Genomic DNA, 57,671 nt, shown 5'->3' with positions numbered 1-57,671 from the left:
TTTCTTTTAGGTTCTCCAGATGCTCCAGAAACTGGTGCACTTGTTTTGACAATTAATGAAGACGATTTATTCACCTTTGGTGAAACTAGTTTTGAAGAGGTTACCACTTTTGTAGGCGACAGGACATTTCCTAAGACACCTACTGTGGAGCAGGTAAATTCTCAAGTTGCAACTCCTAACTCCACGGATCCATTAGTAGACTGGACTCGTACAGGTGCAGAAATGGGGTTTGATACATCTTCACTTGCATCAAACCTTGTGGATTTAGGAGGAGAGGCCATAGGAGTATTCAGCAATGAAAATATGGAAACTGACCCTGATTCCTTTGAAACCAGATTTGTCAATGGAACACAAGGTTACCTTGGTTCTGATCTTGATGGGACATTAGAAGTTCGTTTTGATGAATTAATGATACCGGCGGGAACGACTAATCTAGTTTTGGAAATCTCTTATTTCATGGGGCAGACCTATGAAGATGAAGAAGGGTTTTTTGTGTATTGGGAAACTGCAGATGGTTTAGGTGATGCTCTAGTATTCGAGCAAGGTCCAGCGGCACAGGTAAGCCAGTGGATAACCGTTCAAGTTCCCATTCCTGCAGCAAGAGCTGTAAATGGGAGGGTGTTAATGCAGCTTTGGGGAACCGCAGATGCAGAAACCATTTTTGTAGACTATGTAGCCATTAAGGGAATTAAATAATTTGTTTGGATTTATTTTCAAGAAGGCGCTCGATAGAGCGTCTTTTTTTATTTTAGCAGGATGATACAACTTATAGCTACAGACATTGATGGAACATTGCTCGATGACAATCGATTTATCTCTAGCAATACTGCCCGGGTTTTTAATAACCTCAACATTCCTAAAATATTGATATCTGCACGCATGCCGCAAGCGATGTATTATCTGCAAGACGCATTAAATATTCAGAATTCACCGCTTATTTGCTACAACGGTGCACTTGTTTTACACAATAATGAGGTGCTACACACAGAAAGCATCGACCTGGCATTGATCCATCAAATGGTTAAAATAGGCGTTGAAAACAGTTTGCACGTGAGTCTTTATAGGAATCAAGAATGGTTTGTAGAGCAGCATGATGAATGGACGGCCCGCGAGATTCATAATACTCGCACACAGCCTACCGTGCAATCCTTGTCGACCTCTTTGGCTTATTTTGAGAAAACTATAGAACAAGGCGGTGCGCATAAAATCATGTTTATGGGCAATAAGGATAAAATGGATTCCGCTTTCGCGAAAGCGGAAGAGTTATCAGCCTCAGTGCTCCATTTATACCGGTCAAAAGATTCCTATACAGAAATATCACCTAAAGGGATCTCAAAAAAATCAGCATTAGAAATTCTTTTGAAAAAGCGATACCCAGAAATTAATATGTCGAGCGTCGCAGCTTTTGGCGATAATTATAACGATATCGAAATGCTTGCTGGAGTAGGGTACGGTGTTGCGGTTGAGAATGGTAAGGAACAGGTGCGCAGTGCCGCTCGTTACACAGCAGGACATCATAAGAAAGACGGTGTTGCGACCTGGCTGGAAGAAAACATGACGCATAAAAAAAGCGACTCTGTTGAGCCGCTTTCTTAGGTAAAAATTTGAGATTTTAGTTTTGGATCTCTATAACATCAGCTGCACTTAAATCCGCCAGTTCCATAACAGCTTGGTAATCTGTAACATCAACTGTAGAGCTACTAACAAGTTCTACGGGTAATATAACAATTCTAAACTGCTGATTGTCTAAATCTGCTGTAGTTAGATTGTTAAAATCTGTAGAATCAGGACCCGTTAAAAAGATGGTGGCATCTCCGTTTGTGAAGTCATAATTATATTGAAATTCACCAAAATCTGTGTACAAAGTTTGTGGTAATAATCTATAAACATCAACCTGGCCGCCATTGTTTCCAGGAACTTGTTCAAATCTTATGTAAACTAATGTCATATCTCCAGGAAAAACGTCGATACTTTCTGGATAACGCACTAGTTGTGAATAATCGGGTGCACTAAAGTTAATGGTTGTATTGAACGATTGAGCGCGGTCGTTTGCACCATTAGCACCATCTGCACCAGGTATTCCTGGTGGTCCTTGATCGCCTTCACAAGCGGTAAATCCTGCGGCTATCACGAGAAGTAGTAGTATCTTTTTCATAATGATTAATTTAGTTAGTTTAGTTTTCAATAATTATGCCTAAAAATGCGATACATGTTTAACAATCTAATGGTCATTAGCTTTTTTTTAGTAGCGATAGTTTCCGTTTCTGCACAGGAAAGAGTGGGAGACAGTCTTATGGAAATAGGAGATTATAGTAACGCAATTGTTGCTTACAAAGCATCAGAGCTGACTCCTAATCTACAGTTCAAGTTGGCCAAAGCCTATACAGTCACCGGTAATACCACAAAAGCGATGACTGCCTACCAGATAGGTTTGAAAGAAGATTCTACTGCTGTGAAACCTCGATTTGATCTTGCGCGACTGCATTTGAGCACTAACGATCCTATAAATTCCTTCTCTCTTTTCAATCAATTGGTAGAAGAGTTTCCAGAAAATGCGACCTATCAATTTTATAAAGGTCAAATTTTGGAACTTTTAAAATCTGACGAGAAAGCGATGGAGATTTACGGTAATGTTCTAAAACTAAATCCTGATTATCGCAGCGCCCGGATGGAACTGGTGGCATTGTTAATTAAAAAGCGAAAGACCTTTCCAGCTATAAAATATTCCCAAGAAGTACTAAATGAAAACCCAGATGATATTAAGTTCAATAGTTTGATCGCCCAGGCTTTTTACAGTGCAAAAATTTATTCTAAAGCGATTGAACATCTTGAACACTTATTTGAGATCAATAATGATACGGAGTTTAACCGCAAGACACTGGGACTGGCCTATTTTGAAGACGCTCAATGGCAAAAAGCGATTGAAAATTTTGACATCTTTTTAAAACAGTATCAAGAAAGGGACGCAGATATATACTTTATGAAATCTAGAGCACATTTGAGGCTCAAGGAATATGATAAAGCTCTAGATGCCATTGAATATTGTATTTTATTCAGGCGGCCTGCAATTGATCAAGAATATTTGCAACTGGCATCCATTAAGGCAGCGCAGGAAGATTATAAGGGCACCTTTGATGCCATGAAGCTTGCTTATGAAGAAAATGCTGAAGATGCGGTCATCGCTTATCAGTTTGCTGTGGCTGCGGATAGATACTTTAAGGATAAGAAAGCCATCATAGGTTATTATGAGCGTTATTTGAATAAATTTGGAGAATCAAGCAGTTATGGAGAGCTGGTCACTTTCAGAATCAGTGATTTGAAAAAAGAATTATTTATGAGCGAGAGTAATTAATGAGAATCTTCCAGAACATATCTATTGTGCGATTATTTCTAGCTATCATAAGTTTACTACTTCTCAATTCCTGTAAAACAGAGACGCAGAAGAATGATGAGGCGACGACACAAGCAATGGATCGATTCAAAAATCTAGATACAAAAAGCGTTGATGTTTTTCCACAATTTGTAGACTGCGATGAACTGGAAACAACATCAGATTGTTTTTATGCGAGAATGCATGAGCTGATTCAAACAAGGCTGTCAACTGATACCTTAAATATGGAGATTAAGCAAAAAGACAGCCTCGTGGCAGTATTTACTGTGACTGATAAAGGTCAAATACGCTACGATAGCATTGCTTATTGTGCAAATCACCTAGACCGCACGTTTATGGATTCTACCTTAAATAGTAAACTAGTGGATTTGCCTAAAATTGATAGTGCTTTAAAACAAGGTGTTCCCGTGGCATCTTCTTACTTAGTCCCAGTAGTTGTACAACCTATAAATGCTCATTCCGATCAATAATACGGTCATGCCAGTCTAGTTTTTGCAAGCCTTTTAAACCTATAGCAACAACAATAAACGGGTAAACAAAAAAGTTAGGAAAGAAATAACCGCTCCATTTTTTCATTTCTAAAAATTGATTTCCAATCACCAGTACCACAAAATCGGTAAAAAATTTAAGTAGATAGATACTAATCAATAATTTAAAAGAAACTAGCTCTAACCACCAGAAGAGTGGGCTAAGTATAAATATCAAGCTCATCGCTCCCACTTGAAAAGCAACAAGTTTATTAAGCAAGCTTTTTGTTTCTTTTCCTTTTCGCGCCCAGCGCGCTCGTTGCTGTATCAATTCTTTCCATCCGGTTTTTGAGGCTGATTGTACCATGGCATCAGCATTTTTCAAATATTGGCATTGCAAAACATCTTCAGCGGCAAGTTTTTCTAGAAGGAAAATATCATCGCCGCTAGAAAGATGATCGTTCCCTAAATACCCGTTGACCTCGATAAAAGCATCTTTTCTAAACGATAGATTAGCTCCATTGCACATAAAGGGCTGACGTAAAGCAAAAGCTCCAGCAGTAATTGTTTGCAGCGCCATCATTTCTAATTGTTGTAGTGCTGCAATGAAGCCGTGTCCGTAGAGATTAACGGGTGCAGCGACAAGAAGAGCGTCTGCATAGTTTTTATAATGATTATTGAAAGCACTTATCCATTTTGTAGGGAGTATGCAATCTGCATCTGTTAGAAGAATATGGTCGTATTTGGAGATGTCGACAGCTTGCGTGATTCCGTCTTTTTTAGCACTGTTACTGTTTGGAATTCTATCTAAAAGCTTGATGTCAATCGAGGGATTATATGCAGAAAATTGTTCGATGATTGCTGGGCTTCCGTCAGTAGAAGCATCATTCACAAAAATTAATTCTATGAAATCCCAATCATAGAACTGCGCTTTTAAGGAAGCTAGCAGGCTAGGTAAATTATTGATTTCATTACGGTAAACGACAATAATTGAAAACGCTTGTTGATTCAAAGGCGATGTTTTACGAGTAATCATTAATGGTCTGTATCGCAATGCTGGCATGGCTAGGCACAATAAGGTTATGACATACCCAAAACTGAATAGGATCACAAAATAGCTCATACAGTTGCTACATTAGGAAACCGTTGAAAGGCTAGCAGGATACACCCTAATAAAACTGGCAGTACGGTATTATTTAACCAGATGATGGCCACGATAGCCGTCATACTTTCTAGGGAAATGTCAAGGTAGCCTACAAAAAAAGAAGCAATGCTCCATTTGAGAAATACGTCAAACAGCTGTATCGTGGGTACGATTGATGCCGCTAAATACATTGCAGTAATGGAACCCAGAATCAGTAAAATGGATACGTTTGAAATCGTCAGTAAAACCAGAATCCAGCAACTTGAAAAAATCACGTATCTAAAAAAGGAAATTCCTGTAATTGTAGCAATATTAGCACCGCGATAATCAAACCATTGGAAGATCGAGCGAGATAACAATATGACCAACCCGGCGCCTCCTGCAATAATGACCGTCGCAATGAATTGTATTTCAATAAGTAAGGCAATTCCTGCAGTACCTAGAATAACCGTGACGGCCATTTGACTTAAATTCCCCACAAGCACGGCTTTCAATACTTTTTTACGAATATTATAGGGGAAATAAAAAGCTTTCGCAGCAAATTCGCCGGCTTTAAGAGGTGTGATAAAACTTGCGGCTTGTGCGGTAAAGTTTTGAATCACGCTTTCGCGAAAGCGTAAACTTCTCAAATCCTGAACTAAAAGTTTCCACTTGTAACTTTCGACAAACCAACTTAAAATAGATAGTAACGGCAGCAAAAAATAAAGAGAGGTGGGCAAGTCTGATAAAAATATATTTACCGCGTTCCAGTTGAATTTCTCCAGTCTCAACTGCCAGCCCAAATAGCTCAAACAGGATAAGATCACAAGTATTTTGCAGGCCTGCAGCAGGAAATGCTTAGATTTGTTTGACATGCAATTCACGGCATGAAATTACAACAATTGGCAACAGAACGTATCATTTTAGGGATCGATCCAGGAACCTTGATCATGGGATTTGGCATCATAAAAGTCGTGGGTAAAACCATGTCGTTCGTACAAATGAACGAGCTTGACATGCGCAAAATAACAGATCCATACGTTAAACTACGGATGATTTTTGAACGCACGATTGAGTTGATCGATACCCATCATCCTGACGAGATCGCTCTAGAAGCTCCTTTTTTTGGAAAGAATGTGCAATCCATGCTTAAATTAGGTCGCGCTCAAGGTGTTGCCATGGCAGCAGGGCTTTCTCGCGATATACCGGTTACTGAATATGCTCCGCGCCGCATAAAACAATCCATTACAGGAAAAGGAACGGCCAGTAAGGAACAAGTTGCGTTAATGCTCAAAAGCACGCTGCTACTCAAAGAACTTCCTAAAAACCTAGACATGACGGACGGACTTGCCGCTGCAGTTTGTCATTTTTATTCTAGTGGCAGGGTAGAAGTGGGGAAAAGCTATTCAGGCTGGGCTTCTTTTGTAAAGCAGAACGAAAAGCGTATCAAGAAATGAGTTGTTTCTATCTTTCTACCTATTTTCAGTAAGATGTCAAAATGCTCAAAGTCGTATTAAATTCAAGTGAAATATCGATGTTTTTCAATTGACCACAAACTCGAGTCAGCATCGCAATACGATTCTTAATTTTGTGTTCATCGCTTATCATGAAATAGCAATTAACAATTTGAGGAATATTATTTTCATATTATAGTTCTTAGTATATATCTTCCAACTCTCAAAAACTAAAACTTCTAAGGTTTGTTTCTAAAGTATTAATCCATGAATAATTGTTTGATCATTTTTACCCGTAATCCAGAATTGGGTAAGGGAAAACGTCGGCTGGCTGCTACGCTAGGCGATGAAAAAGCATTGGAAATTTATAAGTTTCTATTAGAACATACCAGAGCTATCACAAAAAATATTTATGGAGTAAAGCAGGTGTGGTATTCAGAGCGTGTCCATCAAAATGATGATTGGGATAATTTAGCTTATGAAAAGTACGAGCAAAAAGGTTCAGACCTGGGAGCGCGCATGAACTATGCATTTAAAGAGGCCATGAAAAAGCATGAAAATGTAATAATTATAGGTTCTGATATGTACGATTTGACAGCACTAGAAATTGATGAGGCCTTCAAGAAATTGAATGGTCAAGATGCTATTATAGGCCCTGCAGAAGATGGCGGATATTACTTGCTGGGTTTCAACAAGAAGATTCCGAAAGGTATCTTTGAAAATAAAGAATGGGGAACTTCTACCGTTTTAGAAGAAACTCTAAAAAACCTGAAGGATATAAATTACGTAAAATTGGAGGAGCGCAACGATGTTGACACAGAAGCCGATATCAAAGACCATCCAGATTTTCAAATACTATTAAATTAAGATATGCAAAGCAGAAAACTTCTAGACAATTCCATTAATTACTTGATCCAGCACGGTTTTGAAAAGCCAGAGATCGGTATCGTTTTAGGTACTGGATTAGGCAAACTGGTCGATCAGATTGAAAATGCTCACGTAGCACATTATAATAACATACCATCTTTTCCACTCGCGACCGTAGAGTTTCACACTGGAAAATTAATCTATGGCGATCTTGCAGGTAAGAAAGTAGTAGTGATGCAAGGAAGATTTCATTTATATGAGGGATATGATTTTATGGATATCACCTATCCCATTAGAGTGATGCATGGTCTAGGAATCAAAAAGTTGTTGGTTTCAAATGCAGCCGGAGCGGTTAATCTTGATATGAAAAAAGGTGATTTAATGTTGCTTGATGATCATATTAATTTGCAGGGTGGGAGTCCGCTGGCGTTTAAGAATGTGAGCGAATTCGGTGATCGATTTGCAGACATGAGCACGCCTTATGATAAAGAAATGAATCAGAAATTACGCGATCTCGCCAAGGAAAATGACATTGAATTGCATGAAGGAGTATATGCAAGTGTTGTAGGACCACAACTAGAAACCCGTGCAGAATACCGCATGTTGAAAATTATGGGTGCAGATGCTGTGGGGATGAGCACGGTTCCCGAAATTATCGTGGCAAACCACTTGAAACTTCCAGTAAGTGCGATTTCTGTGTTGACAGATGAGTGTGATCCAGATAATTTAAAACCGGTTAGTGTTCCTGATATTATAGAAACTGCCGGGAAAGCAGAGCCTAAAATGGTAGCTCTATTTAAAGGTCTGATTGAGAGCCTCTAATGTTATTCTACTGTTAATCTTAAAACCATAACTATTGCGTTCCCGTAGATTACATGTACAATGAAAGCGGTAACGATTCCGCTTTCGCGAAAGCGAACTCCCATGAAAAAAATTGCATATTTATTAGCCGTTCTGTTTATTGCCGCATCTTGTGTAGGATCTGGTGGATTACATTATGATCAACTTACTAAAGGTGAAAAAATTGAGACCAGTAGGTCACAACTCGATCATTCTAATTTTGACGCGCTCTTGAATAAATATGTAAATGAAGCCGGATTTGTAGATTATGAAGGACTAGCTGAAGAGCAAGCAGCATTGAAATCCTACCTGGTTTACTTAAGTGTAAATCAACCAAAAGCTGACTGGGAAACTGGGGAACAATTTGCCTATTACATCAATCTTTACAACGCGTCAACGCTTGATATAATCATTGATAATGATATGCCGGGAAGCATTCAGGACATCAAAGGGCCTTTTGGACAGGTGTGGATTAAGAATTTTATAGTCGTTGATGGTAAGGACTATTCCCTAGCCGATATTGAGAAGGGAGTACTTCAAAAGATGGGCGATCCTAGAATACATTTTGCAATTAATTGTGCTAGTTTTTCTTGTCCTAAATTAATGAAAACTGCCTACACCGGTGAGAACGTCGACGATTTGATGAAACAAGCTGCGGACGAATTCATAAACTCTGACAAGAATGATTTAAGCGATCCTAACAACCCAAAATTAAGCAGCATTTTTAGTTTCTATCCTAAGGATTTTGAAGCTCACTCTGGAACTGTGATAAAGTATATCAATCAGTATGCTGATAAAAAAATCAATGAAGGTGCAACCATCGAATACAAAGATTACGACTGGTCACTTAACAAACAATAAAATTGTTCAAAACCAAAATTTCATGCTCATCGTATATTTGAACTTATGATGAGCATTATTATTCCTGCTCTCAATGAGGAACAGGGAATTTTTAATTTATTAGAACATTTAGTTGTTCAGGCAGGTGATCCAGAAGAACTGGAAATCATTGTTGTTGATGGTGGAAGCATCGATGAAACCTTACTTGAAATAAAGAGGTTTACCCTCGCCTATACTTACATAGATGTAAAGACGGTGGACTCAGACAAGGGCCGCGGCCTTCAATTGCACAATGGTGCAAAGTCTGCTATTCACGATATATTTTATTTTTTACATGCAGATTCATACCCTCCTAAAGGTTATGATAAGCAGGTCTACAAGGCTGTGGCAGCCGGAAAACCGGCAGGATGTTTTCGCATGCGTTTTCGCAGCTGGCACTGGTGGTTACTTATTATAGGATGGTTTTCTAGGTTTAGTTGGAAAGTAAGTCGTGGTGGTGATCAGAGCCAGTATATTACCAGAAACCTTTATGAGCAAATTGGGGGATATGACACTACCGTTCCTATTTATGAGGATTATTTACTCATTAATAAATTATACGAATTACAAAAGTATCACGTGATACAGAAATGGCTCACTACAAGTGCAAGAAGGTATCAGGAAGTGGGGGTTTTAAGATTGCAATGGTTTTACCTTACCATTTATTGGAAGAAACGTCAAGGTGCCAGTATTGATGAGATTTATGAGTACTATTTAAAATGGTGTGATGTCTCAGAAAAGTCCGTAGAAAGTGTGTCTGAATGAAGAATAAGCAATAATGATTGAGTTAGGAACTCACACTTTATAAAACTTAGTTTTCAGTTTAAATCTTTGTAAAAATTATACTCCTCGCAATTGATTGATGAGAATGCTTAAGATTTTTAATACATTACGTATCACTTGTAATTCCTTAATTTCAATTAGCATTCAGAAAGTTGAACTTATCAATTACCTAATTTGTATTTAAAATTATACATCACCAAAAAAACTATCGGGATCAAACGGTAAATCATCATCTGGATCATGGTCGTTATAATTTACACCAGGTGGATTGAATAATCCCCAACGATCGATGCAATAGTTTTCTTTATCAAAACCCGCAACCCACTCTGCAAATAAAACGCGAAATTCTTCTAACTCACGGCGCAATAAGTCTAGATATTCTATGTCTTTGAACCCATTCATTTGTAAACCACGGGCATCAGTTATTATTTCTCTAGCAGCCTTTCTGATGACAGCAGCATTTTCCATGCGCAGGTCGTAAAGATCGGCTCCTTCGGCACCGGCAATTTTAGAAGGAATCATCATGGCATTAGCGAGCATAAATTCTTTGTTTTGCTCAAACATGCGCTCGATTACATCAGACTCTATGTCTTCCATGTCTTCCGATTCTTCTAGTTCGTCAGCATAGGAACCTGTAAGCATGCGATTGACGAGAAAGTAGATTTCTTCCGCTTTATTATATACAGGTAATTGGGTGATGCGGTCTGGACGATTTTTTTCTTCTTCGAACATGGATAGGATTATAAGTGTAATTTACTGTTTTCCGTTCCATTCTGCATAGAACTGATCGAGGTATTGTTCCATGAACTCATGGCGCTTTTGCGCAAGTTGTTTTCCTGATCCTGTGTTCATCAGTTCTTTGAGGAGTAAAAGCTTTTCATAAAAGTGATTTATCGTGGGTGCATCGCTTTTCTTATAAGTCTCCTTATCCATTTTCAAATCTGGGGTAATTGCAGGATCATAAATCAGTCTATTTTTAAACCCACCATAATTGAATGTTCTAGCTATTCCAATCGCGCCTAAGGCATCCAGACGATCTGCATCCTGAACGATATCTAATTCTAGACTTTTGAATTTTTGATCCACATTGCCGCCATTGAAAGATATATTCTCAATAATTTTAATAACATGATCGATTACTCTTTCATCCACATTTTCTTTTTCTAAAAATTCCCGAGCCACACGCGGACCTAAGGTCTCATCTCCATCGTGGAATTTTGAGTCGGCTATGTCGTGGAGTAGGGCGCCTAATTCTATGATTAGTCTATCTGCACTCGTTTCCTGAGTGGCTATGAGTTTCGCATTCTTCCATACCCTTTCGATGTGAAACCAGTCGTGACCGCCTTCTGCATCTTTTAGTTGTTGTTGAACAAACTGTATGGTGGATGTTATAATGTGTTCTTTCATGATAGTGCAGAAGATTTTACTGTAACAAATAAGTTAACTGTATTAATAAAAAAACTATTAATGCAGCCATATGACTCAAAGGTTAAGTTCCGCAGTTGTGATAGGCAGACGTTAGTTTCAAGCTTGAATATGAGGTTTTAGAAAACAGTTTAAAAATTCTAGTTTAAATCTTAACCAATTTCGACTCGACGTAATAATCCTCATCTATGCTTATGTTAGATTCGGACGTGGGTAATTCCAGGAGTTGGAACTCGTTTGTAGGGCTGATCCACTGTTTTTTATCATCAACTATCATTTCTAAAGGCATTTCAAAACCTTCAACCACATTATTCCACCGGTAGTAAAGACCTGATTCATTTATGCTGTATTCTAGCACGGGCACACGTGTATCGCGTGTATATTGGTTAAAAAAGGGCTCTAGATCCATTCCGGTTTCTTGAGATAGATAATTTTCAATCTGTTCAGTGGTAACAGTTTGATGGTAAAATGTTTTATTCATTCCGCGCAATATCATTCTCCACTTTTCATCATCATTTACAAGCTGCCGCAAAGTGTGTAGCATATTAGCTCCTTTATAATACATGTCGCCAGACCCCTCGCTGTTAACGCCGTACGTGCCTATGATGGGTTTATCGTTAGTGATGCTGCGTCTCGTTCCTATTACATATTCAGCGCTTGCCTCTTTACCATAGAAATAATCTAAAAACAGATTTTCTGAATAAGCCGTGAAGCTTTCATGAATCCACATATCCGCTATGTCTTTGTTGGTAATATTATTAGCAAACCATTCATGTCCAGATTCATGGATAATGATAAAATCAAACTTTAAACCCCAACCGGTTCCCGAAAGATCGCGGCCCAAATAGCCATTTGCAAATTTATTTCCGTACGTCACAGAACTCTGATGTTCCATTCCTAAGTAGGGAGCCTCCACCAGTTTATATCCATCTTCATAAAAAGGGTAAGGACCGAACCAGTGTTCAAAAGCTTCCATCATTCTGGGAGCATCTTTAAATTGTTCTTTGGCTTTTTCTAGGTTTCCAGCGAGTACATAATAATCCATATCCAGATCCCCATTCTCGCCTTTATATACTTCAGAGAAATGAACATAATTCCCTATGTTAATGTTGACTCCATAATTATTGATGGGATTATCTACAAACCAGTGGTAGGTTGTGGTGCCATCTTCCATGAGCTCTGTTTTTCTTAACCTTCCATTAGAAACGTCCATCAAGCCCTTAGGAGCATTTATGGCAATAGACATGCTGTCCACTTCTTGATACATGTGATCCTTATTAGGCCACCAGACGCTCGCGCCTAGACCTTGATTAGAAGTCGCGACAAAATCATTCCCTTTAGCATCTTTCTTCCAAGAAAAACCTCCATCCCAGGGTGCATTTTTTGCCTCTCGTGGCTTGCCCTCATAAAAAACTTCTAGAGTATTAATTGCTCCTACTTTTTGTTCTTCGAGTAACGTCACAAAATGCGCGTTTCCATCATTTCGTACCTCTAGTTCCTTTTCGTTTTGTACTACCTTCAAAAATTTAAGAGGCTTTTGCAAATCAATTTGCATGATTTGGTAAGGTTCCAGCACTTTATAATGAATCACGTTAGAACCAGAAATAAACTTTTTCTCTGGCTGTACTTTTACACTAAGATCGTAATAGGTTATATCCCACCAGGAACGCTCTGGCGTTATAGAACCACGCAAAGTGTCTTGATGTGTAAACTGTTGCTTGTCTGATAGAACTTGTGCGTTTATTGCACCCATTGTACAGACTAAAATTGCTATGTATGTAATTAACTTCTTCATAATTATTGTTAGATGGAATGAAATAACGACAGCATCAATTTAATAGACTTCAATTGCTTAAATATGTAGGTAACCCTATACTAGTATTATATTTAAACCTATTTACTGGAGCTACATTTTTTGCTACAATATTTCACGTTTTCCCAATTCTTTTCCCATTTCTTACGCCACGTGAATTCACGCTCACAAACTGGACAAACCTTAGTCGGTAGGTTATTTGGATTGCGCGATTGTTGTCTCATTTTTTAAATATTCTAAATAAATACGGTTGGCAATTTCTCTAATTATTTACTGCTTTAAAGCCATCTTTAAATAGCTACAGACCGTTTATAATATTCTTCTTTTAACTCTAGCCGATTCATGCCTAATCAGCAATATATTTAAAATGTAAATACTTGCCCGGTGTACAAATCTGATATTTTCACTTAATATTTTCCATATGCTTCAGTAACTGTTTTTTCTGCTGGTTTTCCTTGTGGTGTGAATCGTTTTGCATAACCGCGACGGCTGGATTCCGCATGATGTTTCCATAGGAACCCACCAGCAAACCAGTCTTCTTTCCAGATGCTTTCGTATTGCGCCTGTAATAATATTTGCTGTGCTTTGTTGTTTACGCTTCGAGTTTCGTCTGCGGTTGCCCACGGTTCCTTTCCTGCATAATCTGCACTTACATAACCGTATTCTGCAAAAAGAATCTTCTTATCATGCTTTCGCGAAAGCGAACTTAACTCGGCTTTCCACTTTTTCCAACCATTTTTCGTTGTCATCAAATCTGGAGCTTTTTGATCGCTTACGGGAAAATAGGCATCGATGCCTATGTAATCCATTTGATCCCAAAATGGAACGACTTTATAACTGTCCCAGTTACCTGCATAGGTAAGTTTGCCTTTATAAATCTCACGAATTTTCAGAATGAGCGCATTCCAATACTTTGGCCTCGCAATAACGAAAGATTCCAGTTCTGTTCCTATGCAAAATAGATCAGCATTTGTTTCTTGGGCGACTTGCGCATAGTCGAGGATAAACTTTTCGTAGGTAGTTTCCAGAGTGTCCCATCTTGCAGCGTCTGGCAAGATCATGGTTCCTGTATAAATTCCTCTACCTATCCACAGTTGCGGCTTGAGCATCACTTTCAATCCGTTTTCATGGAAAATATCGATGGTGTGTTTTGTGCCATCAATGCGCTCGCCCCACCACTGACGGTCACTATTGTGTATAATTGATGGGTTTTCCAGATTGCGCATGAAGGCATAGGGATGCACTGCGACATAATTAGCATTATAATTTTTGATGGGGTTTACAACTTCTGGTGTGATGGAATCCCGTGTTGCGACAAATGAAATGCCTTTTATCATTTCGGGAATGGCCGGTTTTTCTACTTGTGCATTACAAGAAATGAGGAGAATCGCTGTAAAAAAAAGACCGCTGAAAAGTTTCATAAACCTACTATTCATCGATACTAGCGGAATTGCTTCTAATCCATGCGCTTATCTGGTCCGTATTAAGTTTTCCTTCTGCTACTTGAATTGTGAAGTTGTATTTGGCATTTTCTTGTGCACTAATCTGTAGTTTTTCGCTTAGCAATAAGGAACGCATTAATGCCCAGCCAGTGCGTTTGTTACCGTCAATAAATGGATGGTTTATCAAAATGCTTTCTAAGATTGCAGCAGCTTTTTCATAAATATTTGTATACAAATCTATACCATCAAATGTTGCAAATGGTCTGCTGATCGCAGACTCAAGAGCACCTTGATCACGTAGACCATCTGCTCCACCTGTAGCTTTTACAATACGAGAATGCCCATCGATAACTTCATTGATGTCAATCATTCTGCAAGTCTTCTCAACAAGCTATCGTCCTCGTGTAAAACCGTGTCAATATGTTTTGATATAGGAATGTAAGATTGATTTTTACTTTCAGTATTCAAAATTGCTAATGCCTGTCTTAAGATAGCGGCATCTTCAACCACATTTATCTTTTTCTGTAGCTGCTCTCTTAATTCTTGCGTGCTCATGATATTTCTTTTTATAAATTTACTCAATTCTGTCTATTTCCCGTTCAGGCTCCAGTCATAATTCATGTAACCTATTTTAAATCCTGCCGGAATGGTGTTCTCACCGTAACGATTAATGTAAGCACTCAAGTTCTCTTTTTTAGTGAAGTCTGCATTATACCAGTCAAATATTTTTGAAACCATCGCTTTTTTCTCATGCATATCCAGTTGCACTATCGCTGGGTTATTGATGGCAGCTTTGGTTAATTTTTTAAGCATGAAGTCAACATTTTCAGCAGTGAATGGTTTTGCGGTCAATGGTGGACAGCTTATTGCTCCACAAACCAGTGCAAAATGTAGACGTTCATCAGGGAATCTTTTGAAAAGGATTTCTTTTTCCAGTTGGTTCAGAGAAACTTTTTGAGTTCCTAAATCAAACGCCTTCACATCAAAAAAATCCTTTTGATCCATCACTGATTTTACCGGGTATACATCCACAACACCTTTGATGACAAAGAGATTGTAGGCGTTGATTAATAACGCTTTACATTCATCATTGCTCAGTTTCTCGATGTCTATTTTTTTAAGCGATTCAAGGGCGACCTGTAAATCTTTTGGATTTTTTTTGATGGCCGCATAATCCACTTGACCGTTTGTAACGTAGGTGTTTAAAACCGCTTTGGTGGATGTTGAGAATGATGATAATTGCGCTTTCGCGAAAGCGGAAAAACCTACCAACAGCACGATAAGAATTGTATTTTTAATTGTCATAATAATGTTTTGCACATGAATGTGTAATTAATATTTGCAACAATCACGCCATGTAACGGGTTTGAATCGGCTATAAAGGAGGAATAATATTATAAGAAACGGGAATTTTGAATCATCCTATTTCTGTCATATTTGTTTTATTTCGATGTTGTAGTTTTAAGAGTTGTAAAAGAACCTTCAATTAGACACAAATCATATGGAACATATTGTCATCATTGGAAATGGGATTGCGGGAATTACTGCGGCCAGATATATACGGAAGCTGTCTGATAAGCGCATTACCGTAATTTCTGCAGAGACAGATTATTTTTTCTCTCGTACGGCGTTGATGTATGTTTATATGGGTCACATGAAGTTTGAACACACGCAACCCTATGAAAATTGGTTCTGGGAAAAGAATAGAATCGAACTTAAGAGGGATTATGTAAAACACGTACATCCAGAAACTAAAATGCTATCACTAGACTCTGGCGAACAATTCTCCTATGATAAACTGGTGATTGCAACTGGAAGTATCTCAAACAAATTCGGCTGGCCGGGAGAAGATCTGCAAGGTGTTCAGGGATTAATAACACGAGATGACCTTGAACTGCTGGAGGTGAATGCGCCCAATAACGATATTTGCAAGCGAGCAGTTTTAATAGGTGGTGGACTGATAGGCGTTGAACTTGCAGAAATGCTGCATACCCGTAAAATCCCTGTGACATTTCTAGTGCGCGAGGAAGCATTCTGGAGCGGCGTTTTACCAAAGGCAGATGCCCGAATGATTTCTGATCATATTATTTCCCACGGTATTGATTTACAGCATGAAGAAGAACTCGATGAAATCATCGGCGATGAAAATGGTCGAGTGACCGCAATTAAAACCAAAAAAGGAGAAACCATAGAATGCAATCTTGTAGGTCTATGTGCTGGAGTAAAACCTCAAATAGGTTTTCTCGCCAGCAGCGGTATAGAAACAGATAAAGGGATTCTTGTGGATGAACACCTTCAAACTAATATTAAAGGAATTTATGCTATAGGCGATTGTGCCCAACAGCGAAAGGCGGTGGGGGAACGCAAACCTGTAGAGGCGGTATGGTATACTGGAAGAATGATGGGAGAGACGCTGGCACAAACTTTATGCGGCAACCCCATGGAATGGAGCCCAGGAAACTGGTTCAACAGCGCTAAGTTTATGGATATCGAATATCAAACCTACGGCTGGGTATGGGCAGAACCTAAAGACGGAAATGAACATTACCACTGGCAAGATGAGAAAAACGAGCGTGCTATAACGGTAGAGTTTGAGATAGCCTCTAGAAAATTTATCGGGATCAATACCTTCGGGATCCGAATGAAACATGAGGTCTTTGATAACTGGCTCAATGAAGAGCGATCTGTAGACCACGTTATGGAACATCTATCTAAATCCTGTTTTGACCCAGAGTTTTATAAAAAGCCCTTCAAAAAGATTAATACCCATTTTCAAAATCAAAAAGTACCTTCTTAGAAAGGTTTCACCACTTTAATAAAACACACTTATGTCAGATTATCAACGTAATATGTCCCTAACCGGTGAACCGCCTAAGTCACTTAACGCAGGTCAGAAGATTTTTACAGCTTTGGGATTATTCGGTTTAGCAATCTTAATCATTGCAAATTTCAACGTCAATTTCCCTGATAAAACACTGTGGTTATCAATTGCGTTGGGAAGTATTATAGGTGGGATAGTGGGATTTTCATGGGCAACTTATTCTGGAAAAAGTGCTGGGATCAAGAATGATGGCGTCATGTTTAAATCCATCACCAGTCGTGGATTGTGGGCGTGGATGGCGATTTTGGCTTTTAGCGGTTTCTATGTGCTTTTATATTTCTATCCGCAATATTTGGGACTGGTGGCAGATGGCGATAATACGGGTGTGATCGCGCTGTTTGATCCGTTTTCTAAATTTTTAAGTGGCAATCCGGCAAGTCAGTGGTTTGTTTATGGAACGCTTTATACTATTGCAATTCTATCCTTTGGGATTAAATTTATGTGGAAATACCGCCACAACAGTTACGAATTGATACGTACGGGAAGCGTGATGTTTTTTCAGGCTTCTTTTGCTTTTATTATTCCAGAGATCATGTCTAGCTTGAACCAGCCTTATTATGATTTTAAAAATATATGGCCTTTGAATTATGATTTGTTTGCAGGTTATAAGATTGATGAGTTTTTAGGAGCGGGTAATTTTGGGGTGGCGATGCTTATTTTCGGTGTGGCTTCTATATTTGTAATTACACCAATTCTTACCTATAAATATGGGAAACGCTGGTATTGTAGCTGGGTTTGTGGCTGTGGAGGTTTGGCCGAAACTGCCGGAGATTCCTTCCGTCAGCTTTCAAATAAAAAACAATATGCCTGGAATATTGAGCGCTGGGTGATTCATAGCGTTCTGGTATTTGCAGTAGTAATGACCACTGCCGTTGTTTATTCTTATTTGAAAGGCAATGAATCTGCTATGAGTATAGGTTCCTGGAACGACTTTAGTGATAAGGTGGTTTTTATAGGGGAACAAGATCAAAAACCACTTCATGACGTAGTTCTTGCTGCTCAAGAAGCTGGTGCCGCACAAGTGGTTTATCTCGATAGATCTGATTCTGATCAGATGGTCACGTTAGAATCAAAAGAAGGAATTACTATTCCGTTCAACGTGGTTAAGGAAAAAGATAATGTACAAGGAATCAAGCAGGTCAATGAGCAGAAGCAAGCAACTTTACTTCCAGTAGATCGTAGTATGGCTGACATTAAGATCGAAAAAGGAACTGAGAGTGTGATTTATGATAATGTCTGGCTGAGCAAGGAATCTTTTGTATGGGGAGTCGTGGGGTTACTGACGCTTATTTTCGGTCTTGTTATGATCTTTAAAAGAAAGGAACTTGCCAAAGACGCTAAAATAGGAGCCGTAGCATACTTTGTAATTGTGGTTGGAATTCTCGTTTTTACTTATTTAGACGGGTCTGGAAAACTGTTTTTCTTTGAATCCTGGAAATTAAATAAGTATTATGGGTTCTTGATAGGAGCGGTATTTTCAGGGGTCATAGGCACAGGATTTTACCCCATTTTTGGAAACCGGGTATGGTGTCGATTTGGTTGTCCCATGGCGGCAATTTTAGGATTCCAGCAGCGCATGTTTTCAAGATTCCGCATTACAACTAACGGCGGCCAGTGTATTTCCTGTGGGAATTGTTCTACTTATTGCGAGATGGGAATCGACGTTCGTGCCTATGCACAAAAGGGCGAGAACATCGTTCGTTCCAGCTGTGTAGGCTGCGGTATTTGTAGTGCTGTGTGTCCGCGAGGCGTGTTGAAATTAGAAAATGGATCGATGGAAGGTCGTATCAATAGTGATTCTGTTTTATTAGGTCAGGATCCAGATTTGATGGCTTTGTTGAGTGGTAACAAGAACTCTTAAACGGCAGCTGATCAATTGACTTTGTAAATGCTTAATACAAATAAGGATTAAAACCTGATGCGGAGTAGGCTAGACATTGACGTAACTTAAGCTAGTATTTACTATTATAATTTTGAGAAGTTCGCTTTCGCGAAAGCGAGTTCAATTAGAGCATTCTAAATAAACAACGATTTTATTTCTAATATCCTTAACGGCAACAGATTGATTTTGTTTCTAACTTAGAAATAAAAATCATGAAAAAGACAGTCATCATAACAGGAGCAGCTAGCGGATTAGGAAAGGCGATCGCAATGAGATTCGGCAAAGAGGGGTTTAATGTGGTCGTATCAGACATCGCCAAAGATGCTGGTGATGAGGTGGTAAAAGCGATTAAAGATGCTGGTGGATCAGCTCATTTTATCAATTCTGATGTTTCCAAGAAAGATGAGTGTGAAAGCCTTGTGAAGCAAACAGTAGATAAATATGGAGGGTTGCACGCAGCAGTAAATAACGCAGGAATAGGGGGAGATATGTCATTATCTGCAGATTATTCTCAAGATACCTATGAAAAAGTAATTGCCATAAACCAAAACGGAGTATTCTATGGCTGTCAAGCGCAAATACCGGCAATGCTGGACGCGGGAGGCGGCGCCATCGTTAATATGTCTAGTATTTTAGGGTCTGTAGGGTCGCCGCAATCTGTGGCTTATGTTATGGCAAAACACGCGGTGGTAGGATTGACTCAAACCGCTGGGATTGAATATGCTGAAAAAGGAGTACGGGTCAATGCCGTGGGACCGGGATATATTGAGACACCATTGTTAGATCAAATGGACGACGATCAGAAAAAGGGATTGATATCACAACATCCCATGGGAAGACTAGGAACACCAGACGAAGTGGCAAACCTGGTGTACTGGTTGTGCAGCGATCAAGCAAGTTTTGTAACGGGATCTTATTATACGGTTGATGGTGGGTATACCGCTAGATAATTGCCGACTTTTGTTTTGTTCCCAACCATTAATGCTGTTTGCCAATTGTGACAATTTCATTCTGGCGCCGAGTATTTATCAAATTATAGTAATTTCTAAAGCTGCTATCTATTTATTGGACAGCAGCTTTTTCTTTTGCTAGAATACCCTTAATGATCATGGTCGCATGAATACGGCTATTTTCAATAAACCACTTGTGAGTTTCCTTTCCACCGCAAATGACTCCTGCGAGATATACATTATCAACATTGGTTTCCATGGTTTCTGGATGGTATGCCGGGATTTTCTGATCGCCTTTCAAATCAATTCCCATCATGTTAAGAAAAGCAAAGTTGGGTTTGTAACCTGTTAATGCAACGACAAAGTCATTCTCCAATTCAATGGTTTTATCGCTGTGTTCGATAGTTATAGAATCCTCGCTGATTTCCTTGATTTCAGCATCAAAATACGCTTTAATGGAACCTTCTTTGATTCTATTCTCAATATCTGGCTTTACCCAGTATTTGACTCGGTCACCTATAGCTTCACCACGAACGATCATGGTAACATCGCCGCCCTTCCTATATATTTCTAGTGCTGCATCAACCGCGCTATTGCTGGCACCTACGATGGCTACTTTTTGAAACGCATATAAATGCGGGTCGTTATAATAATGGGTTACTTTTTTCAAGTCCTCGCCAGGCAGTTGGAGTTTGTTGGGAATGTCATAGAAACCAGTGGCTATGATTATGCGTTCTGCATAAAGATGGAATTCCTTATTTGTTATTACCTCAAACATCCCATCCATTTTACGCACGCGCTCCACTTTTTCAAAAAGGGAGATGTTCAGTTTGTTTGATGTCGCAATACGACGGTAATATTCCAGCGCTTCTTGTTTGCTGGGTTTGGCTTCCTTTGAGATAAACGGAATCTCATCAATTTCCAGTTTCTCACTGGTGGAAAAGAAATGCATATTTACGGGATAGTGATAAAGCGAGTTCACAATAGGTCCTTTTTCTACTATAATGTACTCTAAACCGGCTTTTTTAGCCTCCAGCGCACAGGCTATTCCTATTGGACCAGCACCTATAATTAAAACGTCAAAAATTTTTGGACTCATGCGGGTAAAGATAACCGCTGGATGAAAATTAAATCCAAATGGAAACCTAAACTAAAATCAAAATCACACGGGAAAGATTCTCACACTTAGTAATGGTAGATAATTTATGTTCCTTATTGGAACTCGTGTGACATAAATGAACCTTGATTGCTCTAGAAACTCTTTATTCACGTGATAGTAACACCACCATATTTTAGAGGCAAATCACTATGCAAATGGATTGAAGTGAGGACAGGTCTAGTTGTAAAATGTTCAACAACCTAAATTAAAAAGCCTTACTTCTTACGTCAGCAAGATGGGAGCGTAGCGAGCATCGAGCTTGTCATTTGTCAATTCTTCTTCATCTCTTCCTGCCGCATCGACATGCCATCGATGATTTGAAAAAGCTCAGTAGGTGCGATAGGAGTTAAACGTTCTTCTTTTACGGTTCCATCAAGCCCAATCAACACCATTTTGAAGCTGTCGTCTTTTTTCATGAATTCGGTATAGAGATCAGATGCAGAATTCCATTTTTCTGATTCGGCGCCATCAAACTTGTTCGAATGTACCTCGTTAGGAACTATTTGATACATAACTAACTTACGTTCTGCACACTTAATACTGTGATTTTTCAGTTGATCAATTTGATGGGAAAAATCCGCCGATTCTGCATTGTTACTAATAACAAGAATGATGCGATTTTTCCATTGATGAGTTTTTAATTCTTGTGAGTGCATAGTGGATACGATTAGAAATGTGATTAGTAAAATGTACATTCTCATATTCCTAAGTTAACTGAATCGCTCTGTGAACCTATATAGGTTAACGTAGATTTAAAAACAAAAACAAAAACAAAAACAAAGAAGAAAGTGGAAAGATCGCCTTGCTGAAACTGATTAAAAAATTGAAACTGAAACAAATCACTTAGAAGCAAACTATCAATGCCCATCAGCATTTCCATTTCGACTTCGCTCAATGCAGCGCCTCCGAGTGAATCAAGTAATTACGTCTTTGAAAAACTTATTTTATTAAAGTTGACCGTCTAGGATATTTTAGCGATGTACAGTCTTCCTTTTGAGGAAAGAGAAGAGTTGGGAGTTTTTAAAAAATGAAACTAATACGAACTGAAAACTGCTACTGCGACTGAATACTCTTTTAAGAATTGGCTAGCGCTCGCAATTCCTTAATCGTCTTTTCTTGATCGGCAGATTTGAAGACGTAAGACCCGGCAACCAAAACATCAGCTCCAGCATCGATCAGCTGCTTGGCATTTTTGTCAGTCACACCGCCGTCAACTTCTATGAGGCATGAAGCTCCTTTGCTTTCAATCAAAGCTTTTAGTTCTTTGACTTTGTCATAGGTATTCTCAATAAAACTCTGACCGCCAAAACCGGGATTCACACTCATAATCAATACCAAATCAATATCCTTGATCGTGTCTTTCAAATGATCCACACTGGTATGTGGGTTAAGCGCCACACCAGCTTTCATACCGTTTGCTTTTATATTTTGGATCGTTCGGTGCAAGTGTGTGCAGGCTTCAAAATGTACGGTCAAGATATCACAGCCTAGATCTGCAAAGGTTTTAACGTAACGATCGGGATCAACAATCATTAAATGGGTATCGATCGTTTTAGTAGCATGCTTAGTAATAGCATCTAAAACCGGCATTCCATAAGAGATGTTAGGAACAAAAACACCGTCCATAATATCAATATGAAACCAGTCTGCATCACTGCGGTTGAGCATTTCACAGTCACGTTGAAGGTTTCCAAAGTCTGCGGCTAGAACGGATGGAGCAATGAGTTTTGACATAGGTTATAGTGTTTTTGCAAATATAAAATTTCTTCAATCCGTTGTTGGTATTCAAATCGGTGAATTAACCTTAAATTCGGTCGATGACTTCAAGACCTGCAACCCGATCCTATACTAAAATACTGGACACAGCGTCCATGGCTCTACTTCTTCTAATTTTGGGATTCTTTTTCTACAAGGGAAATATGGATTTTGAGGATCAAAAATGGACCTATCTCATTTTAGGTTGTACTTTAATTATTATTGATAGCATCAGAATTTACAATCTGCGGAATGCAGAAAGAACAGGTTTATTTTACTGGCGATGTTTCACTTTATTGTTGGTTACAGGATTTACCGGCTATTGGATTTTCCTTCATTTCATCTAATTGTGAGCTTGATAAAGACGCTTTCGCGAAAGCGATCATCTTAATAGATAACATAAAAAGTACGTGAACGCGTACTTTAAACTATATTTACGGTATGGAAATTATAAATTACACAGACTTTAGAGCTAACCTCAAACACTGGTTTGATAAGGTAATTGACGATGTTACAGATGTTGTGATTAAGCGTAAAGGAGGCAACGACTTGGTTTTGATCTCTCTTGACGAGTACAATTCGCTTAAAGAGACGACTTATTTACTATCTGGTAAAAACCGAGATGTTCTGATTAATTCGATAAAAGAACTAGAAAGTGGAAAAGGAACAGAACACAAGCTTCTAGATTCATGAAATTGATCTGGTCTAGTCAGACCTGGGATGACTACCTCTATTTTCAAAAAACTGATATGAAGATTCTAAAAAGAATCAACGAACTTATCAAGGCAACTAAAAGAACACCTTTTGATGGCATAGGAAAACCAGAAGTTCTAAAAGGAGATCTACATGGTTACTGGTCTAGACGGATAACTACAGAACATCGATTGGTCTATAAATATGAAGATGGCTCGTTGTCGATCGCAGCTTGTCGGTATCATTATAGTAAGTGATTTATTGGTGGTGGTAAGAGTTTAATCTGGTGATTGCTTTCACTAATTTAATTTTCAATAGTGCTAATAAGATTTATAATTAATAAATAAAGCCGATTTCATCGGTTTAACCACACTTAAAGTCATAATTATATAAACATCAGTTAACTAAAATGCTAAGAATTTAATTATTTTGTATTTACATTAGGTTAGTTCGTTTTTTTTTTGATTTACAACGTTTTGCAAAACAAACGTGGTAGCCGAAAAACGTAGTTTAAAAGAGTAGGTAGCAAAATATTTTAATAATGAAAAAATTAATATTTTCAACAATTTTAATATCAAGCTTTGCCTTGCAAGGGTTCACTACGACAGCCATCGCGTCACGTGATTATAAAGATGTTGTTACAAGAGAATGTGGAGAAGGATTTGGTTTTAATTTAGGATTTGTACAACACATTCCACAACGTAAAATTACGCGTTATTACTACGATCCATTAACTGGGGAACAAACAGGGTCCGAATCATTTATAGAACCATGTGATACTGGTGGTTAATGGGTTTTCTTTTGGGAATAATTATGAATAGTAATATCATTAATAGAGCCCGTAACAGTTTCGGGCTCTTAATTGTATTTTGTTATCTTACAACAGCTAATGGTCAAAAATCCATCTTTATCGAGAATTTTGATAAGAAAAATGATGTAGGGTACTTATTACTAGATGATTTAATTATCCAAGAGATACAGGCTAACTCATTTGTAATAAATTCTATGTATAATCAAAGAACTTTAAAATTATACGTAAATGGATTTAAAAGTGTAGTCTTTAAACCTGTGGATACAGATACAATTAAATTAGAGCGTTCACCAAATATGCTGGAGCCAGTATACTTGCGAGATGACTCCCCAGAAAAAATATTACAAAAAATATTGATATCTGTAATTGACGGTGGAAGCTTTAATGCTATGGGTTCAAGAGTTGAAAAAACACAAATTAGAATGAATAGTGTTGCCATTTATAATGTAGGACATACAATAGATTTAACGGCTGAACTGCCCTATACTATAAGAACTGATATTAAAAATATCGATATATCTGCAATTCAAATTGATACGATAAATGAACATCCGCTGAGAGTTAGGAATTATCTGAAAGTAAATAACGAAGTCGTAAATATCAAAGATTACATTGATTTTAATAATCGTCAACCTATAATTCGTAAAGCTGTTCCTATTGAAAAGCTTAGAGAGAACATAAACAAAATGAAAATCGAACGACAGAATGGAGTAATTAACGACACCATCCATTTCAGCAATGATAGAAAAAAAATATTTGGTCATATAGTTTACGACCCTATTGATTTTGCTATAAAACATATTGTTTATTCTGATGAGAATTCAAGTCAAAAAAGGCTAAAAAATCAAGATAATTCTCGCACTTCGCTAAAATTCATTGAAGATTCTGCCATTTATAAAATGAACTTTCAGCAGGCGTCAGGATTAAATATTCTTAAAAATTATAGTGTTTTTAAGGATTTTCATATACAAGATAATAATGTCAGAACAAATTTTGATTATTCATTTGAAAGTAATTCGGAAGCTATAGTAGAAAACCCTACTAATTGATTGTTTAAAATTATTAGTGAGTAACTTAATAATTTAAGGAAATCGTGTAGTAACTAAAGTTGATAGATCTGGACGTTATAGAATCTCATTGCAATGAATAAAGCAGCATCGATTATTTAGAAGGTTCATATGTTAGAATTATTTATAGATTATTAAAGTGCTCAATAAAAAACCGCCGCTAAAATTTCTAGCGGCGGTTTTGTATTTAAACGTTTTGAGAACTCAGTCTAACTCAAAAAAATCCCTGTAACAATTATGTTACAGGGATTTCTATTGTTGAGCTTTCGCGAAAGCGAAAACATTTCAATCTTTCTATTACTCGTCAGAGCTGCTGTCAGACTTTTTATCATCACGGCTTTCACGACGTGGACGGTCGTCAGATCTACGATCATCACGTCTTCCACCGCCACTGCGACGATCATCACGACCACCACTACGACGGTCATCGCGCTCACGTGGTGGGCGTTCTGTCCAGCCTTCTGGCTTAGGCAATGTTTCCTTACGAGAAACTTTTTGCTTCTTGGTACGTGGATCAACTCCCATATATTTCACATCCAGTGTGTCTCCCACACTTAATATAGTGGATGGATCTTCAATACGCTTGTAATCAAACTCACTCACGTGAAGTAAAGTTTCTTTACCAGGCTTGAATTCCACTACTGCACCGAAGTCGAGCATCTTCACAACTTTTACATGGTAAATCTCGCCCACTGTTGGTTCAAAGATGAGGTTTCTGATACGTTCCAGAGCAGCCTCGATCTTGCCACGGTCTGTTCCAGCGATCTCGATGATACCCATATCATTTTCTTCCTTGATATTGATGGTAGTCTCGGTTTCTTTCTGCATTTCTTGAATGACTTTTCCACCAGGCCCGATAATAGCGCCTATGTACTTACCTTCAATCTCCATAGATTCCATCTTAGGAGCATGTGGCTTAACGTCAGTTGCAGGTGCAGCTATAGTGTCAGTTATCTTTCCTAGAATGTGCATGCGGCCGTCTCTAGCCTGCATCAATGCATTGGTAAGGATCTCATAAGAAAGACCTTTTACCTTGATGTCCATTTGACAAGCCGTGATACCATCAGCAGTACCGGTTACTTTAAAGTCCATGTCGCCCAAGTGATCTTCATCACCTAGAATGTCAGACAATACGGCATAGTTGTTACCGTCAGTAATCAATCCCATTGCGATACCAGAAACTGGTTTCTTCATAGGTAGACCAGCGTCCATCATTGCCATTGTCCCTGCACATACTGTTGCCATAGAAGAAGAACCGTTAGATTCTAATACTTCTGATACAATACGAACCGTGTATGGAAGGTCTGCTGGAAGCATTCTCTTCAATGCACGTTGTGCAAGGTTCCCGTGACCTACCTCACGACGAGACGTTCCACGTAGTGGACGAGCTTCTCCCGTACAGAATGGTGGGAAATTATAGTGTAAGTAGAAACGCTCTTCTCCTTCTTGTGATGCCATGTCTATTACATTAGCATCTCTGGAAGTTCCCAAGGTTACCGTTGCCAGTGCCTGAGTTTCACCACGAGTGAAAATTGCACTACCGTGAGTGGAAGGAAGGTAATCTACCTCACACCATATATCGCGTATGTCTGTCGTCTTGCGACCATCCAAACGGATTCCCTCTTTCAACAGTACATCACGTACCGCTTTCTTGTGGGTTTTATTAAAGTATTTAGAGATAAGATCTCCATTGTCTGCTTGATCTTCCTCAGAGAATGTTGCTTTCACTTCGTCTTTGATCTCATTAAAGGCTGCGCTACGCTCGTGCTTTGCACTTCCTTTTTTAGCAACATCATAAACTTTTTGGTAAGCAAGTTCAGCTACTTTGGATTCGATGTCTGCATCTTCACGCTCGCCATCATATTCCCGTACTTCTTTTTTACCTACAGCTTCCGCTAGGGCAACTTGAGCAGCACATTGATCTTTGATGGCTTCATGAGCCGCTTTGATCGCAGAGATCATATCCTCTTCAGATACTTCACTCATTTCACCTTCTACCATCATGACAGAGTCGGCACTTGCGCCTATCATCATTTCAAGATCTGCTTCTGCAAGTTGGGCATAACTAGGATTGATGACGAACTCACCATCCACACGTGCAACACGTACCTCAGAAATTGGACATTCAAAAGGAATGTCTGAAAGTTGGATACACGCACTAGCTGCTAATCCAGCCATGGCATCTGGCATCACTTCTGGGTCATGAGACATCAACTGAATCATTACCTGAACCTCTGCATGGTAATCTTTAGGGAAAAGTGGGCGTAGTACACGGTCAACAAGACGCATGGTAAGAACCTCACCATCGTTAGGACGTGCCTCACGTTTGAAAAATCCTCCTGGATATTTGCCGGCAGCGGCAAATTTTTCCCGGTAATCTACCGTTAGTGGAAGGAAATCCAGACCGGTTGATTTGTAGCCGGACACTACAGTTCCTAGAAGCATTGCTTTACCACATGTAATCACGACAGATCCATGTGCTTGTTTAGCAAGCGCTCCAGTTTCAATAGTGATATCAGGCCCGTTGGCCATCTTGATCACTTGTTTAAAAACTTGTGGTTTCATTTGTTAGTATTTAACGTTAGTCTCAAGTTGTGTGTGGTGAGAAGGCGTTTGCGAAAGGATCATTTTCATTCTGTTCTCGACTGCGCTTGAACTGACATTTAAATGGTTCTTTCTTACTTTATGAAAAACCAGCTTTTGTTGTTGCGATGTTTATTTTTATAACGCTTTCGCGAAAGCGTAAACAGGATAAAGCTCCTGCAACTTTGTTATATTTAGAACGCCTGCGATGCACGCCAAACTTTTACGCAAGCGATGCGCAAAAAACAAAAAGGGGACACAAGGTCCCCAATTTCTTATTTTCTAATTCCTAGTTCCTTAATCAACTCACGATAAGCAACAATGTCTTTCTTCATTTTGTAATCAAGAAGTGAACGACGCTTTCCTACCAGTTTCACAAGACTACGTTCTGTGTTGTAATCGTGACGATTTCTTTTAAGGTGCTCTGTTAAGTGGTTGATGCGGTAAGTAAACAACGCGATTTGCGAGTCTGTGTTACCTGTGTCTGTTGGAGTTTTCCCGTATTTTGAGAAAATCTCTGCTTTTTTTTCTGGTGCTAAATACATGCCAAAATTATTTTTATAATGAATCTTATGTATGTCAGATTTTCTGACGGTGCTCAAGGATTCATGCCCTAAGCGGTTGCAAAGATACGGTTTAAATATAAAAGTAAATTAGAAAAACAAGGTCTAAAAGATGCCTCACCACGCCCGTTGACAAACGATAACTCGCATTACCTGCGGCAATTCTCGTGACCTAAGATCTAAGACGAAAAAAATGAAGATTGAATCATGTTCCCTTCGAGAAACCTAATGATGATCGACTCTATGGAGTTCATTCCATTCATCACCTATTAATAATTTAACAACTTTAATCATTTGTCATCAATAAATAAGATTGAGGCAAAGCGTAAGCTGAGCAAGTCCTTTGTCAAGAACATAGCTGAAAATCACAATAGAATAATGCATTACAGATTAGCTAAACCTATTTAATTTTGAGGATTGTCAGTACCAACAAAAGTGAACTCTACCGAGCAGGGTATTTCTAGACCTATATGTCCTTGCCCTTCACCTGTATCTCCGCCGTTTACAAAATATTCTGAGCCTATTGTTATACAGTTACTTAATGTAAAAGTGTAGGACTCATCAAACCTCAAATATTTGTAGTAAACGACGGATGCGTAGTGAGCTACTTTGTCGTTATCTATCGCATTAGCCCCAGTTCCTTCTGTCACATTGTTTGTGGAATAGGAGTGGGTGTATATCCACCCTTTTTTATAATCATAAGTTCCAGTAGTAGGATCAATATCAACTCCAGCTCCCGATAGTTTAAAGAAAAAAGCACCTTCTGCGGTTGCTAGTGATATTTCGTCGATGTTTGAAAAATCCGCCACTTTGCCTCCACTAAAGTTTGTTTTTACTTCAATTTTGTAAAATCCCGAGTATTTTGGGATAAACCCCACTCCAGAGAGTCCGTCTATAGGGTCAGCGTTATTAGGGTTTGGGTCGAATAAGTTTTCACGTATAGTTGTGCGCTGGTCTCCTCCTGTTTGTGTAAACTTTTCATATTCTTCCATATAGAATTGGGGTTGCCATTGAAACCCATCCCACGCATAAATTCCGGGATACACATCATTACTTCCACTTTTGGTCTTACTGGTGTTATAGACTATCGTACCTTGAACCAGTGGTCCAGTGTTTGGATTCTTCACGGGACTTTCTATCTTTGTTTTTGTTAAAGCAACACGAGGATAAACGAGACCTTGCGTACTCGATTCAAGATCTAACATCCCTTCTGGAGTCGATGTTCCTATACCCACCTGAGCGTTAATAAAACTTATAGGAGAGCAAAACAGAACAACTACAACAGCAAAGACTTTACAATGGGAATATTTCATGAATTTATTGCTTTAAAATACTGGCTTACCATAATTTAATTTCCAACGTAATTAATTTCAACAGTACATTTCAAGGAACGTTCTAAAATAATGTAGCCTAAACCTGCTGGGTTAATATCTGGTTCTAAATAATCTCCATTATTGATTATACCAGGCAAATCATCTTGATTAAACGTTAATGAAAAATTATAATCAGTATTTGCGGTCAAGATTTCCTCTCTAGTAATATTAGTTTGCCGGTATTGGTCTACATATGTTTTTGTAGTGCCACCATTTAAATCACTATCACTATTATGTCCAGAATAAGACTTGAGGTTGAAAGTTGAAGGTAAACCATTGAAGTTATAGATGAATTTTCCTGATGCCGCCACAAAATTTACGAACTGTGTTGTTTGATTTGGAGTATTAGTTTCTCCACCTCCATAATGTACCGTTACTTTGACCTTATATTTTCCACTGTATTTTGGTTTAAAAGAACTAGCGTTAAAATTTATAATTTCATTTCCATAGTTAGAAGCCGGATTTAAACGGACTACTTGCTCAAACAACTTATAATCATTTTTATTAAATTGAGCAATCCAGGCACTTCCATCCCAAATATAAATCCCAGGGTAAACACTGTTTAAGCCACTGTTTGAGGTAGTGGTATTATATACCGTAGTGCCAGCGATAAGGTTTGGCGCATTGGGGTTCGATATAGTTTGACTATTTGTGTTTTGTAATTCAACCACGGGATAGACAAATCCAGATGACGTTGAGCTGATATCTAAAGCGCCATTGGGAGCGTCAGTTCCAATGCCAACTTGGCCATAGACTGTAAATGATAATGTAAGTAATAATACTGATAATGAAATACCATATTTATTTGTCATAATGAGATCATTCAGGGGTCTATATAGGTGATTTCAACGGTACAAGGAAGCTCTGAAGCAACGTAACCCCTGCCTTCATTTAAATCACCGCTATCTACAAACTCTGGAGCTGGGTCTTGATTAAAAGCTAAGGAAAATGATATGGGGGCACCTACTTCTAAAGATAAATTGATTATTGAGGAATATTTTTCCCAAATATCAAAATATTGCTGGTTCCCATAGGCAGCAGAAAAGGACTGTGTTCGAATAAAATAATTTGTGATTATGCCATTAGTGTTAATCCGTAATCTAAATAATCCCGATTGTGCAGCAACGTTAAGATTTCCAGAATTAGTGTCGATAGGGGTTATGGCGTATCCACCACCATAGTTCACACTTAATTCCATTTTATAATTTCCGGTAAACTTTGGAGTAAACGACTTATTCACCAGATTAGGAATATTTTTATATGCATCGCTTGACTTAGCCCTAAAGCCTTTACCGCTTTCATAAAAAGCCGTTTGTTTTTTTGTGAACTGAGAAACCCACTTACTGCCGTTCCATACGTAAATTCCAGGTGATACTGCGTTAGGTGCATTGCGCGTTGAAGATGTGTTGTAAACTACAGTTCCAGTGGGGATATTTCCAGTTTGCGGATTTTTGACCGGTGCCATTAAGTTTGTGGCAGTTAAAGCTATTCTAGGTAACACGACTCCATTTGTAGTACTGTTTACATCAAGGATACCATTTGGGGTTATGGTGTTGATACCTACTTGAGCGTAGATTGCTGATACCCATAATAGAATTATGGGTAGAAATGAGATGCGAAGACAAATGAATAATTGTCTCATAATAAGGGCTTTATACTTTTAAGTATTAAAGTAGTAATATTAAGAAATATTATAACTTCAGCTCTATTCTTCAAGGATTAACAGCGAAAAATAACTATAAACGGTAGTTTATCGGTTTTTATATAAAATCGCACAGCAATAAAATATTACAGAATAATGAGGGATATAGTCTAAAAGATGTCTCACCATGCTCGCTGACATACGACAACTCGCATTGCCTGCGGCAATTCTCGTGATCTATGATCTAAGACGATAAAATGAGGCATCTACTTGTATTCCCTTCGCAATTTCTTGAGACGGTTGACGAACAAGTTTCATCAGATTGCTTTATAGAGAATTGGCTTCCTGTTTTGAGGCCATTATTTCCATAAATGGGTGCGAAGGAGTACCCGAGGAATTCATAAGCACGACAGTACGCTCACTTAAAACGTGATTTTCGCACTCTATAAAATCCAAAAATGCTTCATCCTTCTTAAGTCACTAAGATTAGAGCCAAGCAAAAACTGTGGTAATCGTTCGTTAAATTCAAAAACGTGACTGGAAACTGGACCAAAGCCAACACAAATGCTTCAAATTACTTGAGTAAGCAAAGTTCGATCGCAGTCACAACCTAACAACTCGTTGATGAACTGGAAACTGTGACTAGAAATTGTAACTGAGGACCAACCTAAGCCACTTCCATTTTACGATTCAAAATCAAGTCTAGGTATTGATTCACCTTGTGTTTTAATTCGGTTCGTGGGACGATAAAGTCTAAAAAGCCTTTTTCTAGTAGGAACTCTGCTGTTTGAAAACCTTCTGGAAGTTCTTTTCCTGTGGTGTCGCGTACAACTCGTGGTCCTGCAAAAGCGATGAGCGCTCCTGGTTCTCCTATATTGATGTCCCCTAACATCGCAAAGGATGCTGTAGTTCCACCAGTGGTAGGGTCGGTGCAAAGGGAGATATACGGTATGCCCGCGTCAGAAAGTTGTGCGAGTTTTGAACTGGTTTTTGCCAGTTGCATAAGTGATAACGCTGCTTCCATCATACGAGCACCGCCAGACTTAGAGATAATCATAAATGGAATATTGTTCTTTAAGGAGTGGTCTGCGGCACGAGCGATTTTTTCTCCTACCACACTTCCCATGGAACCACCTATAAATGCAAAATCCATACAAGCGACAACAAGATCGTTACCATTAGACTTTCCAACTGCGGTGCGAACTGCATCTTTCAAACCGGTCTTTTTCTGAGCATCTTCTAATCGATCCACATATTTCTTAGAATCAGAAAATTTCAGTGGATCTTTTGAGGTAATGTTAGGATTTAGCTCTTCAAATTCATTATTATCAAAAAGAATTTCAAAATACTCTTTACTTCCTACGCGCACGTGATAGCCATCTTCCGGGCTGACGTAAGAGTTATTTTTAAGCTGTTCTGCATCAATGATTTTTCCCGTTGGGGATTTATACCACAGACCTTTAGGAGTATCTTTTTTAGCCTCTGTGGGCGTCGTAATTCCTTTTTTATCTCTTTTAAACCAAGCCATATTTCCAGTTATCAGTTAAGAGTTATGAGTTAAGAGTTTTGGATGCTCTTAATTTTACTCCATTTAAATTATAATTACAAATCTGTTTTATCAAACGCTATTTTCAAATTATAGTGTCCCTACATTGTTCAAATCCTCAAAGGCCTGCTTCAAACGAGCCTTGAATGATTCTTCTCCCTCGCGCAACCATTTGCGAGGATCATAGTATTTTTTATTAGGTGAATCTGCACCGGTAGAATTTCCTATTTGGGATTTTAGGAAGTCATCATTGCTGTCCATGTATTTCTTGATACCATCTGCAAATGCCCATTGAAGATCTGTATCAATGTTCATTTTTATGACTCCGTAACCTATCGCTTCTCGTATTTCTTCTAGAGAAGAACCAGAACCACCGTGGAATACAAAATCGATATGATTATGTTCAACACCGTATTTCTTAGTCACATATTCCTGAGAGTTCTTTAAAATCTTAGGAGTTAATTTTACATTTCCGGGCTTGTAAACTCCGTGAACATTACCAAAAGCTGCTGCAATAGTAAAGCGATCACTTACTTTTTTTAATTCTTCATAAGCATAAGCGACTTCTTCCGGTTGCGTGTATAATTTTGACTCATCAACGTCGCTATTGTCCACACCATCTTCCTCACCACCAGTAATTCCCAGTTCGATTTCTAGGGTCATGTCCATTTTAGACATGCGCTCCAGGTATCGTTTACAAATTTCAATGTTCTCCTCTAGAGGTTCTTCACTCAAATCTATCATGTGCGAGGAATAGAGACTTGTTCCGCTTTCGCGAAAGCGTGCTTCACTAGCATCTAATAAACCATCAATCCAAGGCAACAATGGTTTTGCGCAATGATCTGTATGTAGGATTACCGTCGCACCATATGCTTTTGCGAGTGTGTGAATATGCTGGGCTCCAGCAATACCACCTAAAATTGCGGCACGTTGGTTTTCATTACTCAATCCTTTGCCTGCATTGAAAACACAACCACCGTTTGAGAACTGGATAATGACGGGAGAATTAAGTTCTGCCGCTGTTTCCATCACGGCATTCACCGTGTTAGAACCTACAACGTTTACCGCTGGAAGTGCATAGCCATTAGCTTTGGCATGATTGAATATCTCTTGAACTTGGTTTCCAGTAGCAACGCCTGGTTTGATGTTATGACTCATAAGGATAGATCTTTCACTCACAAAAGTAAGCAAATTATGAGAGGTGTTATCGTTATCTAGAATGGATAATTTATGCCTACGTTGAGCACGGACTTAGATAAATTGTACTCTGAGAACCATCGTTTCCCATCTTCTAGTGCTGGATTATAGGTTTTAAAACCTACATCAAAACGGATTACAAAAAAACCAAAATCATAACGAACTCCCGCACCGGTACCTATGGCGGTGTTTTCTAAATCTGCAAACTCATCAAATATTGCTCGATCATCCGTTTCACTATCAAGTACATTCCAGATGTTACCTATGTCAGTGAAAACGGCTCCTTTAAATGCTCCCAATATAGGGAACCTATATTCTGCATTAAATGCAAGTTTCATGTTTGCCACATTAAAATCATTCAAACCACCCGTGCTTCCTGGCCCCAATTCATAAGCTTGCCAGGCTCGATTATCATTAGGTCCTCCCGCAAAAAAGGATCTGATGAAAGGGATGTTGTCAGAATTTCCATAGGGAATCGCGATGCCACCCAAAGCTTTTAATGCCAAAACGTGTCCATTTTCATATTGCCAGTGTTTGATATACTCCACTTCAGGTTTTAAATACTGTGAAAATTCGACCCCAAAAACCCTGCGATTACCGTTGGCATTCTTATCGGTTCCTATAAGACTGGAAATACCGCCAATAAGATTGCCAGCACTTTCTAACCGAATGCTGAATCTAGAATAATCCTCGTCATAGATTCCTTGTTTGTTATTGCGAACCCAATTATAACTGCTCGCGATAATTAAATTATTTTGAACCAGTCTATCGCGTCGTTCTCTTATGTTCCTGATGTTTTCCAGCTGTCCAGGATCAACGGTCAACCTTCCATCTATAGCATCGTTAATAAACGTGTTAGTACCTGCGGGAACTGTCAAATTGTTGTTTTGATCGACATATGTAGGGTCTGTCAAATTGTTGTCCCTTGCGATATCATTCAAACTGGTATAACTGCTGCGATATACATTGAAAAAATCCTGCGGATCTAGATTGCGCACATACTGCGCATTGATCAGATCAAATCGTGTGTTTTTAATGGGAGTTTGCTGCCAGCGATAACTTAGCGCTCCAGTGACGCTTTGTCGGTCCAGTCCTATATTCGTTTGGGTTACAAAGCCCAAAGAAAGGTTTGTTGCCGGTGACATATATTTAGGAATTATCGCATCGGTCTTCAATGGGAAAAATAGTCTCGGAAAAATCAAACTGGCATCTGCTCCCAGTTCCTGTAAATCAAAAAATCTAGAATCGCCTGTTGCATTGTTAGAACTGGCTCCTATATTTCCCCTAAAAGTTAAGCTGAAAAGCTCGCTACCATGAAATATATTGCGCACCAGAAAAGAAGTGTTCAACCCTATTCCGAAAGTCTGTATGTTACTATGCGCAGCCTCAGTACCGAAAACGAGGTTGTATTTCTTTTTTGAAGTCAATAGAATGTTTGCAATCAGATCTGTTCCCGTAGAATCTGCAGGATCTTCTGTGTAGGTTATGCTGGGATACAGGAAACTATTAAGTTCTGTGATGCGTTTATAGGTTCTATCTCTATCGATGTCCCGGTATAAAAACCCTGGTTCAAAGAAGACGGCATCGGTCAATACTCTGGAATTATAACGACGTTTGCCTTTTCTAACAATATTATAGTTTTTATAATAAGTAGTGTCTGCCACGATACTGTCCAGTTCCGGTTTATAGTCTGGAATTATATTGACGGCACTTATTTTATGTAGTTTGTAGGGTTCTCTTATTGAGGAATCAGCCACCTTGATCTCACGATCTTTGATGATAAGGGTAAGATTTGTTTTATGATCAGTATTGACAGTATCGGCTTCAAACCTGATGAAGTCTTTTTCCATGTGGATCGCGCCATTATTACGGAATAGTTTATACAGACGATCTCGTTCTGTATTAATATCTGGCGTGAAATATTGTTCTCCTTTCAGTAAAATACTTTCATATTTATAAGCTGTGTACAAGGAATCAATGACAGGTGTAGAAATCTTCTGGTTGATGCTATCAATTATATAAGGCTGATGGCGCTGCACATAATACATCACTCGAGCTCTTTTCTTTCGTTTAGCATCTACGATTTCCTCTTCTACTTCTGTGTTGAACCAGCCTTGATTCCAGTACCACTGACGCAAACGCTCTGATGACTTTTTGCTGGACTCCTTATTTACCAGCACGGGAGCCTCACCAGTTCTTTGAAGCCATTGATTGAAATCTACTAAACCTTCTCCCAGCTCCATAGTCTGTTTTTCAGACATTATAGCATTTCGTCTTTTTAGGGCTTTTGGATTATTCTGCATCCACTTGAGATAGATAGAATCCCGATGCGGTCTTGCCAGGTTATAAATATGTAGCCTTAAAGGAAGGGTCAGGAGTTTTTGATTGGGTTTTTGAATCGGCAGATTGAAAACGCGAGCATCCTGCGGATCTAAGCTATCCACAATAATTTCGTTTTCAATAAGTAGTTTTTGGCCGTCAGGTACACGACGGATTGTGCTACATGAAGCAGAAATTATAACCAGCGTTATAAATAAACCTATTTTTGCGTGAAGTTTTCTTTCCATTTGTAGCGGCTCAAAAATACGATTATATGATTACCAAAAGCAAAATTAAACAAATCAAAAGCCTTGCTAGAAAGAAGAATAGGGAGCAGCTCAAACTCTTTGTTGTTGAAGGCTATAAGTCTATAAGAGAACTCAAAACAGCCGGTCTTATTATTCAAGAAATCTATGTTACAGAAGATTCTCGGGAGCTTGATGACTTTCAAGTGACCCGCATTTCCAACAAGGACATGCAAGGCATATCAAACCTAACAACGGCGCCCGGTTACCTTGCTGTGGTAGAAGCAGTGCAAACAGGCGCCTTACCAGAAAAAGGTCTAGTACTTGCCCTAGATGCGATTCAAGATCCTGGAAATTTAGGGACTATTATACGTCTTGCAGACTGGTTCAGTATTGAACACATATTGTGCAACCAGGGAACGGTGGATCTTTACAACCCTAAATGCGTACAAGCAACTATGGGATCTATAGCAAGAGTACAAGTACATTATGTAGATTTAAAAGGGTTTTTTGAAAGAACTAAACTTCCTGTTTTGGTTACTGCAATGAATGCTCCAAGCATGTACGATACAAAGCTTCCCAAAAACGGAATCTTGCTCATGGGTAGCGAGTCACATGGTGTCTCTGAAGAGTTGATCAAATCTGGAAACCAGATTTCAATACCTAATTATGGAGGCGATCAAGAACTTACTGAAAGTTTGAATGTAGCCACAGCAACCGCAATTATCCTAGCGGAATGGCGTAGATCTATTGGAACGTAAAATTCAAAAACACTCCTCTGCTAAGCATGCTGTCAATATTTCCAGTATAAGGACTGTCAGGATCTGCATCCAGAACTAATTCATCATTGATGGCAAACACACCTCTAATAGAAGGCGTGAACTTAAAGTAGTGCAGGTAAAAATCGATTCCAAAACCCATTTCGTAATTAAAAACACCGGTCTTTTGACGGAATTGTCCAGCGCTGTTATCGTCTGGATTATCTTCGTTACTAGAAAGGTTGTAGGTGTAACTCGCGCCACCTATGATAAAAGGCTTCCAATTATTGAGTCTTTTCGTAGATACTTTTAGCAACAAGGGCAACTGGATATTTGTAGAATTAACCTCACGAATCATCTGGTTAGGTTCTGTAAAACTTGCATCTGTGAAGCCTAAATCTCTTCTAACGAAAGCCACTCCAGGCTCAAATCTCAAGTTGAGGTATTCATTAAGTCTCAAGTCGCTTACCACTCCCACATTGAAACCTACGGTTGTTGTAGTGACGATTTCATCAGGCTCTAGCTCGTTGTAATCAAACTTATAATCATAGGTATTCAAGCCCATGTAAAATCCAAAAGTTAATGGTTGCTTGTCAAAATTCTCGCGATTCAAAATCTTTTCCTTGGAAAATAACTGGGCAGAACATAGTTGACCCGCACAAATAAGGATCAATAAAAGAGAATAGCGCAATATGGATTTATTTGACGGCTTTATAGATCGTGGATGCTCCATGAAACTGTAGGTGGTTTTCTATGTCATTAAACCCAACTTTCTTTAAAATATTGTTGAAACGCTCACCGTATGGAAACTTTGATGCACTTTCAGATAAATATTTATAGGCTTTTTTATCTTTTGAAAATAGTTTTCCTAGGGCAGGAACCACTAGGTTGCTATAGAAGTAATATCCTTGTTTAAAAGGAAATTTCTCTGGAACACTAGTTTCTAAAATAACGAGGATTCCCTTAGGCTTTAATACGCGCAGGATCTCACTCAAGCCTTTTTCTAAATCTTCAAAATTACGAACGCCATAAGACACGGTCACAGCATCAAAAGTACCGTCCTCAAACTGTAGGTTTTCAGAATCACCTAATACCATTTCAATACGATCGTCTAGTTTTTCTTGAGTCACTTTTACTTTACCTACCTCAAGCATACCGCTGGAGATATCGAGGCCCACGAGTCTAGAAGCTTTTGTTTTTTGAGCCATTTTTATGACTAGATCACCAGTTCCTGTAGCAATATCCATAATGGAATTTGGCTTGCTCGTTGCAACCATTTCTACAACATTATCTCGCCATTTTTGATCTAGTCCCAGTGATATCATGCGGTTTAAACCGTCATAATCACCGCTAATGTTATCAAACATTTGAGTGACCTGCTGCTTTTTCCCAGCAGCATCCTTTTGATTTGGTTTTATTTGTTCAGACACATTTTTCTATTCTACCGGTAAAGATACAATGGAGCGGCGAGGTTTTGGGGAATTTCGCTTTCGCGAAAGCGAAATTCCCTTCAAACGACCAATAACTCGTAAGCGTGTTCACTAATTATCGGCTTATTGGTATATTTGAAAACTTCAGACCCGATTTTATGAAAATCATTATTGCAGGAGCTGGCGAGGTTGGGTTTCACCTGGCTAAACTACTCTCCTACGAATCCCACGACATTACATTAATCGATCCCGAAAAGGAAAATCTCTATTATGCAGATACTCACCTGGATATAAGAACGATGCGTGGTGACGGTACCTCTATTAAAATTTTGAAAGATTCTAACGTCGACCAAGCAAATCTTGTAATTGCGGTGACGAGTAGTGAAACCACAAATATTACGATAAGTGTACTTGCCAAGCAATTGGGCGCTAAAAGGACTATTGCACGTATTTCCAATACTGAATTTTTAGAAAGTCAGGAGGAACTAGGTTTTAAAGGATTCGGTATTGATGAATTGATCTCACCAGAATCTCTGGCCAGTAAAGAGATTGAATTATTACTTAACCAGAGTGCCTTCAATGATAGCTATGAATTTGAGAAAGGTGCGCTCACTATGGTGGGAGTAAATTTAACTCGTACTGCACAATTTGTAGGTAAATCTGTACAGCAAGCGGGCGAGATTTTTCCAGAAGTGCATTTTATGCCTATCGCTATACAACGTTTTGGTACTCAGTATACATTGATACCTCGTGGTGATACCCAGTTTAAAGAGGGCGATCAAGTTTATTTTGTAACCACACCAGGTGGTGTTGATGAGCTTTATAAATTGACGGGAAAGACGAAACGCGCCATGAAAAATGTCATGATTCTGGGCGGTAGCGCCATAGGGGAGCAAAGCGCAAGACAACTTGCAAAATCAGGTATTCATGTAAAGTTAATCGAGCTCAACCCTGAAAAGGCTTTTGACCTCGCAGATCGTTTGCCAGATACTTTAGTCATTAGCGGTGACGGTCGTAATGTGGAATTATTACAGGAAGAAAGTATTCATGAAATGGATGCTTTTATTGCGGTGACGGGAAACAGTGAAACTAATATTATTTCCTGCTTAATGGCCAAAAGTAAAAGTGTTGGAAAAACCATTTCCCTAGTAGAAAATATGGATTATTTCCAGCTTTCTCACAGTATAGGAATTGATACGCTGATCAATAAAAAATTACTGGCGGCTAATAATATATTTAGATATATAAGAAAAGGTGAGGTTGTTGCGATGACAAAGCTCAATAATATGAATGCAGAACTGCTGGAATTTATTGTAAAGCCAGAAAGCGATGTATGTAACAAGCGTATTATTGATGTTAATGTTCCTCGTAGTGCCATCATAGGCGGTGTGATACGAGAAGGGAAGGGCAATATTGTTCTTGGGAATTTTAAAATTCTCGAAGGCGATAGAGTAGTAGTTTGCTGTCTACCACGTTCCATTACCAGAGTGGAAAAATTGTTCCAATAATGCCTAGACTTAATTACAAGATTATTATGTATATCATGGGATTACTGTTGGTTTTCAACGGTGGATTCATGTCTATAAGTTCTATAGTCAGTGCCGTCTATAGAGAAGATGAGGCGCTTGCTATACTGGGAGCAAGTATTGTAGCTATTACCTTAGGAGCCTTTTTAATGTTGTTCACGAGAAATCACGTGAAAGAACTAGGTAAAAAAGAAGGGTACCTTATTGTTGCCATGGGCTGGTTATTTATGGCTTTGGCTGGAACAATGCCTTATCTCTTTACCGGTGCCATCAACAATTTTACAGATGCCTTTTTTGAAACCATGAGTGGATTTACCACAACTGGCGCTAGCATTTTGAACGATATTGAGATCATGCCTAAGGGTATTTTGTTCTGGCGCAGCACCACGCACTGGATAGGTGGTATGGGAATTATTGTACTTGCCGTTGCGATATTGCCCTTATTAGGTATAGGAGGAATGCAACTCTTTGCAGCAGAAGCCCCAGGGCCTAGTGCCGATAAATTACATCCTAGAATTACCGATACCGCAAAGCGTTTGTGGCTTATTTATGTAGGATTCACTGGAATTCAAGCCCTACTACTTAAGATTGCGGGAATGGGATGGTTTGATGCTATCAATCATGCGATGAGTACCCTTTCCACCGGTGGATTTTCAACTAAAAACGCGAGTGCTGCCTACTGGAATGACAATCCAGCAATCCAGTGGATCATTATTGTTTTTATGTTTATTGCAGGTATGAATTTTGTCTTAAGCTATTTCGGATTCAAAGGAAAATTTCGCAAGATATATGATGATACTGAATTTAGATGGTACACCAGTTTTGTATTAGGATTTTCTATTATAGGTGCACTGCTCATTTACTTTCAGGCAGATGTTAGTATTTCCTCGATCGCACATCCCATGGTATGGGGACCCGCAGAAAGCGCGATGCGACACTCTGCATTCCAGGTGCTCTCCGTAATAACAACTACCGGATTTGTATCGGCAGATTATACGATGTGGACTCCGTTTTTAACTATAATGTTTTTCGGGTTGTTTTTTCTGGGCGGCAGCGCGGGATCAACTGCAGGAGGTATAAAGGTCATGCGTCATATCATATTGATCCGTAATGGAATCATGGAGTTTAAAAGAACGTTGCACCCCAGTGCGATTCTACCGGTACGATACAATAATAGAGCGCTCCCTAACGGCATCGTTTTTAATATCCTAGGCTTCTTTATTCTTTATATGTTGTCCTTTATAATTGGAGCCGTAGGTCTAGGTGCTCTAGGACTGGATTTTGAAACAGCGATTGGTGGAGCTATCAGTAGTTTAGGAAACGTAGGACCAGCTTTCGGCGACTTATCACCAGTGAATAACTTTGCGGGCTTGCCAGATCTGGGTAAATGGTGGTGTGCGTTTCTGATGTTAATCGGCAGGCTTGAACTATTTACCGTATTGATTTTGTTGACACCATTCTTTTGGCGGAATAGGTAGTTTTTAAAAAGTAAAAATCTAGAGAAAGATCCTTGTGATCGGGACTTTAATAAATCATGAGGCATAAAGAAGCCTTCATTGTATTTTTAGCTTTCAACCTAAAATTTATTTCAAACCTAGCAACACCCATCCCAGCCTTCCCTTGAGGGAAATGCTGAAGGCAATGAGTGTGGCGCTTGAGTGAATAGGTCCTAGTGAGACTGAGTAAAAAGTTTGAGATTTCATTTTACAGTTTCAATTCTAAACCTCCATCCCAGCCTTCCCTCAAGGGAAGAAGTTGAATTTTGTACCCAAGATTATCTAGTAGTAATCTAATAATCTAGTTTTCCCTTGAGGGAAATGCCAAAGGCAAAGGGTGTTGCGCAAGAGTGAAAAGGTTCTGTTGAGGTTTTCAGTCTCAACTTAGTTTGCTCGTCAAAATAAAAAAATCACTGATTCTTGTCCAAAAACAAAGAATCAGTGATTTAAAACTTATTTTACCTCATACCTCATACCTCATACCTCATACCTCATACCTCATACTACTTTCGCGAAAGCGATATTACTCACTAGATCAACTAAGAAATGGCGTCCTTAATACGTTTCATAGCTTCCGTGATTTGCTCTGTACTTGCAGCATAGGACATTCTGATGCAATTAGGTGCTCCAAAAGATTCACCGCTAACAGTGGCAACAAGCGCTTCTTCAAGCAAAAACAAAGAGAAAGCCTCAGCATTATAAATTTTATGACCTTTAATCTCGCGACCGAAAAATGCCGATACATCTGGAAATACATAAAAAGCGCCTTCTGGCTCATCAGTTACAAAACCTTCCATTTCACTCAATAATTTCAAGATCAATGTTCTTCGCTCTGCGAAAGCATCGATCATATATTGAATCTTAGAAACGGGTGCCTCGAGTGCTGTAATACAAGCGCGTTGAGCAATACAATTTGTACCACTTGTGATCTGTCCCTGCATTTTGTTACAGGCACGGGCGATCCATGATGGACCTCCCATGTAACCAACTCTCCAACCGGTCATGGCAAAAGCTTTGCTCACACCGTTGATAGTTACTGTACGATCGTACATTCCTTCAATTGCAGCCATGCTAACGTGACCAGAACCATAATTGATATGTTCATAGATCTCGTCGCTTACTACTATAATGTCTGGATAATCTTTCAATACCTCAGCAAATGCTTCTAGTTCTTTCTGCGAAAACACAGACCCGCTAGGATTATTGGGAGATGAGTATAAGATCATCTTCGTTTTAGGTGTAATCGCAGCCCTTAATTGTTCTGCCGTGATTTTAAAATTTTGTTCTACACCAGCGGCAACCTCAACGGGAACGCCTTCAGCTAATTCAACGATGGCGCTGTAACTTACCCAGTAGGGAGCAGGAAGGATGCATTCATCTCCTTTGTTTAAAAGTACCATCGCAACATTTGCAATGGATTGTTTAGCACCCGTAGAAACTACAATCTGGCTGCGGTCATAGGTAAGGTTGTTATCGCGCTTAAATTTATGGATTACGGCATCTTTCAATTCTACATAACCATCCACTGGCGTGTAAGAATTGTAGTTGTCGTTAATTGCTTGTATAGCCGCATCTTTTACGAAATCTGGCGTATTAAAATCTGGCTCGCCCAGACTTAAACCTATGATATCCTTTCCTTGCTCGCGCAATTCACGGGTTTTGGCAGCCATGGCAAGTGTGGCGCTGGTAGGAAGATTATTGATGCGATCAGATAATTGCTCATTCATAGAATAGTACTTTAATTACAAAAATATCATAAGAGAATCTGTTACGACCATTCCAGCCCTTTTTATTCCATTATTTTTGCACAAACTATTGACAGTGTCTGATATCATCAAAGCCCACTTTCCACACATTACCGCTCAACAGGAACAGCAATTTGCCCAATTGGGAGAATTGTACCGCGAGTGGAACTCCCAGATCAACGTGATTTCTCGTAAGGATATTGATCATTTGTACGTCAGACATATTCTTCACTCGTTGGGAATTGTGAGCGTGGTTCGCTTTCGCGAAAGCTTACCCAACACACCTGGAGGAACTCGTGTACTTGATGTAGGAACTGGCGGTGGCTTCCCTGGAATCCCTCTCGCTATCATGTTCCCCAAAACCCATTTTCATCTCGTCGACTCTATCGCAAAAAAACTGAAAGTCGTTGATGCCGTCGTTGAGGCTCTGGGATTAGAAAATGTTACTACAGAACACGGCCGGGCTGAAAAAGTAAAAGGCAGATTTGATTTTATCGTCTCTAGAGCGGTCACTAACATGACCGATTTCGTCAGCTGGACCCGCAACAAAGTACGCAAGGACAGCTACCACGAGATAGAAAACGGAATCCTATACTTAAAAGGAGGCGACTTGCGAGAAGAGCTCAAGCCCTTCAAATATGCTCAAGTCTATGAACTTGATGAGGTTTTTGACGATCCTTTTTTTGAGACTAAGAAAGTGGTGCATGTGCCGTTGTAGACTATTTAAAAGGGCAGACTTAAGTTCGTCCTTTTGAATAATTACTGTACACTGTGCCTTTATATCAAAAACGTCTTTTCAAATTAATGAAAAGACGTTTTTCTGTATAAAAAATGAAATGTTTACTCCACTATGAAAGGAAAGCTATGATCCATAGTTAAGACTGAATCTTCCTTGATCATAAAGAGATAAATCTTCATAATGATCCAGTTGCCAGCTTAGGGTGAAGTATAGATAAGAAAGCTAAAACCTGTAGGTTTTATTTCTTCGTCATTTGGATTTTAGAAGCGACAGTTACTTCGATGCCTTGGGCAGTTACACTGATTTCAGTTTCTGTGTTTTTTGCTAATCCAGAGCTAATTTCAATTTCTGTTGTTCCTTTCATGGATCCAGATCCCATACCAGACACATCTCCTTTTATATCTACATAAACTACCCCATCAGCTATTTTAGTTACTGTGTAGGTTGTTTTTACATTCATTCCCTGTTTCTCATTATCTGACGTCCAAGATGATCCGACGGATACTTCCTCCTTAGGATAATTAATTGATGCCTGTCCAGCGGTTAACTGTTCCGTTCCAGGTATAGCAGGTTCTACGGTAGTATTTACGGTATTTCCATAAATATCAATGGTGTTATAAATGACGGCATCCATCATTGGACTTAATTGTGATTTGAGCATTTTTCCAGTGGCATCAAGTTCATCATCAGTTTTACTAGAATCGTAGCTCATAGTTATACCACCTTGATTCACTTCCATACCCATAGAGGAAATTTTTGACTCCGTTTTGATCAGTTCATCACTAACGTCAGAAACTGTCATATCCATCATCATGATCATTTCAGTCCCGCCTTGAATCCCAGTGGATTGTTTTTGAACCATTTGAATTTCATAGATGTCACCCTCGTTTAAAGTGGTTCGTAGTAAAGCAGATTCCTGGCCGTATGCTTGTAATGTGGTTGCTAGAATAAATAATAATAATAAGTTTTTCATGAGTGGTTAAGTTAAGAAGAGTCTTTTAGTAGTTTTTTTGAGATTATCACTCCAAATTTAGTCTAAATCATTCAAAGAAAGGAAAAGGGAAACTTTACGTGGTTTAAAAAACTCTTAAGAGCAAAACAACCCTTGTCAATAAATATGATTATTGGTTTCTTGTTAAGGCGAACTAGCACTCTTGTAATTGGAAGCTCTTGTCGTTTAGAAATCATAAATACAACCCTTCAAATTAATTAAAGATTGCTTTGGTAGATGAGGAACTCGCCGATCACTTCCTTTATAACGATAATTTGTAGGTGTGACAAAAGTCACATTAAATCTTAAGTGGACAAACCCAGAGCAATAAATACTTAAGAACAGTTACCACGAGATAGAAAACGGATTCCTATAACTAAAAGTCGACAGCATGCGAGAAGAACTAAAACCCTTCAGAAGCGCCGATGTTTATAAATTGGAAGACGTTTTTGAAGATCCTTTTTTTGAGACGAAAAAGATGGTGGACGTGCCGTTGTAGATTATTCATAAGGGCGGACTTAAGTCCGCCCTTATGAATGAATCAAAGTGCAATGTTTTAGCAAAAAAAAACGCCTTTTCAAATCAATGAAAAGGCGTTTTGTTATTAGTTAAATCTCAAATGATTACTCTCCCATGAACGGATAACGATAATCTGTAGGAGTTACAAAAGTTTCCTTAATCATACGTGCAGAAACCCAGCGTAGTAAGTTCAATTTTGAACCGGCCTTATCGTTGGTTCCTGAAGCTCGCGCTCCACCAAAGGGTTGTTGTCCCACCACGGCTCCCGTACACTTATCGTTCAAGTAAAAGTTACCGGCACAGTTCTGTAAAGCAGTTGTCGCTTGAGATAGTGCATAACGATCTTGGGCAAGAATGGCTCCTGTCAAGGCATATATACTAGTTTCATCAACAAGTTTCAAAGTTTCTGCATAAGCGTCGTCCTTATATATGTAGATCGTGATTACTGGACCGAACAATTCGGTTTCCATGGTTTCATAATGAGGATCTGTAGTAACAATCACGGTTGGCTCTACAAAGTACCCCTCGCTCTTATCATATCCACCGCCGAATACAACCTCTGCATTCTTATTCTTTTTAGCTCTATCAATATAGGAAGCTAGTTTATCGAATGAATTCTCATGAATCACGGCCGTCATAAAGTTAGTCATATCAAATGGAGATCCCATTTTGATACTTTCTATATCTTTTCCTATAAATTCTTTTACTTCTGGCCAGATACCTTCAGCAATATAAGCTCTAGAGGCAGCGCTACATTTTTGACCCTGATATTCAAAAGCTCCGCGTACAATTGCGGTAGCAACCTGTGCCGGTATGGCAGATTTATGAGCAACAATAAAGTCTTTTCCTCCTGTTTCTCCTACAATACGTGGGTACGTTTTGTAGGTGTCTATATTCTGTCCTATCTGTGCCCAGATACCTTTAAAAACGGTAGTAGATCCTGTAAAATGAACTCCTGCAAAATCTTCATGGGAAAGAATTTCTTTAGTCATCATCCCAGGTTCTGCACTCACCATATTGATAACACCGTCAGGAACTCCAGCTTCTTTAAAGATCTGCATAATGACGTTAGCACTCAACATTTGATGTGCGCTAGGTTTCCATACACATACATTTCCCATCAAGGCAGCGCTTGCAGGTAGATTTCCTGCGATAGCCGTAAAGTTAAAAGGGCTTATACAGTAAACGAAACCCTCTAGTGGTCTGTATTCTAATCTATTCCATGCTCCAGAAGTTGATTCTGGTTGATCTGCATAGATCTCAGTCATGTACTGAACGTTAAAACGTAGAAAGTCTACAAGTTCACAGGCACTGTCAATTTCTGCTTGATAAATAGTTTTGGATTGGTTGACCATTGTTGCTGCATTGATGCGAGCACGATAGGGTCCAGCTATCAATTCTGCAGCTTTCAAGAAAATTCCAGCACGCTGTTCCCATGGTAATAGAGACCATTCCTTGCGTGCTTCCATAGCGGTAGAAATCGCCATTTGAACTTCTTTCTTTCCACCACGGTGGTAAGTTCCTACTAATTTCTTATGATCATGCGGCGGTCTAATATCGCCGGTATCCTTAGTTTTTATTTCTTCAGCTCCTATATATATAGGAACCTCAGTTTGCGTGTTATAGAATTCTTGGTAAGCCTTGAGTACTTCCTCACGCTCTGGCGTTCCAGGCGCATATGATTTTATAGGCTCATTGACGGCTACAGGTACATTAAAAAATCCTTTTCCCATGATTTGTTTTTCTTAATTTTAATTTGCTCGTGAAAATACAAAATCATGTTCGCAATACCATTTGAGAAAACTTAAAGTAAAAGCAAAATGATGAATAGAGATTGAATAAGCAGGCGTTTATGAAAGGATGATTAAAATCCGCTTTCGCGAAAGCGAAATATCTATAAGGCTACTGCATCTATCAAATTAGCAATTCACCAGTAGATAGGGAATGGCTGTTTTAATTGAGGGCAAAAGGAGCGCTCAATTTAAAAGTAGGAATACTAACGCCAAAATGTCTCGCCGTCCGGAAATTCACCATTGTGAAAGAGCCACTCATACTGCCGAAGGACGACCGGAGCAAACAACCACTGGTATATGTGTGTGATTCACCTGGTTTGAGAACGGGCTTCTTACCTATAACGCCCTCGCCGTCCACATGTTCTGTCCTGCTCAAGCTGTCCTTAATCTTCCAATGGCGTGAGGTCAACTGAACGCTGTCTTTACTTTGGTTTTCAATAGTAACTATATAACCGAATGCAAAATGCATGGTATAGTTCTTATAGAACGTTCCTTGAAATGACGTGCGCACCGTGATTCTGATGCCTCTGGTAATTTGTTGTAACATGTTTATGCTCCTATAAAGACGCTGCCGATTATAAATAGTAACGCGCTCATGGTAAAGAGAAGGAAAAATACAAAATTTATAAAGGTAAATTTCAAGAAGGTTATAAATATTCCTTGATTATAAAAGCGCCGCATCGCTTTGTATAAATAATATGGTCCTCCTATCCCTAAAATAATTGCCGTAGGTATCTCCCACGAGATCAGCCCAAAGGATATACTAACGACTCCTATAAGTATAAATAGACTTAAAAAAAAGAAGGTAAATATATGGAACGTGAAAACAAGATGTTCCATGAAGTTAAACGGGTGACGCACGTATAGCAACCACAGAATAAGGCTAATTATAGGTGCAAAGAAGAATAGGAATAAGGGTATTTTAGGGAGAATTATTTCTACTATTTGATAGGGTCTATTCTCAAGATCATTAAAGCGCATTGCTTTTCTATAGCGAGATATGTTACGTGAATTGTCTTCATGCCCTATATCCTTAAGGGCTTCCCGTATGCTCATTAAAGGATTTTTTTCTGCATGAATTTTATAATCAGCATTTTGATTATAGTAGTGAGAGAAATAACCTTTTTCTTCTAATTGTGGCTCTGTAAAATAGGTGGTCGTCTGTAGGGAGTCTGTGGGAGTGTTATCTAAGTTCTCAATAACCTTAGAAAGCGCCATACTACCGGCTGTATTTCCATGAGCTTTAAGAGAATCTCGCTGGTTTATAAGCTCCTCCTTAGTGTTTGATGACCGCTAACCTAGCTCTATTCCATCATTGACGTCTATCACTAGATTTGTAAAGCTATCGTTCCAGGTTGCCATGAGTTGAATAATTAAAAAGAAAACAATACTAACGGTTAGAAAAAACCGGAACGGATTTGCATAATGAATCCTGCGTCCAGCACAATATTCTTTGGTAATTTTTCCTGGATAAAATAATATTCCAGTGATGGTGCGCCAGATGCGTCCATCATAGGAAATGAAACTGGAAAGGAATTCTAAAAAGAAATCAGATAAGGCGAGCTTTTTTTTAGTGTTGATCTGACCGCACTGATGGCAGTATTTGTCGGCTATTTCTAATGTGGTACCGCAGTTAAGGCATTCATCTGTTCGGTATTGCGGTAATAATCGTACTGGAGTACTCATGATCGATGGATAATCGACCAAATATAATTAATTGGATATGTTTACACTGTTGCCAGCTCCTATTCCTATCAATCGATCATACCTCCCACCAGGCTTCCTATAGTAAGCAAGAACAGTATATTCATTTTCGGTTTGCCATTTGTTACCACTAATGGCGCCTGGTATTTCAATGCCATTAGCATCAACTAGTACATATTTGTAATTATAGAAACCTTGCTTGAGTAGGATGGAAGTTTCATACAAATTAGAAGCAATATCATATTTCATTTGATTTTCCTCTTGAAATTGATAACCATTAAAATTTCCGATAACATAAAGACTGGAATTTTTAGGTAGAATTTGTAGTGGATCTAGTTTAAAGTGAACATTAAGATACTCGGCCTGGATGGCGTTGTCCTCGTTATTAAGGGTGGTTACTAGGAAGTTTCCGTTAATGTCAGGATTATAGGTATATTCTTGCGGTACTCTGGATTGATCTACAAACAAGTAGGAATTGTATAATTTATCCAGTCGCACATAATTAATTTTATTAGTAGGGGATCTAAAATCCCTGTTTTCAAAGTTGAGGTATTCATTTCCTGCCCAGAAAGAAGTAGGACCATCATAATTGTAAACCTGATTGTTGCCCAAGTTAAACTGTGGCTTGATCTCATAGATAGCGCTATTCAAATCGGAATTTTGAAGAATAGTCACTTTCAAATTATTGTTAGGGTCAATAAAATTGATCGTCTTAGAATCAACATTAAACTCCACACGTTGTTGTGTCTGTACATACTTTAAATCTCGCGCTCTTTTTACTTCCACACCTACAACTGCCTGATTTTCTATGACCATAAATTTTCTAGAGAATACGAGCTCTCTTTTATCGTCATAGATGTGGATCATATAATTTCCGCTTTTTGTCAATCCAGATATAAACTGGTTAGGAATGGAAATCTCATAATGAGAGTACGACTGTAAGGTTGTAAACGAATTGCGATAATTTAGAATGCGACGATCGTCTATACCTTCTAAAAATTCATTTTTAAAAAGCGCACTAGGTGTCCAGTTGTAGTCATAATGGGCAATCTGGTAATAGTAGTTTGCTTCATCACCTATCACGTCATCAAAGCTTAAATTAATGCGTTCTCCCATTTTAAAGATCGGGAGCATGTTTTCAGGTGGCTTGTTAAAGGTTACTGTTTTTATATAATCAGGATCATTTACCAGATCTTCCAACTCTTGTGCTTTCGCGAAAGCGGAACATATTACAACTGTAATGATTAAAATAAAATACGACTTCATAAAGTGCTATTCTGAAAGATAAAGGTACTAGAAAAAAGGAATCTAAGTCTGCGGAGCGAAAGCAATGCCAAAGCGAATTTCAACATCTATTTAGAAGGTGTCTAAATAAAAAAAGGTCCTAATTAATGAGGTCAATATTGTCTAAATTTGCACTCTCAAAAAAGGACTAAATCCACTTATCCTATGTCAAAAGACATTAGAGTTAAAAAAGGGCTTAATCTCAAGCTCAAAGGCGAGGCAGACAAATCGATTGTCGACGCTCCTCGATCCAGTATATACGCTATCAAACCGTTAGACTTTCATGCTGTCGTGCCTAAAATGGTTCTCAAAGAAGGCGCTCGCGTCAAGGCTGGAGAAGTTATTTTCTATTCTAAGTATGATGAACCTGTGAAATTTGTAGCTCCGGTAAGCGGTACGATTTCAGAGATCCTGCGTGGTGCTAAGCGACGCATTCTGGAGGTACGTATCATGGCAGATGCTGTTGATGAGTTTGTTGAATTTGGTAAAATGGATCCTATGACTGCTGATCCTGCTGCTGTAAAAACGAGAATCTTAGAGTCCGGTTGCTGGCCATTTATTATCCAGCGTCCGTATGATATCGTCGCTAGTGCAGAGGATGCTCCTAAATCCATATTCATATCGGCTTACACCACGGCACCGCTTGCTGGTGATGTAGACTTTATTGTTTCTGGTAAAATGGAAGCTTTTCAGGCTGGTGTTAACGCGTTGAGCAGATTGACCGATGGTAAGGTGCATGTAGGTGTGGGTAAGAAATCAGCATTAGGTTCTATCAATAATGCAGAGGTTCATACTGTTTCAGGACCGCATCCTGCTGGAAATGTAGGGATACAAGTTCACCACGTTGACCCGATCAACTTTGGTGAGAAAGTGTGGGTTTTAGGAGCAGAAGACGTTGCCATTATAGGTAACTTATTTCTAACCGGTCAGTTTAAAGCAGAGCGTATTGTCGCTCTAGCAGGAACTGAAGTAGCAGATGCTGACAGAAAATATTACAGAACCATAATAGGTGCTAACGTTACTTCTTTAGTTAAGAATGTAAACACGACTGAAACTAGAATAATTTCTGGTGATGTTTTGACAGGAGATAAGCTCGCTAGCGACCAAGCCTTGAATTTCTATCATAACACATTAACTCTTATTCCAGAAGGAAATGAATATGCTTTACTAGGATGGTTGCCTTTTACTCGCAACAATATTCCAAGTATTTCTGGAACTTCCCTCTCCTGGATGAAAGGTGGGAAGAGTAAAGTGGACACAAACCTAAACGGTGAGGAACGTGCACTAGTGGTTACAGGAGAAATGGAAGAAGTGTTGCCTATGGATATTTATCCTATGCAACTTATAAAAGCCTGTATGACGGGCGATATTGAAAAAATGGAAAATCTAGGGATCTATGAAGTAGCTCCAGAAGATTTTGCACTTGTGGATTACATAAATACATCAAAGCTAGAGGCGCAAGAAATAATACGCCTGGGCCTAGATTTAATGATTACTGAAGTAGGATAAACTATGAAATGGGTTAGAAACAGATTAGACCAGCTCAGAAAACCTTTTGAACCTGGCGAGAAGTATGAAAAGTTTGCTCCGGCAATCAATGCTTTTGATACCTTCCTATTTACTCCAAACCACACTACCAAAAAAGGCGCGCACATACGTGACGTGGTGGATTTAAAGCGTACGATGATTACCGTTGTACTTGCTTTAGTTCCTGCATTGCTTTTTGGGATGTGGAATAATGGAGCGCAATATTTATATCAGGAACGCGGCCTAGCCAGTGTTTTTGACGTTCCTTTTTGGGATGCCTTTTTAGAGGGAGCTATTTTAGTTCTTCCTCTTATTGTTGTTTCCTATGTAGTTGGATTGACGATAGAGTTCATCTTTGCGATCTATAGAGGTCATGAAGTGAATGAAGGTTATCTGGTTACAGGATTGCTTATTCCTATGATTTTCCCAGTGGATATTCCATTATGGATGTTAGCACTATCTGTTGCTTTTGCTGTATTGATTGGTAAGGAAGCATTCGGTGGTACGGGAATGAACATCTTAAATCCAGCCTTGACAGCTAGAGCGTTTGCATTTTTTGCATATCCTTTATACATGTCAGGAAATGCCATATGGGTGCACAATGGTTCTACCGATGCAGTTTCAGGTGAAACGATTTTGGGTTCTTTGGCGAGTAATAGGTTTGATGGTGTTGTTAGTGGTGGGGCAAGCGATGCGGTTGCATTTGCATCTTCATCTGTTACAGAGGTTTCCTCGACACTATCCAGTCTTAATTTTTCAGACATGTTCATGGGTTTCATTCCAGGTTCGGTTTCTGAAACATCAGCATTATGCATCGCTATAGGTGCTCTTATCTTGATAGCAACTAAAGTAGGTAGCTGGAGAATTATTATTGGTGGACTTGCAGGCGGTGCCGCAATGGGTCTTATCTTTAATTACTTTGGTGGACTAGGCGGTGAATATGTATCAGAGCTCGTTAATAGCGGTCAGATTACTCTTGAGCAAATCAAGAATGATGCAGGTGCCGTTGCCGCTTTAGAATTAGGTGGTTGGGATGCAACGTTGCTCGAACTGGGCAAGAATCAGTTGTTCAACTTCCCATTCTGGCAGCATCTGGTAGTCGGTGGTTTCGCTTTTGGTATTGTCTTTATGGCAACAGATCCCGTAAGTGCGGCACAGACATTAAAAGGAAAATGGATTTACGGAATTCTAGCAGGATTCTTCGGTATTATGATTCGGGTATTTAATCCGGCATATCCAGAGGGTATCATGCTTGCAATTCTTTTACTGAACGTATTTGCTCCTACGATCGATCATTATGTTATTCAGGGTAACGTGAATAAACGTAAGAAGAGATTGAAAAAAGCAAAGACTCAACTTCAAGCAGCTTAAGAAATGGATAGAAATTCAAACTCATACACATTCTTATTTGCTATCATTATGGTAGCAGTAGTAGCTAGTGCACTTGCATTTGCAGCGACAAACCTGCAGCCAGCGCAAGCTAAAAATGTGAAGGAAGAAAAGATGCAGAACATTCTTGCTACCGTAGGTATTGAGACCACTAGAGATTCTGCGCAAATCTTATTTGATAAATATATTATCGACCAGGTAGCTTTAGATGATCAGGGTAAGGAGCGTACAGATGTGGATGCTTTTACCGTGGATCTTAAAAAGGAATTGAAACGTCCGGTAATGGACCAGGCTTATCCACTTTACGTTGCAGAAGTAAGCGGTGAAAAGTATTATATCGTACCCTTGAGAGGTAAAGGTCTATGGGATGCCATCTGGGGTTATGTTGCCTTAAAAGATGATGTCAACACGATAAAAGGTGCCGTTTTTGATCACAAAGGAGAAACTCCTGGACTGGGTGCAGAGATTACTCAAGGCTGGTTCAAGAAGCGTTTTGATGATGAAAAAATAATGGATGAACAAGGTAATTTCATCGGTGTGTCTGTAGTAAAAGGCTATCAAGGTGGCGATAATAAAGATGACAATGCAGTTGACGCTATCGCTGGATCAACAATAACAGGTAATGGGGTAACAGATATGATCTCAGAGAGATTGCAGAGATACCTTCCATATTTTAAAGAAAAGACTAACGTAAAAGTTGCAATGCAGTAAACCTGCTTTTGTAATTACGCTTTCGCGAAAGCGGACTTCTTATCAAATGATAGGTATGAAGACCACCTCAAAAAAGCGAAATAAATTTTAACTTTATGGCACACAATAAAGAAACTAAAAAACAGGAATTGATCCTTTTCCTATCGGATACCGATGAGCGCGAAGGCCTGTTGGGAAAGAAGAATCGTAAACTTCTTACTGACCCGTTAACGGACAACAACCCGATTACCGTTCAGGTTTTAGGTATATGTTCTGCTCTTGCGATAACGGTACAATTGAAGCCGGCAATCGTGATGAGTATCGCTGTAATGGCCGTTATGGCGTTCAGTAATATGATCATATCTGCATTGCGTAATTTGATCCCGTCACGTATTCGCATCATTGTACAACTAGTAGTAGTCGCTGCACTTGTAATTATTGTTGACCAGATATTGCGCGCTTATGCTTATGACGTTTCTAAGGAACTATCCGTATTTGTCGGGCTCATTATTACAAATTGTATTGTGATGGGTCGACTAGAGGCATTTGCTTTAGGTCATGGTGTTTATAAATCCTTTTTAGATGGAATAGGAAATGCCGCTGGATATGCTTTTATTCTGATTTTGGTAGCTTTCTTCAGAGAGCTGTTGGGCGCAGGTAAGTTATTAGGTTATCAGATCATTCCTGACTCCTTTTACGAATTCGGATATACAAATAATGGTTTAATGCTATTGTCACCTATGGCGCTTATTACGGTAGGCCTTATTATATGGGTTCAACGCAGTCGCAGTAGATCATTAATTGAACAAAACTAATTTTAAGAAATAGAAAAAATGGATTTAATTAATCTTGCTGTAAGAAGTATTTTTATTGAGAACATGGTTTTTGCCTATTTCTTAGGTATGTGTTCTTATCTAGCCGTTTCTAAGTCGGTTAAGACGGCGGTCGGTCTGGGAGCTGCAGTTGTATTTGTATTGGGAATTACAGTTCCTATTAACTGGTTGCTAGACACTTATTTATTAAAGCCAGGAGCATTAGCTCAATGGATGGGACCTGAATATGCTGACATTGACTTGAGTTTCTTAAGTTTTATCATGTTTATTGCGGTTATCGCAAGTATGGTACAGTTGGTAGAAATGGTAGTGGAACGATTTGCTCCAGCCTTGTATGGCGCTTTGGGAATTTTCCTTCCACTTATTGCCGTAAACTGTGCAATTCTAGGAGGATCATTATTTATGCAACAAAAGGACTTTTCTAACATTGGTGAATCTGCAGTATATGGAATAGGATCTGGTTTCGGCTTTTTCCTTGCTATTCTTGCGATTGCAGCTATACGTGAGAAAATATCCTATTCAAACGTTCCAGCTCCTTTAAGAGGTCTGGGAATAACATTTATTATCACGGGACTTATGGCTTTAGGCTTTATGAGTTTCATGGGAATCGAAATTTAAATCTAAGAAAGAAGAACTAATGGACTCTAACTTAATTACCATATTAGCGAGTGTAGGTATATTCTTGACATTGATCTTATTACTGGTCATGTTGCTACTTACCGCAAAATCAAAATTGCTTCCATCTGGTCCTGTCACCATTCATGTGAATGGAGAAAAGGATATCGTTACAGGTTCAGGAGGAACACTTCTAGGAACTCTGGGAGATAACAAACTATTCTTACCATCCGCCTGTGGTGGTGGTGGAACTTGCGTGCAGTGTAAATGTATCGTTACCGATGGTGGAGGTTCTATACTTCCAACGGAAGTACCTCACTTTACCCGTAAGGAAATTGCTGCTGGATGGAGACTGGGATGTCAAGTGAAGGTGAAGCAAGACATGAAAATAACGATTCCAGAAGAAGTATTTGGGATTAAGAAATGGGAGGCTACCGTAGTTCGTAACTACAATGTAGCATCTTTCATTAAGGAATTTGTAGTGCAACTTCCAGAAGATATGGATTATGAAGCTGGTGGTTATATACAGATTGAAATTCCTAAATGCGAAGTAAAATTCAGTGAGATGGATATCACTGCCCACCCAGAAGAGCATGAAACTCCAGATAAATTTAAAGCAGAATGGGACAAGTTCAACTTGTGGCCACTTGTAATGAAGAATTCTGAAACCGTCGAGAGAGCTTATTCAATGGCTTCTTTCCCTGCGGAAGGACGTGAGATCATGTTGAACGTACGTATTGCTACGCCACCATGGGACCGTGCTAAGAATGGCTGGATGGATGTCAATCCTGGTATCGCTAGTTCTTATATCTTCAATCAAAAGGAGGGTGACAAGGTTGTAGTTTCTGGACCTTACGGAGAGTTCTTTATCAATCATTCAGATTCTGAGATGTTATACGTAGGTGGTGGTGCTGGAATGGCACCAATGAGATCACATTTATACGAACTTTTCAAAACTTTGAAAACGAACCGTAAAGTAACTTATTGGTACGGTGGACGTTCAAAACGCGAGTTGTTCTATATCGAACACTTCCGTGAATTAGAACGTGAATTCCCGAACTTTAAGTTCTTCCTAGCTCTTTCTGAGCCTGCTGAAGAAGACAACTGGAAAGTAAAAACAGATATTGATGATGAGGCTGGAGATGGGTTTGTTGGTTTTATCCACCAGGTTGTAATAGATCAGTATTTAAGTAAACATGAAGCTCCAGAAGATATGGAAGTATATTTTTGTGGACCACCATTGATGAATAACGCTGTAGGTAAAATGGCGGAAGATTATGGTGTACCACCAGAGAGCATCCGTTTTGATGACTTTGGAGGATAATAAAATTCTCTTAGATATTTGAGCATTCAAATTATGTTGTCTCGTCCTAAATAACCGATACAGATTATTGAAGGATTAAATTTATTACTTAAAGCTCAACGATGCTAGCATCGTTGAGCTTTTTTGATTTGTACTGTTTTCTTTTGAGTTTATTCTGT

At 39.0% G+C, this 57,671-nt stretch carries 58 protein-coding genes (1 of these 58 running past the window's edge); 27 read left to right on the top strand and 31 right to left on the bottom strand.

Annotated features, from left to right (window positions below):
- Both IQ282_RS01765 and IQ282_RS01760 read left to right on the top strand, forming a co-directional pair.
- Positions 1-696, top strand: partial view of a hypothetical protein gene (locus IQ282_RS01765; RefSeq protein ID WP_194850228.1) — the 3' portion only. It extends 402 nt beyond the left edge of the window; only the last 696 of its 1,098 coding nucleotides appear in the window; the start codon falls outside the window, past its left edge; the stop codon is at positions 694-696.
- Positions 697-756: 60 nt separating this feature from the next.
- Positions 757-1,596 carry an HAD family hydrolase gene (locus IQ282_RS01760; RefSeq protein ID WP_194850227.1) on the top strand — a complete coding sequence of 280 codons (840 nt, stop codon included), beginning with the start codon at positions 757-759 and terminating at the stop codon, positions 1,594-1,596.
- 16 nt (positions 1,597-1,612) lie between these two features.
- Here the strand turns inward: IQ282_RS01760 and IQ282_RS01755 are convergent, their stop codons facing one another.
- Complete coding sequence (locus IQ282_RS01755) at positions 1,613-2,155, bottom strand: dihydrolipoamide dehydrogenase (RefSeq protein WP_194850226.1); 543 nt, start codon at positions 2,153-2,155, stop codon at positions 1,613-1,615.
- A gap of 54 nt (positions 2,156-2,209) precedes the next feature.
- Between IQ282_RS01755 and IQ282_RS01750 the strand changes: the two genes are divergently transcribed.
- Both IQ282_RS01750 and IQ282_RS01745 read left to right on the top strand, forming a co-directional pair.
- Positions 2,210-3,352 carry a tetratricopeptide repeat protein gene (locus IQ282_RS01750; RefSeq protein WP_194850225.1) on the top strand — a complete coding sequence of 381 codons (1,143 nt, stop codon included), beginning with the start codon at positions 2,210-2,212 and terminating at the stop codon, positions 3,350-3,352.
- 26 nt (positions 3,353-3,378) lie between these two features.
- Complete coding sequence (locus tag IQ282_RS01745; protein ID WP_194850224.1) at positions 3,379-3,861, top strand: hypothetical protein; 483 nt, start codon at positions 3,379-3,381, stop codon at positions 3,859-3,861.
- On the opposite strand, the gene IQ282_RS01740 is transcribed toward IQ282_RS01745, so the two are convergent.
- Both IQ282_RS01740 and IQ282_RS01735 read right to left on the bottom strand, forming a co-directional pair.
- Entirely contained in the window at positions 3,836-4,981 is a 1,146-nt protein-coding gene (locus IQ282_RS01740; protein WP_194850223.1) for a glycosyltransferase, read from the bottom strand. The two genes, IQ282_RS01745 and IQ282_RS01740, sit on opposite strands and share 26 nt — an antisense overlap.
- Positions 4,978-5,856, bottom strand: a complete 879-nt coding sequence (locus tag IQ282_RS01735) for a hypothetical protein (RefSeq protein ID WP_194850222.1) — start codon at positions 5,854-5,856, stop codon at positions 4,978-4,980. Before IQ282_RS01735 ends, IQ282_RS01740 begins: the two co-directional genes overlap by 4 nt.
- A gap of 27 nt (positions 5,857-5,883) precedes the next feature.
- On the opposite strand from IQ282_RS01735, the gene ruvC reads away from it, so the two are divergent.
- From ruvC to IQ282_RS01710, 5 genes are all read left to right on the top strand, one after another.
- Positions 5,884-6,438, top strand: a complete 555-nt coding sequence (gene ruvC / locus IQ282_RS01730; protein WP_194850235.1) for a crossover junction endodeoxyribonuclease RuvC — start codon at positions 5,884-5,886, stop codon at positions 6,436-6,438.
- A gap of 264 nt (positions 6,439-6,702) precedes the next feature.
- On the top strand, positions 6,703-7,302 hold the full coding sequence (locus tag IQ282_RS01725; protein WP_194850221.1) for a TIGR04282 family arsenosugar biosynthesis glycosyltransferase: 600 nt from the start codon (positions 6,703-6,705) through the stop codon (positions 7,300-7,302).
- 3 nt (positions 7,303-7,305) lie between these two features.
- Positions 7,306-8,124, top strand: a complete 819-nt coding sequence (locus IQ282_RS01720; protein WP_194850220.1) for a purine-nucleoside phosphorylase — start codon at positions 7,306-7,308, stop codon at positions 8,122-8,124.
- A 60-nt stretch (positions 8,125-8,184) separates the two neighbouring features.
- On the top strand, positions 8,185-9,003 hold the full coding sequence (locus IQ282_RS01715; RefSeq protein ID WP_228547181.1) for a DUF547 domain-containing protein: 819 nt from the start codon (positions 8,185-8,187) through the stop codon (positions 9,001-9,003).
- 45 nt (positions 9,004-9,048) lie between these two features.
- A complete protein-coding gene (locus IQ282_RS01710) occupies positions 9,049-9,786 on the top strand; it encodes a TIGR04283 family arsenosugar biosynthesis glycosyltransferase (RefSeq protein WP_194850219.1) in 738 nt (245 codons plus the stop codon).
- Positions 9,787-9,990: 204 nt separating this feature from the next.
- Here IQ282_RS01710 and IQ282_RS01705 read toward each other — a convergent pair whose 3' ends face one another.
- The 8 genes from IQ282_RS01705 to IQ282_RS01670 form a co-directional block, all read right to left on the bottom strand.
- Positions 9,991-10,536 carry a hypothetical protein gene (locus IQ282_RS01705; RefSeq protein ID WP_194850218.1) on the bottom strand — a complete coding sequence of 182 codons (546 nt, stop codon included), beginning with the start codon at positions 10,534-10,536 and terminating at the stop codon, positions 9,991-9,993.
- A 21-nt stretch (positions 10,537-10,557) separates the two neighbouring features.
- The gene (locus tag IQ282_RS01700; protein WP_194850217.1) at positions 10,558-11,211 is read right to left on the bottom strand and encodes an HD domain-containing protein; all 654 of its coding nucleotides are present in this window, start codon (positions 11,209-11,211) and stop codon (positions 10,558-10,560) included.
- Positions 11,212-11,374: 163 nt separating this feature from the next.
- The gene (locus tag IQ282_RS01695) at positions 11,375-13,024 is read right to left on the bottom strand and encodes a M1 family metallopeptidase (RefSeq protein WP_194850216.1); all 1,650 of its coding nucleotides are present in this window, start codon (positions 13,022-13,024) and stop codon (positions 11,375-11,377) included.
- Between the two features lie 98 nt (positions 13,025-13,122).
- The gene (locus tag IQ282_RS01690) at positions 13,123-13,266 is read right to left on the bottom strand and encodes a DUF2256 domain-containing protein (protein WP_194850215.1); all 144 of its coding nucleotides are present in this window, start codon (positions 13,264-13,266) and stop codon (positions 13,123-13,125) included.
- 183 nt (positions 13,267-13,449) lie between these two features.
- The gene (locus tag IQ282_RS01685) at positions 13,450-14,463 is read right to left on the bottom strand and encodes a glycoside hydrolase family 113 (protein ID WP_194850214.1); all 1,014 of its coding nucleotides are present in this window, start codon (positions 14,461-14,463) and stop codon (positions 13,450-13,452) included.
- 7 nt (positions 14,464-14,470) lie between these two features.
- Positions 14,471-14,854 (bottom strand): type II toxin-antitoxin system death-on-curing family toxin, encoded by a 384-nt coding sequence (locus tag IQ282_RS01680; RefSeq protein ID WP_194850213.1) that lies wholly within the window; start codon positions 14,852-14,854, stop codon positions 14,471-14,473.
- Positions 14,851-15,039 (bottom strand): hypothetical protein, encoded by a 189-nt coding sequence (locus IQ282_RS01675; RefSeq protein WP_194850212.1) that lies wholly within the window; start codon positions 15,037-15,039, stop codon positions 14,851-14,853. Before IQ282_RS01675 ends, IQ282_RS01680 begins: the two co-directional genes overlap by 4 nt.
- A gap of 33 nt (positions 15,040-15,072) precedes the next feature.
- Complete coding sequence (locus IQ282_RS01670; protein ID WP_194850211.1) at positions 15,073-15,789, bottom strand: DUF547 domain-containing protein; 717 nt, start codon at positions 15,787-15,789, stop codon at positions 15,073-15,075.
- A 196-nt stretch (positions 15,790-15,985) separates the two neighbouring features.
- Here IQ282_RS01670 and IQ282_RS01665 point away from each other — a divergent pair, with 196 nt between their 5' ends.
- The 3 genes from IQ282_RS01665 to IQ282_RS01655 all read left to right on the top strand — a co-directional run bounded on the left by IQ282_RS01665 (position 15,986) and on the right by IQ282_RS01655 (position 20,197).
- Positions 15,986-17,281, top strand: a complete 1,296-nt coding sequence (locus tag IQ282_RS01665; protein WP_194850210.1) for an NAD(P)/FAD-dependent oxidoreductase — start codon at positions 15,986-15,988, stop codon at positions 17,279-17,281.
- Between the two features lie 31 nt (positions 17,282-17,312).
- Positions 17,313-19,226, top strand: a complete 1,914-nt coding sequence (locus IQ282_RS01660; protein WP_194850209.1) for a 4Fe-4S dicluster domain-containing protein — start codon at positions 17,313-17,315, stop codon at positions 19,224-19,226.
- Between the two features lie 233 nt (positions 19,227-19,459).
- Entirely contained in the window at positions 19,460-20,197 is a 738-nt protein-coding gene (locus IQ282_RS01655) for an SDR family NAD(P)-dependent oxidoreductase (protein ID WP_194850208.1), read from the top strand.
- Positions 20,198-20,309: 112 nt separating this feature from the next.
- Here IQ282_RS01655 and IQ282_RS01650 read toward each other — a convergent pair whose 3' ends face one another.
- The 3 genes from IQ282_RS01650 to rpe form a co-directional block, all read right to left on the bottom strand.
- Positions 20,310-21,296, bottom strand: a complete 987-nt coding sequence (locus IQ282_RS01650; protein ID WP_194850207.1) for a YpdA family putative bacillithiol disulfide reductase — start codon at positions 21,294-21,296, stop codon at positions 20,310-20,312.
- A 329-nt stretch (positions 21,297-21,625) separates the two neighbouring features.
- Positions 21,626-22,057, bottom strand: coding sequence for a DUF4174 domain-containing protein (locus IQ282_RS01645; RefSeq protein WP_194850206.1), 432 nt, complete (start codon positions 22,055-22,057; stop codon positions 21,626-21,628).
- 373 nt (positions 22,058-22,430) lie between these two features.
- Positions 22,431-23,090: a ribulose-phosphate 3-epimerase gene (gene rpe, locus IQ282_RS01640; protein ID WP_194850205.1), complete on the bottom strand. Its 660-nt coding sequence runs from the start codon at positions 23,088-23,090 to the stop codon at positions 22,431-22,433.
- A gap of 83 nt (positions 23,091-23,173) precedes the next feature.
- Here rpe and IQ282_RS01635 point away from each other — a divergent pair, with 83 nt between their 5' ends.
- The 5 genes from IQ282_RS01635 to IQ282_RS01615 all read left to right on the top strand — a co-directional run bounded on the left by IQ282_RS01635 (position 23,174) and on the right by IQ282_RS01615 (position 25,664).
- Positions 23,174-23,458 (top strand): hypothetical protein, encoded by a 285-nt coding sequence (locus tag IQ282_RS01635; RefSeq protein WP_194850204.1) that lies wholly within the window; start codon positions 23,174-23,176, stop codon positions 23,456-23,458.
- A 94-nt stretch (positions 23,459-23,552) separates the two neighbouring features.
- The gene (locus IQ282_RS01630; RefSeq protein ID WP_194850203.1) at positions 23,553-23,804 is read left to right on the top strand and encodes a type II toxin-antitoxin system Phd/YefM family antitoxin; all 252 of its coding nucleotides are present in this window, start codon (positions 23,553-23,555) and stop codon (positions 23,802-23,804) included.
- Positions 23,801-24,061 (top strand): Txe/YoeB family addiction module toxin, encoded by a 261-nt coding sequence (locus tag IQ282_RS01625; protein ID WP_194850202.1) that lies wholly within the window; start codon positions 23,801-23,803, stop codon positions 24,059-24,061. The genes IQ282_RS01630 and IQ282_RS01625 overlap by 4 nt, the downstream gene beginning before the upstream one ends.
- Positions 24,062-24,345: 284 nt before the next feature.
- The gene (locus IQ282_RS01620; protein ID WP_194850201.1) at positions 24,346-24,594 is read left to right on the top strand and encodes a hypothetical protein; all 249 of its coding nucleotides are present in this window, start codon (positions 24,346-24,348) and stop codon (positions 24,592-24,594) included.
- 23 nt (positions 24,595-24,617) lie between these two features.
- A complete protein-coding gene (locus IQ282_RS01615; RefSeq protein ID WP_194850200.1) occupies positions 24,618-25,664 on the top strand; it encodes a hypothetical protein in 1,047 nt (348 codons plus the stop codon).
- Between the two features lie 315 nt (positions 25,665-25,979).
- Here the strand turns inward: IQ282_RS01615 and IQ282_RS01610 are convergent, their stop codons facing one another.
- The 8 genes from IQ282_RS01610 to tamL all read right to left on the bottom strand — a co-directional run bounded on the left by IQ282_RS01610 (position 25,980) and on the right by tamL (position 37,153).
- On the bottom strand, positions 25,980-28,247 hold the full coding sequence (locus IQ282_RS01610; RefSeq protein ID WP_194850199.1) for a polyribonucleotide nucleotidyltransferase: 2,268 nt from the start codon (positions 28,245-28,247) through the stop codon (positions 25,980-25,982).
- Positions 28,248-28,540: 293 nt separating this feature from the next.
- Positions 28,541-28,810, bottom strand: a complete 270-nt coding sequence (rpsO, locus tag IQ282_RS01605) for a 30S ribosomal protein S15 (protein WP_194850198.1) — start codon at positions 28,808-28,810, stop codon at positions 28,541-28,543.
- 422 nt (positions 28,811-29,232) lie between these two features.
- Positions 29,233-30,141 (bottom strand): hypothetical protein, encoded by a 909-nt coding sequence (locus IQ282_RS01600; protein WP_194850197.1) that lies wholly within the window; start codon positions 30,139-30,141, stop codon positions 29,233-29,235.
- A 35-nt stretch (positions 30,142-30,176) separates the two neighbouring features.
- On the bottom strand, positions 30,177-31,013 hold the full coding sequence (locus IQ282_RS01595) for a hypothetical protein (RefSeq protein WP_194850196.1): 837 nt from the start codon (positions 31,011-31,013) through the stop codon (positions 30,177-30,179).
- A gap of 11 nt (positions 31,014-31,024) precedes the next feature.
- Complete coding sequence (locus tag IQ282_RS01590) at positions 31,025-31,843, bottom strand: hypothetical protein (protein ID WP_194850195.1); 819 nt, start codon at positions 31,841-31,843, stop codon at positions 31,025-31,027.
- A gap of 667 nt (positions 31,844-32,510) precedes the next feature.
- Positions 32,511-33,371 (bottom strand): acetyl-CoA carboxylase, carboxyltransferase subunit beta, encoded by an 861-nt coding sequence (gene accD, locus IQ282_RS01585; protein WP_194850194.1) that lies wholly within the window; start codon positions 33,369-33,371, stop codon positions 32,511-32,513.
- A gap of 108 nt (positions 33,372-33,479) precedes the next feature.
- Entirely contained in the window at positions 33,480-34,547 is a 1,068-nt protein-coding gene (gene fbaA / locus IQ282_RS01580) for a class II fructose-bisphosphate aldolase (RefSeq protein ID WP_194850193.1), read from the bottom strand.
- A gap of 56 nt (positions 34,548-34,603) precedes the next feature.
- Entirely contained in the window at positions 34,604-37,153 is a 2,550-nt protein-coding gene (tamL, locus tag IQ282_RS01575) for a translocation and assembly module lipoprotein TamL (RefSeq protein ID WP_194850192.1), read from the bottom strand.
- A 26-nt stretch (positions 37,154-37,179) separates the two neighbouring features.
- Between tamL and IQ282_RS01570 the strand changes: the two genes are divergently transcribed.
- Entirely contained in the window at positions 37,180-37,911 is a 732-nt protein-coding gene (locus IQ282_RS01570; RefSeq protein WP_194850191.1) for a TrmH family RNA methyltransferase, read from the top strand.
- Here IQ282_RS01570 and porT read toward each other — a convergent pair.
- Positions 37,898-38,641, bottom strand: coding sequence for a type IX secretion/gliding motility protein PorT/SprT (gene porT / locus IQ282_RS01565; RefSeq protein WP_194850190.1), 744 nt, complete (start codon positions 38,639-38,641; stop codon positions 37,898-37,900). The genes IQ282_RS01570 and porT overlap by 14 nt on opposite strands.
- Entirely contained in the window at positions 38,607-39,338 is a 732-nt protein-coding gene (gene ubiE / locus IQ282_RS01560) for a bifunctional demethylmenaquinone methyltransferase/2-methoxy-6-polyprenyl-1,4-benzoquinol methylase UbiE (protein ID WP_194850189.1), read from the bottom strand. The genes porT and ubiE overlap by 35 nt, the downstream gene beginning before the upstream one ends.
- Before the next feature lie 158 nt (positions 39,339-39,496).
- Between ubiE and trkA the strand changes: the two genes are divergently transcribed.
- Positions 39,497-40,846 carry a Trk system potassium transporter TrkA gene (gene trkA, locus IQ282_RS01555; protein WP_194850188.1) on the top strand — a complete coding sequence of 450 codons (1,350 nt, stop codon included), beginning with the start codon at positions 39,497-39,499 and terminating at the stop codon, positions 40,844-40,846.
- A complete protein-coding gene (locus IQ282_RS01550; RefSeq protein ID WP_194850187.1) occupies positions 40,846-42,342 on the top strand; it encodes a TrkH family potassium uptake protein in 1,497 nt (498 codons plus the stop codon). The genes trkA and IQ282_RS01550 overlap by 1 nt, the downstream gene beginning before the upstream one ends.
- A gap of 557 nt (positions 42,343-42,899) precedes the next feature.
- On the opposite strand, the gene IQ282_RS01545 is transcribed toward IQ282_RS01550, so the two are convergent.
- Positions 42,900-44,087 (bottom strand): pyridoxal phosphate-dependent aminotransferase, encoded by a 1,188-nt coding sequence (locus IQ282_RS01545; RefSeq protein ID WP_194850186.1) that lies wholly within the window; start codon positions 44,085-44,087, stop codon positions 42,900-42,902.
- A 94-nt stretch (positions 44,088-44,181) separates the two neighbouring features.
- Here IQ282_RS01545 and rsmG point away from each other — a divergent pair, with 94 nt between their 5' ends.
- Positions 44,182-44,823: a 16S rRNA (guanine(527)-N(7))-methyltransferase RsmG gene (rsmG, locus tag IQ282_RS01540; protein WP_194850185.1), complete on the top strand. Its 642-nt coding sequence runs from the start codon at positions 44,182-44,184 to the stop codon at positions 44,821-44,823.
- Between the two features lie 259 nt (positions 44,824-45,082).
- Here the strand turns inward: rsmG and IQ282_RS01535 are convergent, their stop codons facing one another.
- The 6 genes from IQ282_RS01535 to IQ282_RS01510 form a co-directional block, all read right to left on the bottom strand.
- Positions 45,083-45,817 (bottom strand): DUF6263 family protein, encoded by a 735-nt coding sequence (locus IQ282_RS01535; RefSeq protein ID WP_194850184.1) that lies wholly within the window; start codon positions 45,815-45,817, stop codon positions 45,083-45,085.
- Between the two features lie 641 nt (positions 45,818-46,458).
- Positions 46,459-48,087, bottom strand: a complete 1,629-nt coding sequence (pruA, locus tag IQ282_RS01530; protein WP_194850183.1) for an L-glutamate gamma-semialdehyde dehydrogenase — start codon at positions 48,085-48,087, stop codon at positions 46,459-46,461.
- A 220-nt stretch (positions 48,088-48,307) separates the two neighbouring features.
- The gene (apaG, locus tag IQ282_RS01525; protein WP_194850182.1) at positions 48,308-48,694 is read right to left on the bottom strand and encodes a Co2+/Mg2+ efflux protein ApaG; all 387 of its coding nucleotides are present in this window, start codon (positions 48,692-48,694) and stop codon (positions 48,308-48,310) included.
- Positions 48,695-48,696: 2 nt separating this feature from the next.
- On the bottom strand, positions 48,697-49,365 hold the full coding sequence (locus tag IQ282_RS01520; RefSeq protein ID WP_194850181.1) for a hypothetical protein: 669 nt from the start codon (positions 49,363-49,365) through the stop codon (positions 48,697-48,699).
- 75 nt (positions 49,366-49,440) lie between these two features.
- Positions 49,441-49,833 carry a DUF3667 domain-containing protein gene (locus IQ282_RS01515; protein WP_194850180.1) on the bottom strand — a complete coding sequence of 131 codons (393 nt, stop codon included), beginning with the start codon at positions 49,831-49,833 and terminating at the stop codon, positions 49,441-49,443.
- Positions 49,834-49,860: 27 nt separating this feature from the next.
- Complete coding sequence (locus IQ282_RS01510; protein WP_194850179.1) at positions 49,861-51,117, bottom strand: type IX secretion system plug protein; 1,257 nt, start codon at positions 51,115-51,117, stop codon at positions 49,861-49,863.
- Positions 51,118-51,300: 183 nt separating this feature from the next.
- Between IQ282_RS01510 and IQ282_RS01505 the strand changes: the two genes are divergently transcribed.
- The 6 genes from IQ282_RS01505 (at position 51,301) to nqrF (ending at position 57,513) form a co-directional block, all read left to right on the top strand.
- Complete coding sequence (locus IQ282_RS01505; protein ID WP_194850178.1) at positions 51,301-52,644, top strand: Na(+)-translocating NADH-quinone reductase subunit A; 1,344 nt, start codon at positions 51,301-51,303, stop codon at positions 52,642-52,644.
- Between the two features lie 3 nt (positions 52,645-52,647).
- Positions 52,648-54,033, top strand: coding sequence for an NADH:ubiquinone reductase (Na(+)-transporting) subunit B (gene nqrB, locus IQ282_RS01500; RefSeq protein WP_194850177.1), 1,386 nt, complete (start codon positions 52,648-52,650; stop codon positions 54,031-54,033).
- A 3-nt stretch (positions 54,034-54,036) separates the two neighbouring features.
- The gene (locus tag IQ282_RS01495; RefSeq protein WP_194850176.1) at positions 54,037-54,762 is read left to right on the top strand and encodes a Na(+)-translocating NADH-quinone reductase subunit C; all 726 of its coding nucleotides are present in this window, start codon (positions 54,037-54,039) and stop codon (positions 54,760-54,762) included.
- Positions 54,763-54,857: 95 nt separating this feature from the next.
- Positions 54,858-55,556 (top strand): NADH:ubiquinone reductase (Na(+)-transporting) subunit D, encoded by a 699-nt coding sequence (locus IQ282_RS01490; protein WP_194850175.1) that lies wholly within the window; start codon positions 54,858-54,860, stop codon positions 55,554-55,556.
- Between the two features lie 18 nt (positions 55,557-55,574).
- Positions 55,575-56,192 carry an NADH:ubiquinone reductase (Na(+)-transporting) subunit E gene (nqrE, locus tag IQ282_RS01485; protein WP_194850174.1) on the top strand — a complete coding sequence of 206 codons (618 nt, stop codon included), beginning with the start codon at positions 55,575-55,577 and terminating at the stop codon, positions 56,190-56,192.
- A 19-nt stretch (positions 56,193-56,211) separates the two neighbouring features.
- Positions 56,212-57,513, top strand: a complete 1,302-nt coding sequence (gene nqrF / locus IQ282_RS01480) for an NADH:ubiquinone reductase (Na(+)-transporting) subunit F (RefSeq protein ID WP_194850173.1) — start codon at positions 56,212-56,214, stop codon at positions 57,511-57,513.
- Positions 57,514-57,671 lie beyond the last annotated feature (158 nt).

Origin of the sequence: Nonlabens antarcticus (genome assembly GCF_015356755.1) — a bacterium.
GTDB classification, from domain to species: domain Bacteria; phylum Bacteroidota; class Bacteroidia; order Flavobacteriales; family Flavobacteriaceae; genus Nonlabens; species Nonlabens antarcticus.
The sequence above is the reverse complement of the archived record's forward strand: the minus strand, read 5'-3'. Positions and strand labels throughout refer to the sequence as shown.

What these genes read in the sequence shown, in the direction of transcription:
- nqrB (WP_194850177.1), top strand. Translation starts at nt 52,648, where the DNA reads ATGAAATGGGTTAGAAACAGATTAGACCAGCTCAGAAAACCTTTTGAA.
- IQ282_RS01725 (WP_194850221.1), top strand. Translation starts at nt 6,703, where the DNA reads ATGAATAATTGTTTGATCATTTTTACCCGTAATCCAGAATTGGGTAAG.
- nqrF (WP_194850173.1), top strand. Translation starts at nt 56,212, where the DNA reads ATGGACTCTAACTTAATTACCATATTAGCGAGTGTAGGTATATTCTTG.
- IQ282_RS01760 (WP_194850227.1), top strand. Translation starts at nt 757, where the DNA reads ATGATACAACTTATAGCTACAGACATTGATGGAACATTGCTCGATGAC.
- IQ282_RS01495 (WP_194850176.1), top strand. Translation starts at nt 54,037, where the DNA reads ATGGATAGAAATTCAAACTCATACACATTCTTATTTGCTATCATTATG.
- IQ282_RS01700 (WP_194850217.1), bottom strand. Translation starts at nt 11,211, where the DNA reads ATGAAAGAACACATTATAACATCCACCATACAGTTTGTTCAACAACAA.
- IQ282_RS01755 (WP_194850226.1), bottom strand. Translation starts at nt 2,155, where the DNA reads ATGAAAAAGATACTACTACTTCTCGTGATAGCCGCAGGATTTACCGCT.
- IQ282_RS01680 (WP_194850213.1), bottom strand. Translation starts at nt 14,854, where the DNA reads ATGATTGACATCAATGAAGTTATCGATGGGCATTCTCGTATTGTAAAA.
- nqrE (WP_194850174.1), top strand. Translation starts at nt 55,575, where the DNA reads ATGGATTTAATTAATCTTGCTGTAAGAAGTATTTTTATTGAGAACATG.
- IQ282_RS01625 (WP_194850202.1), top strand. Translation starts at nt 23,801, where the DNA reads ATGAAATTGATCTGGTCTAGTCAGACCTGGGATGACTACCTCTATTTT.
- IQ282_RS01740 (WP_194850223.1), bottom strand. Translation starts at nt 4,981, where the DNA reads ATGAGCTATTTTGTGATCCTATTCAGTTTTGGGTATGTCATAACCTTA.
- IQ282_RS01505 (WP_194850178.1), top strand. Translation starts at nt 51,301, where the DNA reads ATGTCAAAAGACATTAGAGTTAAAAAAGGGCTTAATCTCAAGCTCAAA.
- IQ282_RS01620 (WP_194850201.1), top strand. Translation starts at nt 24,346, where the DNA reads ATGAAAAAATTAATATTTTCAACAATTTTAATATCAAGCTTTGCCTTG.
- IQ282_RS01675 (WP_194850212.1), bottom strand. Translation starts at nt 15,039, where the DNA reads ATGAGCACGCAAGAATTAAGAGAGCAGCTACAGAAAAAGATAAATGTG.
- IQ282_RS01490 (WP_194850175.1), top strand. Translation starts at nt 54,858, where the DNA reads ATGGCACACAATAAAGAAACTAAAAAACAGGAATTGATCCTTTTCCTA.
- IQ282_RS01595 (WP_194850196.1), bottom strand. Translation starts at nt 31,013, where the DNA reads ATGACAAATAAATATGGTATTTCATTATCAGTATTATTACTTACATTA.
- IQ282_RS01720 (WP_194850220.1), top strand. Translation starts at nt 7,306, where the DNA reads ATGCAAAGCAGAAAACTTCTAGACAATTCCATTAATTACTTGATCCAG.
- apaG (WP_194850182.1), bottom strand. Translation starts at nt 48,694, where the DNA reads ATGTTACAACAAATTACCAGAGGCATCAGAATCACGGTGCGCACGTCA.
- IQ282_RS01550 (WP_194850187.1), top strand. Translation starts at nt 40,846, where the DNA reads ATGCCTAGACTTAATTACAAGATTATTATGTATATCATGGGATTACTG.
- porT (WP_194850190.1), bottom strand. Translation starts at nt 38,641, where the DNA reads ATGGAGCATCCACGATCTATAAAGCCGTCAAATAAATCCATATTGCGC.
- IQ282_RS01510 (WP_194850179.1), bottom strand. Translation starts at nt 51,117, where the DNA reads ATGAAGTCGTATTTTATTTTAATCATTACAGTTGTAATATGTTCCGCT.
- IQ282_RS01710 (WP_194850219.1), top strand. Translation starts at nt 9,049, where the DNA reads ATGATGAGCATTATTATTCCTGCTCTCAATGAGGAACAGGGAATTTTT.
- IQ282_RS01650 (WP_194850207.1), bottom strand. Translation starts at nt 21,296, where the DNA reads ATGAGTCCAAAAATTTTTGACGTTTTAATTATAGGTGCTGGTCCAATA.
- trkA (WP_194850188.1), top strand. Translation starts at nt 39,497, where the DNA reads ATGAAAATCATTATTGCAGGAGCTGGCGAGGTTGGGTTTCACCTGGCT.
- IQ282_RS01655 (WP_194850208.1), top strand. Translation starts at nt 19,460, where the DNA reads ATGAAAAAGACAGTCATCATAACAGGAGCAGCTAGCGGATTAGGAAAG.
- IQ282_RS01750 (WP_194850225.1), top strand. Translation starts at nt 2,210, where the DNA reads ATGTTTAACAATCTAATGGTCATTAGCTTTTTTTTAGTAGCGATAGTT.
- IQ282_RS01545 (WP_194850186.1), bottom strand. Translation starts at nt 44,087, where the DNA reads ATGAATGAGCAATTATCTGATCGCATCAATAATCTTCCTACCAGCGCC.
- IQ282_RS01615 (WP_194850200.1), top strand. Translation starts at nt 24,618, where the DNA reads ATGAATAGTAATATCATTAATAGAGCCCGTAACAGTTTCGGGCTCTTA.
- IQ282_RS01715 (WP_228547181.1), top strand. Translation starts at nt 8,185, where the DNA reads ATGAAAGCGGTAACGATTCCGCTTTCGCGAAAGCGAACTCCCATGAAA.
- IQ282_RS01570 (WP_194850191.1), top strand. Translation starts at nt 37,180, where the DNA reads ATGATTACCAAAAGCAAAATTAAACAAATCAAAAGCCTTGCTAGAAAG.
- IQ282_RS01705 (WP_194850218.1), bottom strand. Translation starts at nt 10,536, where the DNA reads ATGTTCGAAGAAGAAAAAAATCGTCCAGACCGCATCACCCAATTACCT.
- IQ282_RS01645 (WP_194850206.1), bottom strand. Translation starts at nt 22,057, where the DNA reads ATGAGAATGTACATTTTACTAATCACATTTCTAATCGTATCCACTATG.
- IQ282_RS01635 (WP_194850204.1), top strand. Translation starts at nt 23,174, where the DNA reads ATGACTTCAAGACCTGCAACCCGATCCTATACTAAAATACTGGACACA.
- accD (WP_194850194.1), bottom strand. Translation starts at nt 33,371, where the DNA reads ATGGCTTGGTTTAAAAGAGATAAAAAAGGAATTACGACGCCCACAGAG.
- rpe (WP_194850205.1), bottom strand. Translation starts at nt 23,090, where the DNA reads ATGTCAAAACTCATTGCTCCATCCGTTCTAGCCGCAGACTTTGGAAAC.
- IQ282_RS01665 (WP_194850210.1), top strand. Translation starts at nt 15,986, where the DNA reads ATGGAACATATTGTCATCATTGGAAATGGGATTGCGGGAATTACTGCG.
- IQ282_RS01685 (WP_194850214.1), bottom strand. Translation starts at nt 14,463, where the DNA reads ATGAAACTTTTCAGCGGTCTTTTTTTTACAGCGATTCTCCTCATTTCT.
- tamL (WP_194850192.1), bottom strand. Translation starts at nt 37,153, where the DNA reads ATGGAAAGAAAACTTCACGCAAAAATAGGTTTATTTATAACGCTGGTT.
- IQ282_RS01600 (WP_194850197.1), bottom strand. Translation starts at nt 30,141, where the DNA reads ATGAAATATTCCCATTGTAAAGTCTTTGCTGTTGTAGTTGTTCTGTTT.
- IQ282_RS01590 (WP_194850195.1), bottom strand. Translation starts at nt 31,843, where the DNA reads ATGAGACAATTATTCATTTGTCTTCGCATCTCATTTCTACCCATAATT.
- IQ282_RS01515 (WP_194850180.1), bottom strand. Translation starts at nt 49,833, where the DNA reads ATGAGTACTCCAGTACGATTATTACCGCAATACCGAACAGATGAATGC.
- IQ282_RS01670 (WP_194850211.1), bottom strand. Translation starts at nt 15,789, where the DNA reads ATGACAATTAAAAATACAATTCTTATCGTGCTGTTGGTAGGTTTTTCC.
- IQ282_RS01735 (WP_194850222.1), bottom strand. Translation starts at nt 5,856, where the DNA reads ATGTCAAACAAATCTAAGCATTTCCTGCTGCAGGCCTGCAAAATACTT.
- rpsO (WP_194850198.1), bottom strand. Translation starts at nt 28,810, where the DNA reads ATGTATTTAGCACCAGAAAAAAAAGCAGAGATTTTCTCAAAATACGGG.
- IQ282_RS01535 (WP_194850184.1), bottom strand. Translation starts at nt 45,817, where the DNA reads ATGAAAAACTTATTATTATTATTTATTCTAGCAACCACATTACAAGCA.
- IQ282_RS01610 (WP_194850199.1), bottom strand. Translation starts at nt 28,247, where the DNA reads ATGAAACCACAAGTTTTTAAACAAGTGATCAAGATGGCCAACGGGCCT.
- fbaA (WP_194850193.1), bottom strand. Translation starts at nt 34,547, where the DNA reads ATGAGTCATAACATCAAACCAGGCGTTGCTACTGGAAACCAAGTTCAA.
- IQ282_RS01660 (WP_194850209.1), top strand. Translation starts at nt 17,313, where the DNA reads ATGTCAGATTATCAACGTAATATGTCCCTAACCGGTGAACCGCCTAAG.
- IQ282_RS01630 (WP_194850203.1), top strand. Translation starts at nt 23,553, where the DNA reads ATGGAAATTATAAATTACACAGACTTTAGAGCTAACCTCAAACACTGG.
- IQ282_RS01690 (WP_194850215.1), bottom strand. Translation starts at nt 13,266, where the DNA reads ATGAGACAACAATCGCGCAATCCAAATAACCTACCGACTAAGGTTTGT.
- IQ282_RS01695 (WP_194850216.1), bottom strand. Translation starts at nt 13,024, where the DNA reads ATGAAGAAGTTAATTACATACATAGCAATTTTAGTCTGTACAATGGGT.
- IQ282_RS01520 (WP_194850181.1), bottom strand. Translation starts at nt 49,365, where the DNA reads ATGGCGCTTTCTAAGGTTATTGAGAACTTAGATAACACTCCCACAGAC.
- pruA (WP_194850183.1), bottom strand. Translation starts at nt 48,087, where the DNA reads ATGGGAAAAGGATTTTTTAATGTACCTGTAGCCGTCAATGAGCCTATA.